Origin of the sequence: Promicromonospora sp. NPDC057138 (assembly GCF_042670845.1) — a bacterium.
Taxonomy (GTDB): Bacteria; Actinomycetota; Actinomycetes; order Actinomycetales; family Cellulomonadaceae; genus Promicromonospora.
Genome location: NZ_JBHUUX010000051.1, coordinates 1 through 42,681, shown reverse-complemented (window position 1 = coordinate 42,681; position 42,681 = coordinate 1). Strand labels below are relative to the sequence as shown.

Genomic DNA, 42,681 nt, shown 5'->3' with positions numbered 1-42,681 from the left:
GGCGCCCCCGACCCCATCCCCGCCACCGCCCCCCCGGTGCTGGCCCGGCTGCCCCGGGCGCCCCGCCCGTGTCGAGACCCCCTGACAGGTCTCGACAAGCTCGACCACCGGAGCGCGGGGCTAGAGCTCTATCGAGTACATGCGGGAGCCCGACGTCTTGACGTAGCCGAGGCTCGCGTACAGGCCGTGGGCGCCGCTCGGGTTGGCCGTGTCGACGTCGAGCGCCGCGTACTGCATGCCGTCGGCGGCGAACGCCCGCATGCCCTCCGCGAGCGCCGCGAGGGCGACCTTGCGGCCCCGGTACCCGCGGCGCGCGCCGAGGATGTCCGTGTACCCGAAGGAGTACCCGCGCACCGCGAAGTCCTCGGGGTACCGGGCGGCCAGCTCGTAGCCCACCACCAGCGGCTCCCCGGCGCGCAGGGCGGCGGCCGTGTCGGCGTCGGTGTCGGGCGAGGCGAGGAGCGCGTCGACGTCGGGCGCCTCGTCGATCACGACGAACGACCACTCCGGCGCGAAGCCCGCGCGCTGCGACCACTGCTCGCGGGTCTGCGGCTGGCTGCCCCAGTGGTCGCGGAAGGCGTCGTTGTGCGCGAGGCGCGTGGCCTCGTCCAGGTCGGTGGACCACGGCACGAGCCGCAGCGACCCGGCCAGGGCCACCTCGGGCACGGGGTCGGCGTCGGGCCCGGTGAGCGGCCGCGCCAGGTCGGAGTAGTAGCGGCGCACGCCGAACCCGGCGCGCTCGTACAGCCGGTGCTTGGTCACGGGGGCGTCGTCGTCGGCGAAGGTGGCGATCCGGGCGGGAACTTCCTTGCCCGACGCCGCCAGCAGCTGCCGCGCGCGGCCCGTCGCCCAGGCCAGCAGCTCGCGGCCGATGCCCTCGCCGCGGCGGTCCGGGTGCACGCCGCCCCAGCAGAACGCGCGGACGAGGGACACGTCGCCCGGCAGGCAGTCGACCTGGGCCCAGGCTACGAGGGCGCCGTCGCGCCGCCCTGAGCCTGTCGAAGGGTCGGCCGGATCGGTGGAGAACCCGAGCAGGGAGTCGGACGCCATGTCGCGCCACGCGCCGTCGAACAGCTCCTCGATCTCCTCGAGCGTCTCGACGTACGGCTGCGCGTCGGCCGGGGCTATGCGGTTGCGCAGCGCGAGCCACGTCGGCGCGTCCTCGCGGGTGGCGGCGCGCCAGGTCAGGCCGCCCGCCGTGGGAAGGGCCAGGGTCGCCGGCGGCGCGGCGCGCTCGGCGATCGGGGCCAGGGTGGGGGTCTGCGCGGTCATGGTGGTTCCTCGGAGCTCGGTGGTGCCCGGTCGGTCAGATCTCGATGGCGTACATGGTGGAGCCGGTCCTCTTGGCGTAGCCCAGCCGCGCGTACAGCGCGGGCGCCCCCGTCGGGTTGTCCGTGTCGACGCCGAGCTCGGCGTACTGCATGCCGTCGGCCGCGTAGACGTTCATGGCGTGCGTCAGGAGGGCCGCCGCGATGCGGCGTCCGCGGTAGGCGCGGCGCACGCCCAGCAGGCCGGTGTGGCCAGAGGTGTACCCCTGCGTCTCCCAGACGTGCTCGTACCGCTCGGCCTGGTGCAGCCCGACGACGTACGGAGTGCCGGGGGCCACTGTGGCGTCCCCGGGCTGTTCCCGCTCGGACCCCTCGTACTCCACCGACTCGTCGACAACGAGGAAGGACCACTGAGGCGCGAAGTGGCTGCGGAACGCCCGCCACGACTCGGGCGTGCGCGGCTGACTGCCCCAGTGGTCGCGGAAGGCGTCGTTGCGGGCCAGCCGCGTGGCATCGTCCAGCGCGTCGGACCAGGGCACCAGCCGCAGCGGCGGTTCGAGCCCGATTGCGGGTACCGGCGCGCTGAGATCGCGCCGCAGGTTCGCGTAGTACCGGATCGGCTCGAGCCCGCCGGCGCGCAGCAGGCCGCGGCGCTCGGCGGGGTCGGAATCCTCGAGGTGGGCGGCGATCCGGCCGGGCAGTCCGGCCAGCCGCGCGTCCGTGCCCGACGCCGCGAGCGCCTGCCGCGCGCGTCCCGTCCCCCAGGCGAGCAGCTCCGTGCCGATGCCCTCGCCGCGGCGCGAGGGGTGCACTCCGCCGAAGACCGAGGCGCGCAGGAGGCTGACGCCGTCGGTGGGATACCGCTCGACCCAGGTGTGGGCCAGCATCGTGCCGTCGGCGTCCAGGCCGACCAGGGTGTCGGCGGCGGCGTCGAACACCGGGGCGTCGAAGACCTCCTCGAGCCCGGCGGCCGAGGTGAACCAGTCGCGGCCGTCGGCCTCCTGGACGGCGCGCAGCAGCTCCGCGAGCGCGGGCACGTCGGCCCGCGTCCAGGGGCGCCAGGTGAGGCCGCCCGCAGTCGGGGGCGGCAGTGCGGACGGCGCGGCCGCGCGGTCGCCGATGGTCGCGCGCACGGGTGGGGACATGTCGTCACGCTAGGCGACCGGGGTGCCGTCGGCCACGGGATTTACGCGCCGGCGCCCACCGGGGCCAGGCGGGCGAGCTTGTCGGCGTCGGCGGACCCGGCGTCCGGGTGGTAAACGACGAGCATCAGGTCCTCGGCGCCGGCGATGCTCAGCCGTTCCCGGTTGACGGTCAGGTCACCGACCTGCGGGTGGGCGATCCGCAGCGGGGTGCCGCGCTGCCCGCGCACCTCGTGGCGCGCCCAGAGCTCGCGGAACCGGCCGCTGGCCGCGGACAGCTCGCCGGTGAGCTCGACGAACCGCGGGTCGTCGACGTCGGTGCCCGCCGCCTGCCGCAGGCTGGCCACGAAGCACTCGGTGACGTTCGCCCACTCCGGGTACAGCGCGCGCACGGACGGGTCCAGGAACAGGTCGCGGAGCTGGTTGCCGCCCACGGCGAGGTGCGGGTCGATCGCGCGGGCCAGGTCGTTGGAGGCCAGCACGTCGAAGTACCGGCTCTCGATGAACGCGGGCTGGACCAGGGAGCCCAGGAGCTTGCGCGCGCCGTCGGGCACGGCCTGCGCGCGGGGACGGCGCCCGCGGTGCCGGGGCGCGTCGGCGACCAGGGAGAGCAGGTGGGCGAAGTGGTCGTCGTCGAGGCGGAGCACGCGCGCGAGCGACTCCAGCACCGCCACGGACGGGTTGCGGTCGCGGCCGCGCTCCAGCCGCAGGTAGTAGTCGGCGCTGATGCCGGCCAGCATGGCGACCTCCTCGCGCCGCAGCCCGGGTACGCGCCGTCCGCCCGCGTCGGTCAGGCCCGCCTGCCGGGGCGTGACCAGCTCGCGCCGGGCCCGCAGGTAGGCGCCCAGCGGGTTGGCGGACGCGCGCTGAGGGGGTCCTGCCGCACCCCCGGCTGAGGAGGGTCCTGGCTGGTCGATGTCGCCGCTCATAGCGTTCCTAACGGCCCGACCGGGCCGCCTATTTCTGGAGGAACGCATGACCGTCACGCTGATCACCGGGGCCAACAAGGGCATCGGGTTCGAGACCGCCCGGCTGCTGCTCGCCCGGGGCCACGACGTCTGGCTCGGCGCCCGGGACGCCGAGCGGGGTCGCGCGGCCGCCGCGGAGCTCGGCGCGCGGTTCGTCCAGCTCGACGTGACCGACGACGCCTCGGTGCGCGCCGCGCTGGCGACCGTCGACGACGCCGCCGGCCGGCTCGACGTGCTGGTGCACAACGCCGGCGTGCTGGACACCGCGCTCGACGGCCCCACCGCGCTGCGGTCCTTCGACACCAACGCGGTGGGCGTCGTGCGCGTCACCGAGGCGGCGCTCCCCCTGCTGCGCAGGTCCGAGAGCCCCAACGTGGTGACGGTGTCCAGCAGCGCCGGGTCGTTCTGGGCCGTGACCAACCCGGAGCGGCCGGAGTACGGCCTGCCGATCGCGCTGTACGCGGCGTCCAAGGCGGCGGCCACCATGCTGACCGTGCAGTACGCCAAGGCCCACCCGGACATCCGGTTCAACGCCCTGGAGCCCGGCACCGCCGCCACCGACATGACCGCGTCGTTCGGCATCGGCCGGACGCCCGCGGAGTCGGCCGCCGTCGTCGTGCGGCTGGCGACGCTCGGCGCGGACGGCCCGACCGGCACGCTCCAGGACGAGAACGGCACGCTGCCGTTCTAGGTCCTGGGGCGGCCGGGGGCCGGACCGCGGCCTCAGGCGAGGTCCGCGAGCTCCTTCTCGAACCTCGTGCGCAGCGCCGCCTTCTCGGCCGGCGGCAGCCAGGACGCCTCGACGCCGGCGAGCGCCATCTGGCGCAGCCGCTCGTCGGGGACGGCGAGGTCGTCGGCGAGGATGCGGTACTCCCCCGCCAGCGTGGTGGGGAACATCCCGGGGTCGTCGGAGGCGGGGATCACGTTCAGCCCCGCCTCCAGCATCGCGGCGATGGAGGCCCGCCGCCACGGCCGCCACGACCGGCGCGACGTCGTGGAGATCACCGTGAACGGCACCTGCTCGTCGCGCAGGCGCGCCACGACGTCGTCGTCCTGCAGGACGAAGTAGCCGTGGTCGATGCGGTCGCAGCCGAGCACGTCCAGGCAGGTCACGGTGTTGACGGCGACCGGGGCGTGCTCGGAGGAGTGCGCCGTGCGCCCCAGGCCCGCCTCCCCGGCAAGCCGGTAGGCCGCCGCGAACCGCTCGGGCGGGCCCGCCGTCTCCAGGTTGTCCAGGCCGATGCCCGCCACGTACTCGTGCGGGTGGTCGACGACGGTGCGCACCCGCTCCAGCGCGTCCTGCCCGGAGCCGCTGCGGTCGATGCCGGCGATGAGCCGGCCCGTCATGCCGAAGTCGCGCTCCGCCATCCGGATGCCCTCGGCGTACGCCTCGACCGAGCCCGCGTAGCCGAGCGCCGCCAGGTGCTCGGGGACGGCGTCGAAGAACAGCTCCAGGTGGCGCGTGGCGCTGGTGCGGTGCGCCGCCTCGAACGCCTCGTAGGTGATCCGGGTCAGGTCGTCGGCGTCGCGCAGCACCTGGGTCACCCAGCGGGAGACCTGGAACAGCGAGTACGACACCGCAGGCTCGTCGGCGCCGCGCCCCTGCGGTACGGGGACGCGCGTGTCCCGGTAGAGGTCCGGGTCCGGCGGCAGGGAGTTGACGTCGGCGTAGATCCGCTCGGGCTCGTCGGGCAGCACGAGGCGTTCCCGGCGGGCGAGCTCCGCGAAGGTGCTCGCCCGGACCGTGCCGATGAGGTGGCAGTGCAGGTCGACCTTCGGCATCCGGTCGATTGCGGTCCGGTCGACGGCCGCGTGCGCCGCGGCAGGGTCGACGGCGCCGGACCGCTCAGTGGTGAGGTGGTTCATGAGGCGCCCGGTCAGCCGGCCGTCACCTCACGGGCGAACCGGTCGACCCAGTCGGTCCGCGTGGGTACGAGCTCGGCCGGGTCGAGGGTCGCGTAGCCCGCGGCGACCGGGTCGGCGGCGATGTCGCCCACGACGGCGGTGATCGAGTCCGGGACCGTCGCCTCGGGGTTGACGGGCAGGTCGCCCACCAGCTCCGCGGACTTGGTCTGGGCCTCGGCCGAGAGCAGGTAGTCGATGAACTGGTGCGCGCCGTCGGCGTTCGGGGCCCCGGCGGGGATCATCGCGCGGTTGGTCGCCATGTAGCGGCCCGTGGCCGGCGGCGTCCACGCGTACGGCTCGCCCGAGGCGACGAGGTCGGTGGCGAAGCCGCTCAGGGAGTCGGCAGCGACGATCTCGCCCTGCGTCAGCAGGTTCGTCACCTCCGTGGACGACGAGTAGAACTGCAGGATCCCCGGCGCCCAGCCGCCGAGGGTGCCCAGGGCCGTGTCGATGTCGTACGGCCCGTCGCCGTACGTCTCCCCCACGCCCGAGATCATGAGCTGCCCGGCCGTGACCGAGATGTCCGGCAGCGCGAGGCTCCCGGCGTGCGCGGCGTCGCCGTACAGATCCCACTCGGCCGCCTCGTCGGCCGAGAGCGCCTCGGTCGAGTAGAGCGTCCCGTTGAGCTGGTAGCTGTAGGCCGGCCCGGCGTACCCCTCCTCCAGCGCGAAGTCCGCGACCTGGTCCAGGGACGGCACCTTCGCGGCGTCGACCTCCTGGAACAGGTCGCTCTCCTGCCCGAGCGCCGCGTAGTAGTCGGAGATGAGCATGACGTCGATGCCGGAGTCGCCCGCGGCGACCTCGAGCTGCGAGAGCCGGTCGGCGTTCGAGCCGGTCTCCACCTCGACCTCGATGCCGGTCTTCTCGGTGAACGGGTCGATCACCGCCTCCTGGAACTCCTCGACCCCGAACGGGAACGTGGAGACGACGATGGTGTCCTCGGCCGCCGCGTCGTCGCCGGCGGCGGAGCAGCCGGCGGCGAGCAGCGAGGTGGCCACCAGGCCGGTGGTGATCACCGCGGTGCGGCGGGCTTTCGGGGTGCGGAGCATGGGCTTTCCTTTGGTTCAGGGGGTTCGGGTCGGGCGGTTCGGGGTCGGATGAGTAGGTCAGACCGGCTTGGCGACGGCGGCCTCGGGGCCGAGCACGGCCAGCCGCGCCCCCGGCGCGATCAGCCGCACGTGGTCACCGGCCGACGGCGTCGGCCCGGTGGCGGTGTCGGCGCGGTGGTCGGCCAGCAGCCGGACGGCGGTGCCGGCCGGGTCGGTGGCGTCCAGCGTCACGAGCAGGTCGACGCCGCGGTAGGCGACGTCGCGCACGACGGCGTCGAGCACGACCCCGCCGTCCGCGGGCTCGCCCGCGGGCACGATCCGCAGGTGCTCGGGGCGGACGGCGGCCTGCCGCCCGTCCGCGAGCGTCAGGAAGTTCTCGTAGCCGAGGAACTCCGCGACGAACCGGTCGGCCGGCGCGGGGAAGACGTCCCGGGGCGCGCCGGACTGCACGACCTTCCCGGCACGCATGAGCACCATCTCGTCAGACATCTCCAGGGCCTCGTCCTGGTCGTGCGTGACGAGCACGACGGTCAGCCCGGTCTCCGACTGGATGCGGCGGATCTCCGCGCGCATCTGCACCCGCAGCCGCGCGTCGAGGTTGGACAGCGGCTCGTCCAGGAGCAGCAGCCGCGGGCGGATGGCGATCGCCCGGGCCAGCGCGACGCGCTGCTGCTGGCCACCGGAGAGCTGCTTGGGCTTGCGGTCCCCGAGGTGCGCGAGCCCGACGAGCTCGAGCGCCTCGCCCGCGCGGCGGCGGCGTTCGGCGGCGGGCACGCCCCGCATCTTCGGCCCGTAGGCGACGTTGTCCGCGACCGTCATGTGCGGGAACAGCGCGTAGGACTGGAACACCATGCCCAGGTTGCGCTTCTCGGGCGGCGTCCGGGTCGCGTCGTCGCCGTCGATCAGGATGCGGCCCGACGTCGGCGCGCTGTACCCGGCGAGCATGCGCAGCGTCGTCGTCTTGCCGCAGCCGCTGGGGCCGAGCAGCGTCGTCAGCTTCCCGCGGGGGATCCGGAGGTCTATCGCGTCGACGGCGGTGAAGCCGCCGAACCGCTGGGAGACGCCGACGAGCTCGGCGGCGGCGGGGGTGGTCATCGGTTGATTCCTCCGAAGATCTTGGCGAAGCCGACGGTGCGCTCGGCGACCACGGCGACGACGACGGTCGCGGCGAGCACCAAGGTCGAGGCGGCGGCCACCATCGGGTCGTAGCTCTGCTGGACGTAGTCGAGCATCGTGACGGGCAGCGTCCGGAAGTCGCGCGTCTGCAGCAGCAGCGAGAGCGGCACGTTGTTGAACGAGGTGACGAACCCGAGCAGGCCCGCCGAGATGAGGCCGGGCCGCAGCATCGGCAGGGTCACCGTGACGAACGCCCGCAGCGGCGAGGCGCCCAGGCCGCGGGCGGCCTCCTCCAGCGCGGGGTCGGCCAGCGCGAGGGAGGCGCCCGTGACCCGCACCGCGTACGGCAGCAGCAGGGCCGTGTGCCCGAGCAGCAGGGTCGTGAAGTTGTCCAGGCGCAGGCCGATCATGAGCTGCTGGTACAGGGCCAGGCCCACGACCAGCTCGGGCACCACGAGCGGCGACAGGAACAGCCCCTCCAGCAGGCCCTTGCCCGGGATCCGGCCGCGGTGGATCGCCAGCGTGACCGGCACGCCCAGCAGCAGCGCGAGCCCCGTGGCCAGGACGGCGAGCTCCAGGCTGGAGACCACGGCCTCCATGAACGGCGAGTACGCCACCGCCTCCCCGAACCAGCGCAGGGACAGCCCCTCGGGCGGGAACCGCAGCGTGCTCCCGGCGGTGAACGCCGTCGCGACGACGAACAGGATGGGCACGATCATGACGACGTAGCCCAGGACGGCGAGCGTGCCCGCGACGGGGTGGCGGAGCTTCCCGGTCCGGCTCATGACGGCGCTCATGCCGTGGCCCCCTTGCGCCCGACCAGCGTCGAGATCCCGGAGACCAGGAAGACCAGCACCGTCATCACGATCGCGGTGGCCGACGCCGCCGCCCAGTCGACCGTCACGCTCGCGTACGAGAAGAGCTGCGTGGAGAGCATGCGCTGGCTGGACCCGCCGAGCAGGTACGGCGTCGTGTACGCGGTCACGGACCCGGCGAACACCAGTGTGGCCGCCACGACGATGCCGGGCAGCGAGAGCGGCACCAGGATCGTCCAGAACGCGCGGGTGCGGCTCGCGCCCAGGCCGCGGGCCGCCTCGTCGAGCCCGGGATCGACCTGCGCGACGGCGGAGTAGCAGGTGATGACTGCGAGCGGCAGGAAGAGCTGGACCAGACCCAGGACTATCGCCAGCTCGGTGTACAGGAGCTGCGGCGCCTTCTCGACGATGCCGAGGCCGGTCAGGAGCTGCCCGATGACGCCGTTCGAGCCGAGCACGACCAGCCAGCCGAAGGTGCGCACCACGTTGCTCAGCAGCAGCGGGAAGATCGCCAGCGCGAGCAGCACCCCCGACCAGCGGGACTGCGAGCGGGCGAGCAGCGAGGCGATCGGGAACCCGAGCACCACGCACAGCGCGGTGACGATCAGCCCGATGCGCACGGTGCGCCACACGATCGCGAGGTCGTAGGGGTCGGTGAGCATCGTGCCCATGCGCTGCAGCACCTGGGCGAAGCTCACGCCGGGCGGCGCGAACAGCATCGCGACCGCCGGCAGCAGGAAGCCGACGAGCAGGAACGCCAGCCCCGGCAGGAGCAGCAGTAGGGAGGAGCGAGCTCGCACGAGCCGTCTTTCGTCGATGGAACCGGTTGCACTGGACCTTAAGGCATCGACGGCGAGGCTCCTGCAATCCTTGGTTAACTTCCTGTTACATCGCGTGGCGTGCGGTGCGGAAACGGTTGCACGCGGCGTCTAGAGTGTCCCTACCGACAAAGGAGGAACGTTGCCCGATCTGTCCGACGTCGCCGCGGTGGCCGGCGTCTCCAAGGCGACGGCGTCGCGCGCGCTGAACGGGAGCGGCCTGGTCGCCGCCGAGACCGCGGTGCGGGTCGTGGCCGCGGCCGCCCGGCTCGGGTACGTGCCCAACCGGGCCGCGCGCGAGCTCGCCCGCGGGCGCAGCGGCATCATCGCCATCGTCGTCCCCACGCTGGCCAACGCGTTCTTCACCCCGATCATCGCCGGCGCCCAGGCACGGGCCGAGGAGGCCGGCCTGCAGCTCACCGTGGCCGTGCACGCCCTCGACGCCGCGGGCGCGTTCGACCGGCTCGCCCGCCAGGTCGACGGCTTCCTCGTCGTCGCCCCGCGCGGCAGCGACACCCTGGTGGCGAGCTCGGGCTCGGCCAAGCCCGCGGTCCTGGTCGACCGCGAGATCGACGGCATGACGTCGGTCGTGGCCGACACCGCGACCGCCTTCGGCACGCTGACCACCCGGCTCGCCGCCGAGGGCCACGAGCGGATCGTCTACGTGGGCGGGCCGGAGGGCTCGTGGCAGGACCGGCAGCGCACGGCCGCCGTGCGGGACGCCGCGCGCCGGGCCGGGAGCAAGCTCACCGTGCTCGGCCCCTGCCCGGCGACCTTCACCGCGGGCGTCGAGGTCACCCCCGCCGTCCTGGAGACGGGGGCGACCGCCGTCGTCCCGTACGCGACGTCCATCGGCCTGGGCCTGCTGCTCGCCCTGGGCACTCGCGGCGTCGAGGTGCCCCGCGACCTGGTGGTGAGCACCGAGCCGACGGTCATCGAGGCCCTGGGCCTGGAGCACACGCCGGCCATCGACGTCGACGGCGAGGAGCTGGGCCGGACGGCGATGGACCTGCTCACCCGGCAGCTCGACGGGCAGGACGAGGTGGGACGCCAGGTGCGGCTCCCGGTGCCGGTGCGGGGCTGACGCTTCTCCGGGGTCAGCGCAGCGCGATCACGAGCTGGGTCAGCAAGGGCGCCACGATCAGGGCCGGCAGCAGGTCGCCCACCGGGATCTGCTTGATGTTCAGCAGCCGCAGGCCGATGCCGACCAGCAGCAGGCCGCCGGTCGCCGTCAGCGCGGCGATGTGCGCGTCCGGCAGCACCGACCCGAGCAGCACCCCGGCCAGCGTCACCAGCCCCTGGACGACGGCGACCGACACCGCGGACAGCAGCACCCCGACCCCGAACGACGACGCGAACGCCAGCGCCGCGAAGCCGTCGAGGACCGACTTCAGCAGGAGCTGGTCGATGCCGCGGCCAAGGCCGTCGGACAGCGACCCGAGGATGGCGAGCGGCCCGACGCAGAACAGCAGGGACGCGGTGAGCCAGCCCTCGATGAAGCGCTCGCGCGCCGCATGATCCTGCCCCGCCTCGCTCGCGTCGATCAGCCCGCGACGCCGCCCGGCGCGCGCCCCGGGGGTGCGCCGGGCCAGCCAGCCCTGGATCGTGCCGGCCAGGCCTTCCAGGCGGTCCTCGATCCGCAGCAGCGAGCCGGCGATACCGCCGATCAGCAGGGACCCGAGCACGATCAGCACCGGGGCGCCGGAGCCGGTCGCCGCGACGAACGCGGCGTCGGTCACCGCGACGGCCGACAGCGCGGCGACCAGCAGGGTCACGAGGCCGAGGATGTCGGTCACCACGGCGTGGGTGCGCTGCGGCAGCCGGTGCCCCACCGCCATCCCGAGGAGCGACCCCACGACGATCGTCGCGACGTTGACAAGGGTGCCCAGCCCTGGAAAGTCGAAATTCACGGCGTGAGCCTAACCGCCCGCCCGGCAACCCGTTGAGTGCTGGCTATTTGTTGAATCACGGGCCCCAAACCAACAAATAGCCAGCACTCAGCGGGCCGGGGGTTAGTGGACCGAGAAGCCGCCGTCCACGAACAGGGAGTGGCCTGTTACGTAGGACGACGACGCGCTTGCTAGGAAGACGGCGGCGCCCGCGAAGTCCTCGGGCACGCCGTTGCGGCCCACGGTGGTGCGGGCGGCGAGCGCCGTGACCTTCTCGGCGTCGTCCTGAAGGCGCTGGTTCAGGGGCGTGAGGACGAACCCCGGCACGAGGGTGTTGGCGGTCACTCCCCGCGCGGACCACGCCTCGGACTGGGAGCGGGCGAGCGATTCGAGCGCGCCCTTGGAGACGCCGTAGGCGCCGCTGTCGACGAACGACCGGTGCGCCTGCTGCGAGGAGATGTGGATGAGCCGGCCGAAGCCGCGCTCGGCCATGCCGGGCGCGAACCGCTGGCCGAGCAGGAACGGGGCGTCGAGGTTGACGGTCATGGTGGTGTCCCAGACGTCCTGGTCGAGCTGGCCCATGTGCGGACGCAGGTTGATGCCGGCGCTGTTGACGAGGATGTCGGGCTCCCCCGCGGCCGCGACGATGTCGTCGGCGGCGGCGTGGATGCCGGCGCGGGTGGAGAGGTCGGCGACCACCATGTCGACGGCGCAGCCGCGCTCGCGCAGGGCGCCGGCGACCTCGTCCAGCCGTTCGGCGCCGCGCGCGAGGAGCACGGTGCGCGCCCCGGCCTGCGCCAAGGCCTCAGCGATACCCCGGCCGATGCCGGAGCTGCCGCCGGTCACGACGGCCGTGCGGCCTTCCAGGGAGAACAGGGAGGCCAGGTAGTCGCGCGTTGTCATGGCAGGGACGATACCTACCTTCGACGCCGACCCCCTTCGATGTCTTCGACGCCTGCCCCGGTTCCGACCTCCGAGTTCCGACCTCCGGGCAGGCGCGGCACCGTCGTCGGGCCAAGGCTTACGCTGCCGGAGTGACAGCTCTTCCCGCCGCCCCGCCCGCCCTCGGCGAACGCTCCGCCGCCCTGCTGCAGGCCATGCGCACGCGCGTGGTCGTGGCGGACGGCGCCATGGGCACGATGATCCAGGCGGCGAACCCGACCCTCGAGGACTACGAGGGTCTGGAGGGCTGCAACGAGATCCTCACGGTGTCGCGGCCGGACATCATCGCGGGGGTGCACGACGGGTTCCTCGAGGTCGGCGTGGACGCCATCGAGTCGAACACGTTCGGGGCGAACTGGTCGAACCTGTCGGACTACGGCATCGACGACCGGATCCGCGAGCTGGCCCGCAAGGGCGCGGCGCTGGCCCGCGAGCGCGCCGACGCGTACGCGGCACCGGACAAGCCCCGCTGGGTGCTGGGCTCCATGGGCCCGGGCACCAAGCTGCCGTCGCTCGGCCACACCACCTACGCGCACCTGCGCGACACGTTCGCGGAGCAGGCGGCGGGCCTGATCGAGGGCGGCGCGGACGCGCTGCTGATCGAGACGAGCCAGGACCTGCTGCAGGCCAAGGCCGCGGTGACGGGCTGCCGGCAGGCGATGGACGACGTCGGGCAGCGGGTCGCGATCATCGTGTCGGTGACCGTGGAGACCACCGGGACCATGCTCATGGGCTCGGAGATCGGCGCGGCGCTGGTGGCGCTGCAGGCGCTGGGCATCGACGCGATCGGCATGAACTGCGCGACCGGACCGGATCAGATGAGCGAGCACCTGCGGCACCTGTCGCAGCACGCGGAGATCCCGGTGGCGTGCATGCCGAACGCGGGCCTGCCGGTGCTGGGGCCGGACGGCGCCTCCTACCCGCTGACCCCGGAGGAGCTGGCGGCCGCGCACACGCAGTTCGCGCGCGAGTTCGGCCTGGGTCTGGTCGGCGGCTGCTGCGGCACGACGCCGGAGCACATGCGGCTGGTGGTCGAGGCCGTGGGCGGCGCGCCCGTCGCGGAGCGCGAGCCGGTGCGGGAGAACGCCGTCGCCTCGCTGTATTCCGCCACGGACCTGCGCCAGGAGACGAGCTTCCTCGCGATCGGCGAGCGCACCAACGCCAACGGCTCCAAGGCGTTCCGGGAGGCGATGCTGGACAGCCGCTGGGACGACGTCGTCGACATCGCCCGCGCCCAGACGCGCGACGGCGCGCACATGCTCGACGTGTGCGTGGACTACGTGGGGCGCGACGGCGTCGAGGACGTGCGCGCGGTGGTCTCGCGGCTGGCCTCCGCCTCGACGCTCCCGCTGGTGATCGACTCCACCGAACCGGCGGTGATCCGCGCGGGCCTGGAGCTGCTGGGCGGCCGCGGCGTCGTGAACTCGGTGAACTTCGAGGACGGCGACGGGCCGACGTCGCGCTTCGGGCGGATCATGCCGGCGGTCGTGGAGCACGGGGCCGCCGTCGTCGCCCTGACGATCGACGAGGAGGGCCAGGCGCGGACGACCGCCGGGAAGGTGGCGATAGCCACCCGCCTGATCGAGACCCTGGTGAACGACTGGGGCATGCGCGTGGACGACATCATCGTCGACACCCTGACCTTCCCGATCGCCACCGGCCAGGAGGAGACGCGGCGCGACGCCATCGAGACCATCGAGGCGATCCGCGAGCTCACGCGCACGTACCCCGGCGTGCACACGACGCTCGGCGTCTCGAACGTGTCGTTCGGCCTGAACCCGGCGGCGCGCGCCGTGCTGAACTCGGTGTTCCTGCACGAGGCGACCGAGGCGGGTCTGGACTCGGCGATCGTGCACGCGGCGAAGATCCTGCCGCTGTCCTCCATCCCGGACGAGCAGCGCCAGACCGCGCTCGACCTGGTGTGGGACCGGCGCGAGTGGGACGCCGACGGCAACCTCACCTACGACCCGCTGTCCAAGCTGCTGGACCTGTTCGAGGGCGTGGACGCGGGGGCGATCCGGGATGCTCGTGCCGCGGAGCTCGCGGGGCTGCCCGTGGGTGAGCGCCTCGCCCGGCGCATCATCGACGGCGCCCGCAAGGGGCTGGAGCCCGACATCGAGGAGGCGCTGGGCGCCGGGATGAAGGCGCTGGACATCGTCAACGACCACCTGCTGGAGGGCATGAAGGTGGTGGGCGAGCTGTTCGGCAAGGGCGAGATGCAGCTCCCGTTCGTGCTGCAGTCGGCGGAGGTGATGAAGGCCGCCGTCGCGCTGCTGGAGCCGCACATGGAGAAGGTCGAGGGCGACCAGACCAAGGGCACGATCGTGCTGGCGACCGTGCGCGGCGACGTGCATGACATCGGCAAGAACCTCGTGGACATCATCCTGACGAACAACGGCTACAAGGTGGTGAACATCGGCATCAAGCAGCCGGTGGGCGCCATGATCGACGCCGCGATCCAGCACGACGCCGACGTGATCGGCATGTCGGGGCTGCTCGTGAAGTCGACGGTGGTGATGAAGGAGAACCTGGAGGAGCTCGCGTCCCGCGGGTACGACAAGCGGTGGCCCGTGCTGCTGGGCGGGGCTGCGCTGACGCGGACCTACGTGGAGGACGACCTGGCTGGGGCGTTCCCCGGGGTGGTCCGGTACGCGAAGGACGCCTTCGAGGGGCTGCGGCTGATGGAGCCGCTGGTGCGGGTTGCCCGGGGTGCGTCGCCGGACGACGTCGGGCTGCCCGCGCTGCGGAAGCGGCGGCACTCGGTGGTGACGGTGACGCAGACTGCCGTCGAGGACCTGCCCGCGCGGTCCGACGTCGCTGCCGACAATCCCGTGCCCGAGCCGCCGTTCTGGGGAACGCGGATCGTGAAGGGCGTGCAGCTCTCCGAGTACGCCGCGTTCCTGGACGAGCGGGCGACGTTCATGGGGCAGTGGGGGCTCAAGCCCGGGCGCTCGGAGGACGGGGCTTCCTATGAGGAGCTCGTCGAGACCGAGGGGCGGCCGCGGCTCGCGGAGTGGCTGGACCGGATCCTGACCGACCAGATCATGGACCCGACGGTCGTGTACGGGTACTTCCCGGTGTGGTCGGAGGGGGACGACGTCGTGGTGGCGCACCATGGCGAGCTGGCAGGAGTCGGCGCGCCCGACGGCGGGTCCGGTGGTCCCGTGGGGACCGAACGGTTGCGGTTCCACTTCCCGCGGCAGCGGCGGGACCGGCACCTGTGCCTGGCTGACTTCGTGCGCCCTCGGTCGTGGGTCGAGGAGACCGGGCGGTTCGACGTGCTGCCGGTGCAGCTCGTGACCGTCGGGGACTCGGTGTCGGCGCATACGGCGAAGCTGTTCGAGGCGAACAAGTACCGGGAGTACATGGAGCTGCACGGGCTGTCGGTGCAGCTCACCGAGGCGCTGGCGGAGTTCTGGCATGCGCGGGTGCGGGCCGAGCTCGGGTTCGCCTCGGAGGAGCCCGCCGGGGTCGAGGGCATGTTCAAGCTGGAGTATCGCGGGGCGCGGTTCTCGCTGGGGTATCCCGCGTGCCCGGAGATGGAGGACCGGCGCAAGGTGGTGGAGCTGCTGCGGCCGGAGCGGGTCGGGGTGACACTCTCCGATGAGCTGCAGCTGCATCCGGAGCAGTCGACGGACGCGTTCGTGTTCCACCACCCGGAGGCCAAGTACTTCTCCGTGTGAACCGTCTGGTCACGCCCGAGTCGGTGGACCGGGCCGCCGCAGCGACCCTGCCGCTGGCCGGAATGACCGCGCAGCAGGCTCCCGGCGGCCCGGCTTTGGACCCTGGATCACCGCTGCACTGTGAAGATCCTGGCGGCGGGCCCCGCCGGCAGCTCGACGACCGGCGTCTCGCCGTCGGTGCGGATCGTCCACTCCGGCAAGGCGACCGGGTAGGCCTGCTTCAGGTCCCGCCCGCGCAGCCCTGGCAGCGCGACCTCTGCAGCCTCACCGCGCGACCACAGCGCCAGCAGGGACTCGGATCCGGTGTCGAGCTGCAGGGCGATCACCTCGTCCCCCCAGCCCGGAAGTCCCAGCGGCCACACCGGATGCGACCCGGCGATACGGTGCCGCCAGTCCTTATGGAGCGCAATGGCTTCGCGCACCAGGTCGGACTGCTCCGCGCTCAACTCATTGAGGAACCCGGAGAGGTACAACCGGCCCATGACGCCCGCCGTCATCGCGAACGCCGTCTCCTCCAAACCCATCGACGCGGCCGGATACGCCCAGTTCCCCGCCTGCTCGGGAAGGACGCTCGCAGGCGCCGCCGCCGCGATCGGCGCGTACTTCCGGAAGTCCTCCTGGTCTGAGGTCGACTGCAGATGCGCCACCGAAAGGAGGTTGTAGTCCATGCGCAGCGCACCCGAACCGCAGTTCTCGAACAGCACTCCCGGATGCCGGGCGTGCACGCCGAGCAGCCAGTCGCGGAAGGCTCGGGTGTGACCGAGCAGCCCTGCCCCTGGCGCGTCGGCGTCCACGTCAGTCCCGCCGCCTATGTTCCTGTTGTAGTCGAGCTTGATGAACTCGAGCCCGAACTCGTCCACCAGCCGGTCCACCGTCTCGTCCAAGTGGGCGCGCGCCGCCGGATGCCGCAGGTCGAGCTGGAAGTTCCCCGCCACGATCACCCGCTCGCCGAACCGCTGGAAGAACGCCTCTTCCGGCAACCGCTCCGCCATCGCCGACTCGAACCCGACCGCCTCCGGCTCCAACCACAACCCGGGCCGCATGCCGTTGGCGCGGATGGCGTCGATGACCGACAACAAGCCGCCGGTGAACCGCTCGGGAGCCTCGAGCCACTCGCCCGCGCCGACCCACCAGGCGCTGCCGGGCGTGGCGTACCACCCGGCGTCGATGCAGAAGTACTCCGCGCCCGCCTCGGCCGCCGACTCGATGAGCGGTAGTAGCTTCTCCGTCGACGGCTCGCCCATGAGCGTGTTCATGTAGTCGTTGTAGACAACCGGAAGCCGAGCGTCGACCGGGCGCACCTCACGGATCGCGCGCCGGTAACCGGTGAGCGCCGCGAAGGCCGCGTCCCGGCCGCCATCGGCGACGCAGAGCCCTGCCGGCACCGAGGTGAACTCCTCGCCCGGCGCCAGCCGCGCGGCGAACTGGTGGTGCCTGTCGGTCGCGCCGTGCACGCCCAGCGTCACGGTGCTCCCGGTCTGTGCCACCTCCCAGTGCCAGCTAGCGCTGGTCTCGACCTGCCACGCGATCGAAGGGACGGTCTCGGCCGCGAGGACCCCGGTCGGCAGGAAGGATCCAGTCGACCAGCTCCCATGGCTGGTCAGCGAGAAGAGCCCGCGCGGGTGCTGGCCGCCGTGCATCGCGGGATCGATGTCGGGCAGCAGCTCGCTCAATGGGCGCTGCCGCCAGCGCCCCTCGGCCCGCCATTCGCTCTCGCCCCAGAGGAGGTCGTGCGCGCCGTCGGCGGGCACGGCCACGAGCGCTGAGCTCACCGAGAGCAGTACGAGACTCCGGTCGGCCACGTTGCGAACGGTGTGTCGGATCTGGAGGCCCGGTCCAGCGACGCGGAAGACGCTGAGCACCTCGAGGCCGAACTCCGGTGCACGCTGGCGGATCCGCAGCTCGGTCTCGTCCGATTCGTGGCCCGCGTAGCGGAGCCGCTGCCCGGCACTCGAGTAGAGGAGGCCCTGGTCGTTGCTGGCGCGGTGCTCGACGCCGGCGGTGATGACGTCGATGATCGCCCAGGGCGCGGCCGCTGACGGCGCCTCGGGTGCGGTCGCGAGGCGCACGAGCCGCACGGGCCGGTCGTCGCGGTGGTCGAACTTCAGGTGGAGCCCGGGGAGGGCCCACTCGAAGACCGGATCCTCGTCACGATGCAACGGGGCTTGCGATGTCATTTGCCACTCCGCTCTCGATTGAAATACGTCTATGCATCAACGGTGCCAGGGCTCGCGAACTTGGTCCAGGTCGCGCCGCCGTCATTCAACTCCCTCGAAACGCTTCGACGAATGCCGACGACGCCAGCCGACACCCGACACTAGCCAGACCAGGCAACTTCTGCACGATTGGCTCGGGGTTGGGGCTTGCATCCCCGCCATCTCCACCCTACGTTTGTCGAAGCGCTTCAACGGGGCGCTGCATCACCCGAGGCGCGCTCGACGGGGAGCCAGCCACCCCTTTTCGAGCGCCACATGTGCGCGAAGAAGGGCATACCGTGAAGAGACCCCCTTGGAAGAAGTTCGCAGCCCTGGCGGCCGGACTGGCACTGTCGGCGAGCCTCGCCGGCCCCGCCGGCGCGCAGACGACACCCGAGCGCCGTTCGTCCCCGCCGGACCACGCGGTCACGGCTATGGAGCAGGTCGCGGCCATGCAGCCGGGCTGGAACGTCGGCAACAGCCTCGACGCCTTCGGCGGTACCGGCGGTGAGACCGCCTGGGGCAACCCGCTGATCACCGAGGAACTCCTCCAGACCATCAAAGCCGAGGGCTACAACTCGATCCGCCTCCCGGTGGCCTGGGATTACGAGCACACCGGCCCGGGACCGGACTACACGATCGCCCCCGAGCGCATGGAGCGTGTCGCGCAGGTCGTCGACTGGGCGATCGCGAACGACCTCCAAGTGCTGGTCAACATCCACGACCAGATGTTCACCAAGGAGCTGCCGGACGACCGCGAGAACGTGCTGGCGAAGTTCAACGCGATGTGGGGCCAGATCGCCGAGCGGTTCAAGGACTACCCGTCCGAGCTGTCCTTCGAGAGCATCAACGAACCGCAGTTCCCCACTGACGTGGCCAACCAGGACGCCCACACCGCCACGCTCAACGTCAACTTCTACGAGACCGTCCGCGCCACCGGCGGGAAGAACTCGGACCGGCTCCTGGTGCTGCCGACGTGGGTCACCAACTCCGAGCAGCCGCACCTGGACGCGCTCAAGGCCACCATCGACGAGCTCGACGACGACATGATCGCCGCGACCGTCCACTTCTACGGGTTCTATCCCTTCAGCGTCAACGTCGCCGGGGTCACCACCTACGACGAGGCGACCCAGCAGGACCTCGAGAACACCTTCCAGCGCACCAATGACACCTTCGTCGACAACGGCGTGCCGGTCATCGTCGGGGAGTGGGGTGTCCTCGGCTACGACTACACCCGCGGCACCGTGCCCAACTCGCCGCAGTACGGCGAATTGCTGAAGTTCTTCCAGGCCACCGCGCACCAGGCCGTCGAAGAGCAGCTGACCTTGATGCTGTGGGACGCCGGCTCGTACCTCAACCGCCACACCCTGGAATGGCGCGACCCGCTCCTGAAGGCGTACATGGACTCAGGTTTTACGACGCTTTCGGGCACCGCCTCGTTCGACTCGATCTACCTCGAGAAGGCCGGGGCCATCGCGGACGAGTCGCTCACCCTCAACCGCAACGGCCTTGACTTCGAGGGCCTGTGGCAGGGGGACACCGCACTTACCGAGGGCGCTGACTACACCGTCTCCGGTGACACGCTCACCCTGACCGCCGCCGCGCTCACCCGTCTCGCGGGCGACCGCGCCTATGGCACCAACGCGACCATCGAAGCCCGCTTCTCGGACGGCCTGCCTTGGGCGATCCACATCATCACCTACGACAAGGCGCAGCTCTCGGACGCGTCCGGGACCATGGACGGCGCACCTTGGTCCGGGTGGGAGCCCTGCAACTCCTCGTGCTTCGCGATTCCGACCGAGTTCAACGGCGACCAGGTCGCCACGATGGAGGCCAAGTATGCCGACGGCACCAACGCCGGACCCCACACGTGGACCTCCTACAAGGAGTTCTGGGCGACCTACCGGCCCGACTACGATGCGGGCACGATCAGCCTCACCCCTGACTTCTTCAACGAGGTCAGGGACGGCGAACCCGTCACCCTCACCTTCCACTTCTGGGGCGGCGGCACGATCGACTACACGATCACCAAGACCGGCACGACCGTGACCAGAACCTCCGCCTAGGCGGCAACCAGCAAAGCGGCGTGGACGCCCAGGTGCCCACGCCGCTTTGCTGTCGTGGACTGTCGTTATGTGCCGCGTGCCATGGCGAGGCGGTCTTTGCGGGTGAGACCGGCTGTGGCGTGGCTGGTTTCGACTTACGCGTTCACGCACCCCCTGATCGGCTCGGCAGTTCGGCAGTCGATGTCACACGACCGGCATGAGCGAGGGCATGGTGCTCTGGCAGCCGTCCTTTCAGTCAACCTTGAACGCGCCGCCTGGCACCGGGCCAGCGCAATGTCCGTGACGATGTTGTTGGGGAAGCCGGCGAGGACGACCAAGCCTCCTCACGCGGCTCAGGCGGTGCCCCGCTGACCGAGCCGGGTCCGACCCGGCCTCAGGCCCACCTACGGACGCGGGGTTGGGCGGTCGGGTCACCCGAATCGCGGTGTGGCCGGACGCTAGCGCTCCGACAGCGGCAGACTCGCAGCCGTGCCGTTGCTGAGAGGGAGTTCTACCCGTTGCGCCGCCTCGCCGTCGTGAGGACGGCGTTCCCATCGAACACCAACTCCCCGCTCCGGACGAAGGACTGCCATCCGGCCACGACGTCGTGCTCCAGTGCGGCCAGCCTCGCGTCGTCGAGCGGCGCGATCGCGGCGACCAGGGGGGTGCTGTGGACGTACTGCCAAAGAAACTCTGCTGGGGCGGGCAGGATAACCGTCAACACTTTCGACCGGACGTCGATGTCGTCGAACCCGGCGTCGGTCGCCAGGGCCTGGAGCTGCTCCGGGTCGTACAGCGAGAACACTGCGCGCATGAAGCCCGCCACTTCGGGCGACACGTGCCGCGCGAGCGCCTGCTCGAGGACCGCGAACAGCGGCGGAGTCGGGCCGCCCGTTGCGATGGCGACACGCCCGCCGGGTGCGAGGACGCGGTGCATCTCGCGAAGGGCCGATTGCTTGTCTTCAACGAACTGCATGCCGAGTGAACTGACGACGACGTCGAAGGCGCCATCGGGCAGTGGCAGCGCTGCGGCGTCCCCCTCGTGCCAGTCGATCTCGGCACTGCTCGCGCGCGCGATCTCCAGCATGCCGGGGCTGAGGTCGAGACCGGCCACCGATCCGCTCGGCCCGACCTGGTCGGCGGCGCGGCGAGCCACGACACCGGTGCCGCATGCGATGTCGAGCACCCGCTCACCGGCGCGCAGGTCGGTCGCTTCGAGCAGGGCGCTGGCCCAGGCGGTTCCGATCGTCGGGACGAAGTACCGCTCGTAGTTCTCGACGGGGTTGCCGCTGTGCTGCTTCCACAATCCCGCAGTCATGCTGGTCATCTCGATGCACCTCCAGATGGCGTCTTCACGCAACTGATGACACAGTCGATTCTGGTGGCGAGGTCCGCCGCTGGCCATGACGGCTAAGCCGAAAGACCTGATGAAGACGCCGAAGTTGGTCGGGCGATGACCGAGGGCGCAAGCGCTCCCGTCGAGCCGCTGAACGACGCGCTCGAGCGCATCCGCCTCGAGGGCGCCCTCTTCATGCGCTGCGAGTTCACCGAACGCTGGGCGTTGTCCGACCTGGGTGGCCCCATGTTCGCCGCGATGATGCATCCGGGCGCCGAGCGCCTGGTCCTGTTCCACGTCGTGGCATCGGGGCGCTGCTGGGTTTCGACCCCCGACGGCGAGCGCACCTGGGCCAACGCCGGCGAAGTGATCGTGCTCCCGTACGGCGACCAATTCCTTGTCGGTGGTGAGGACCCGGTCGAGCCCGCGTCGGTCATGACCGTCGTCCCCCCGCCGCCCTGGCACGAGATGCCGACGCTCCGCCACGGCGAGGGCGGCTCCCGGACGGACATCGTGTGCGGGTGCCTCTACTCCGAGGACCCGCTGTTCGACCCTGACTTGAAGGCATTCCCTCACGCGTTCGTCGTACGTGCTACGGACGGCCCTGCGCGATCGTGGTTCGACGCCAGCATCGCCTACGCCCTCGAGCAAGCTCCCGGTAGCGGGGGGATCAGACGGACGAAGCTGCCCGAGATGCTGATCATCGAGGTGCTGCGCCTCTACCTGTCGACCGCGCCCGGGGCTGACCGGGGCTGGCTCGCGGCCGTGCGTGACCCAGTGCTCGCCCCCGCGATGAAGGCCATCCACGGGCAACCTGGACGCCGGTGGACCGTCGAGGACCTCGCCAGGGAAACGGCTGTCTCGCGGTCATCGCTCGACGCTCGCTTCCGCGAGGTCCTTGGCCTGTCGCCGATCCGCTACGTCAACGAGTGGCGCATGCGCATCGCTCAGGACCTGCTCGCCACCACCGAAATGACGGTCGCCGCGATCGCCAGGCGCATCGAGTATGAGTCCGAGGAAGCGTTCAGCCGAGCGTTCAAGCAGGCCAATGGACAGTCGCCCAGCGTTTGGCGGACAAGACGATCGGCCAGCTAGCCGGCCGTCCGTGTCCCCGGTGCTCGGCAACCTCGGAACGAGGGAGTGGTGAGTGGCGATGGGCTGGTTCGACCTGATCCCGGTCATCGATGAAGGGCTGGGCAACTCGACCTACCTGCTCGACATCGGCGACGGGCGCGCCGTGGTGGTCGACCCCGAGCGGGACCTGCGGCAGGTCCGCGCCGTGGCTCACCGGCGCGGGCTGCACATCACCTGGGCAGTGGAGACCCACCTGCACGCCGACTTCATCTCCGGGGTCCGGGAACTGGCCGGCGTCGAGGGCGCGAGCGTGCTGGCTCCCGAGATCGGGCCGCGGGGCTTCCAGGTCACCGGGTTGAGCGACGGGGACACCGTGGCGGTCGGCGCGTTGACTCTGCAGGCGATACACACGCCCGGGCACTCCCCCGAGCACCTGTCCTACCTGCTGCTGGACGGCGAACGGGTCGCGGGGGTGTTCACGGGAGGTTCGCTGATGGTCGGTACCGCCGGGCGCACCGATCTGATCAGTCCGGACCAGACGGTGCCGCTCGCACGGGCGCAATACCACTCGCTGCAACGACTGATGGAGCTGCCCGACGAGACCCCGGTGTGGCCCACCCACGGTGCCGGTTCCTTCTGCTCGTCCGCCACCGGCGGGCTGCGGGTGAGCACGATCGGTCAGGAACGAACCACCAACCCGCTACTCCAGGTCCCGGACGAGGACACATTCGTCGATGCCCTCCTGGGATCGCTGGGCACCTTCCCCGACTACTTCCTGCGCCTAGGAGCGATCAACCACCATGGCCCGACCGTCCTTGGCAGCACGCCACCGCTGGAGCCCCTCTCCGTCGAGCAGGTGCGGGAACTGATCGATGCGGACGCGCAGGTCGTCGACGTGCGGGAAGCCGCCGACTTCGGCGCCGGCCACGTCCCCGGCTCGCTCTCGATCACGCTGCGCCCAGTCTTCTCCACCTGGCTGGGGTGGCTGGCCGACCCCGACCGGCCGGTGATCATCGTCCGGGACCCCGACCAGGACGTGGAGGACGTCGTCTGGGGCGCCGCCAACATCGGCTTCGACACCCTGGCCGGGGAGCTTGCCGGAGGCATGGCGGCGTGGACCCAGGCCGGACAGCCGACCACCACTGCCCTGATCGACGTCCGGCAGCTGGCCGACGAGCCGGACGTTGCCGTGCTCGACGTCCGTCAGGGCACGGAATTCACCGGCGGCCACGTGCCCGGAGCCCGCAACCTCGAACTCGGAGCGCTACCCGGCCGGGTCACCGAAGTGCCCGGCGGGCCACTGGTAGTGATGTGCGGTCACGGCGAACGCGCCATGAGCGCGGCCAGCATCCTCGAGCACGCCGGACACTCCAATGTCCGCGTCCTCTCCGGCGGGTCCGATGACTGGGCCGCAGCTACCGGCCGCCCGTTGCAGGCTGGGGCGTGAACCGCCCGTCCACGGGCGGTCCCCTCCAGCTGGCGGTGATCGGCGACGTCGCCCACCCCGCGTGGCGCGGCCGGGCCGTGGGCATCTACCGGGTCTGGCGCGACCCAGCGCCAGGTACGCGCAGAGCTACGCTTCGAAGGTGCGGTGCAGCGTGGCCCTGCTTGGCAGATTTGGCGTCACAGTGCGCGGACGGGAGATACCGGGCGGCGCGTGGCGGCACCGTCGCGCGCTCGAGCTGGTCAAGATCCTCGCCCTGGCACGAAACCACCGGCTTGCCACCGACCAGGTGATCGACCTCCTTTGGCCGGACCTGTCCCCGCAGGCGGGTGCCGCGAACCTGCGCAAGGCCGCGCACTTCGCCCGGGCCGTCCTGGGGGCCGCCGACGCCGTCGTGCTGAGCGACCGCGCCGTCGCTCTCGCCCCTGGGGGTGACCTCGAGGTCGACGCCGAGGAGTTCGAACGTGCCGCCGACGCCGCCGCCAGAACCCAGGACGACGCCGCCTGGCGTGCCGCGCTCGGGCTCTACGCAGGCGATCTGCTGCCCGACGACCCGTACGCGGAGTGGGCCGCCGGGCCTCGCGAGCGCCTGCGCCTGAAGCATCTGGAGGGGCTGCGGCGACTGGGGATGTGGGAACGACTGGCCGAGGAGGAGCCGCTGGACGAGGAGGCGCACCGCGGCCTGATGCGGATGTGGTTGGAGCGCGGGAACCGGCACGCAGCCGTGCGGGCGTTCGACCGGCTCCAGGACCTGCTCCTCCGTGAGCTCGGTGTGCGGCCCAGCCCGGAGACGATCGCCCTGTGGAGCGAGATCAAGAAGGCGCCGCCGGCGCTCCCGGTCGCCCCGACGCCACTGGTCGGCCGCGAGACGGAGATCGAGCGCGCGCTCGGCCGGTGGGACGAGGCCCGGGACGGCCGCGGCGGGGTCGTCCTGGTCTCCGGTGAGGCGGGGATCGGCAAGACCCGGCTCTGCGAGGAGCTGGCCCGGGTGGCACGGGCCGACGGCGCGGCCGTCGTCGTCGGTGCCGCGGAGGAAGCGTCGTCGCCGTTCGCGGCGATCCTGACGACCCTTGACGCCGCCTTCGCCGAGCAGCCCGGCCTCGGGGATGCGCTCGGGCAGGACGCGAGGGAGCGGCTCGTCATGCCCGCCGGCGAAGCATCGGGGCTGCCGTGGCTGGAGGCGTCGACGCCCGGGGTCGAGCGGCAGCGCATGTTCTCCTCGGTTGCCCGGACCGTGACCGCCGCCGCGGCCGAGCACGGCCTGCTGCTCGTCCTCGAGGACGTGCACCTCGCCGACGACTCCTCGCTCCAGCTCCTCACCTACCTCGGCCGGATCGCGCCGTACCACCCGGTCCTGCTCGTGCTCAGCCAGCGTTCGGAGACTCTGGTGCCGGAGCTCGCCGTCCTCCGGTCGACGCTGCTCGCCGGGCCTCGCTGCACGGACCTGCGGCTCGGCCGGCTCGCTCCGGACGAGGTGGCGAAGCTGGTCTTGGCGGCGTCGGCCGGCCGCGCGTCGAAGGCGACGGTCGAGTCGATCTGGCAGCTGGGTGAGGGGAACCCGTTCTACTGCGAGGAGCTGGCCGCCGCCACCGACGCCGACGGGAGCATCACGATCCCCGATCGCCTCTACGAGGTGCTCACGGTCCGGCTCGAACGCGTGGCCCAGCCGGTCCGCGAGGCCTTGCAGCGGGTGGCGGTCACCGGGGACCGGTTCACCGCGGACGAGTTCACCGCCGTCGTCGGCATCGATGACGTCACGGCCTTCGGGTACCTCGACGAGGCGATCCTCGCGGGCGTCATCGACGAGCACGGGACCGGGTACCGGTTCCGGCACACCCTCCTGAGACGCGCGCTGGAGCGTTCGCTCCCGCGCCACCGGCGGCGGCGGATCCACGCCGAGATGGCGGAGCGGCTCGGCGTGACGGGTTCCGACCCCGCACGCGTGGCCCACCACCTTGCCGAGGCCGGCCAGGCGGACGCCTCCCTCCCGTGGCTGGAAAAGGCAGCGGTGCAGGCAGCCTCCCTCGGCGCCTACGCGGACGCCCTCCGCTTCGCGACCGATGCGAGCGCGCGGGCGACCGTCGCCGAGGACCTCGCCCGGCTGCTCGCGCTCCGCGCCGACCTGCTCTACGTCACGGGCGACCCGGCCGCGGTCACCGCGTACGACGTCGCGGTGGCAACCGCGCCGGCCGAGTCCCGCCCCCGGCTGTCACTCATGAAGGCACGCGCCCAGCTCGCGACGGGGGACATCGAGGGGGCCGGGCACACGGTGGATCACGTGCAGCCCGTCACCGCGGAGGACCAGATCGCCGCCGCGGTGGTACGCGGGCTCGTGACGTGGGCGGGTGGGTCGGTCGACGCAGCCGAGCAGGCGGCCTGGGCGGCGCGCGACCTCGCGATGGCGGCCGGGCACGCGGCCGGCCTGGGCGAGGCGAGCGAGCTCCTCGGCCTGGTCGCGCACAGCCGCGGCCAGTGGCGGGAGCGGGTCCGCTACGAGCTGACCGACACGGCGCGGCGCCCCGAGGCCGTCGCCGGCAGCGTCTTCGACGCTCATCTGTGCCTGGCCGAGTACCTCCTGTACGGGCAACAGCCCTACGACGACGTGATCGACTTCGCCTCCGACCTGCGGGCCACGGCCGTGCGCAGTGGCGCCGGGCGTGGGGAGGCCTTCGCGACGTGCCTGCTGGGCGAGGCCGAGCTCCTCAGCGGCAGGCTGGACGAGGCGCTGGACCACCTGGAGCGAGCGGCTCACCTGCACGAGGTCGTCGCGGCGTCGGCGGGGCAGGCCCTCTCGCTCCAGCGGCTGGCCGAGACGGCCCTCGCCGCCGGCGACGCGCAGCGGGCGATGACGCTCCTGGAGGAGGCCGAGCGGGCCGCGCAGGGTTCGACCCTGGAGCGGCATCTCCTCGGAAAGGTGTACGGCACCATGGTGCAGGCGCAGCGGGATCCCCGTCGGGCGATGACGGTAGTCGACCGGGCCGAGGCCCAGATGAGCGACCAGCTGCTGTGCGAGCCCTGCGCCATGGGCTTCTTCGTCGCCGCGGCGATGGCTGCCGCCCGGACGAACGATCTGGACCGGGCCCGCGGCTACCTGCGGCGGGCCGAGGAGGTGTCGGCCCACTGGACGGGTGGCGCATGGCACGCGGCGGTGCTGGAGGCGCGGTCCGCCGTCGCGGCCGCGGAGGGCGACGCCGACGCAGCGGCCCGGCTGCTCGAGCGGGCGGCGGCCACCTTCGACCGGGCCGGGCAGCGTCTCGACGCCGAGCGGTGCCGGCTGGCCGCGGCCGCCTGACGCGCCCCGACGTCGTCCGCCCCGCTCGGTCACCGCCTCCGGCGAGGAACGCCGGAGGAACGCACCGCTCCTAGCGTCGTCAATAGATGCGGTCACCAGGACCGCAACCGGCACAAGGAGGTGCGTTGCCATGGCCACCGGCACAGTGCGCAACGGGATCGACGTCGACCAGCTCATGGGAACGATCAACGCGATCAAGGACGACGAGGGGCTGGCCGCGTTCACGTGGCGGGCCAGGAGCGTGTGGGAGCAGGGCACCCACAGCACGGGGGAGATCGGGCGGTTCATCCACGCCGGAGCGGAGGACACCACCCGCACGCGGGCGTTCGTCCTGGAGGGCGACGAGCCGCCGGTGCTGCTGGGCGAGAACGCCGGCCCGAACGCCGTCGAGCTGCTGCTGCAGGCACTCGCCTTCTGCTACTCCGTCGGCTACGTCGCCAACGCCGCGGCCCGCGGGATCGAGATCTCCTCGATGGAGTACGAGATCGAGGGCGACTTCGACGTGCGGCGGTTCCTCGGTCTCGACGGCCCCCGGGCGGGATTCACGGAGATCCGGGCCCGGGCGCGAGTGTCGAGCCCGAACACCCCGGCGGAGGACCTCGAGGAGCTCTTCCGGTACGTCCAGGACACCTCACCCGTACGGGACGTGCTCGCCAACCCGACCCCCGTGGTCAGCACCCTCGAGGTCGTCGGCCACCGGACCGAGCTGGTGAGCTCATGACCACCGTCACGGTCGACCGCCGCGGGCTGGAGGACAAGGTCAAGGCCATGTACCAGGCCGTGGCCGAGAACCCCGGCGGCCACTACCACTTCGAGATGGGACGCTCGCTGGCCGAGCGCCTCGGCTATCCGTCCTCGATCCTCGATCGGGTCCCGTCCGGGGCGGTCGAGTCGTTCGCCGGTGTCGGATACTTCCTCGATCTCGCCGGCTTCCAGGACGGCGACAGGGTGCTCGACCTCGGCTCCGGGTCCGGCATGGACAGCTTCGCCACGGCTCTGGCCGTCGGCGGGCACGGACGCGTGACCGGGATCGACATGACGGCGGCCCAGCTCGACAAGGCCGAGCGGCTCCGCACCGAGGGAGGCTTCCTCACTGTCGACTTCACGCTCGGGCACATCGACGAGCTCCCGTTCCCCGACGAGACGTTCGACGTCGTCATCTCCAACGGCGTCATCAACCTCGCGCCGGACAAGCCGCGGGTCTTCGCCGAGGCCGCACGCGTGCTTCGGCCCGGCGGCCGCCTGGCCCTCGCCGACATCGTGACCGAGCGGCCCTTTACCGAACAGATCGTCTGCGACATCGATCTGTGGGCCTCGTGCATCGGAGGCGCGACCCAGGAGGAGGTGTACCAGGGCGCGATCGCGGCGGCGGGCTTCTCCGTGCGGGAGGTCCGGACGAACAACTACCAGTTCATCTCCAGGCGGGCCCGCAGCGCCACAGACATCTACGGGGTCAGGAGCGTGTCCCTGCTCGCCCGTCTTCCGGGGGCGGCTGCGGGGCGGGGGTGAGACGTCCGGCAGCGACAGTTGCGGTCACATCGACAACCTTAGCCTCGGCCGCTGCGGAACCCCGATCTCTGAGGTCTGCCGGTCAAGTATCGGTACAGGGCGCTGGCGGTGGTCTCGACTACCTGGCCCCCGCCGGTGCGTCGCGCGCATCTGGCGGGATGGCTCAGATCCCGGACGGCACGCCGTAGAGCTGCGCGGGGTCAGCCGAGAGAGCGGCCTTGACGAAGCGGCTGGAGTCGTCGACCAGCACCTCGATGGCCCCGGCCTGAACGCCGTCCAGGCTGGCTCGTGCCACATCGACCGGGTCGATCTTCGGGGCATCGCGTCCCGCCATCATGTCCGTGTCGGCGGCACCCAGGTGCACCCCCTGGACGAGGATGTCCTGAGCCGCGAGCTCGACGCGTACGCCGTTGGTCATGTTCCACTCGGCGGCCTTCGCCACGGAGTAGGAGCCCGATCCTTGAGGGGTGGCGACCCATGACAGCACGGACAGGACGTTCACGATCGCTCCGGTTCCGTTGGCGGTGAGGTGGGGGGTGAAGGCGCGGATGACCCGGAGCGTTCCGAACAGGTGAGTTTCCAGGTCCTGCCGGACCTTGTCCAGGTCGTCGGTCAGAAGCTGCGCTCCGGTCGCGATTCCCGCGTTGTTGACCAAGAGTGCGACGTCCTGCGCCGCTTCGGCGGCATCCGCGATCGATCTCTCGTCCAGCAGGTCAAGGTGAAGCGGCCTGATCCGCGGGTCGGAGGCGTCGACCAGCTCTGGGCGACGAGCGGCGGCGTAGACCGTCTTGGCGCCCCGAGCCAGCAGCTCGTCGACGAAGCGCCGACCGATTCCGCGATTGGCACCGGTCACGAGAGCGGTGGATCCGGCAATGTCCATGATGATTCCCTTCGTGGGGGAGGTCCACGCCTCCCGTGCGCCGCTTACGCTAGGACTTGACGTTGACGTCAAGGGCAAGTCCCTTTGGGCGCCGCCACGAGTGAGAGGAGTCACGATGCGCATCGGGGAGCTGGCCGACAAGGCCGGAGTCAGCACGCGCGCCCTGCGTTACTACGAGGAGCAGGGCCTGCTGCGTTCCCAGCGCACGACCAGCGGTCAACGTGTCTACGAGGAGTCGGCCGCGGATCGTGTGCGGCTCATCCAGGAGCTCTACACGGCCGGCCTCGGTAGTCGTCTGATCGTGACTCTCCTGCCCGCCATCGATGCCCGCCGGGTCGGCCCGGAGCTGTTGACTCGCTTGGTCGACGAGCGTGCCCAGATCCAAGCGAAGACCGCCGTGTTGCAGGATGCGGGGCGTCGGCTCGACCTGCTGATCCATCTCGCTACGTACCCGGACGCGCAGTCATGTCCGACCTCGCTCGACCAGGCTGTGGCTCAAGGCTCCGTGTCGCCGTAGGCAGCAATGTTTCGCATGCGATGGTCACTGGTGCGATCGAGGAGTTGACGACGGCAGGCTTGCCACACCTCAACCTCGGCGGATCTCCGCGACCGCACCAGGACCGCTTGGTCGCAGACCTGCGGGATGTCAGGCGGCGGCAGCGGTGGCCATCGTCGCGGCGAGCTGACGGGCACGGTCGTGAGCGTCGGTCATGGATGCCTCGTGCTTCGGGAGAAGCTCCGCCAGGGTCGGTGAGTGGGGTGCCATGGTCAGCTCGGGGACCACGGTGGCGACATCGAGCCCCAGCTGATCCGGTCGTCCGAGCACCGCCTCAGTCGCGGGCACGACGTAGTCGAGGCCGTGGTTGGGGGCGCCGGGAGCGTAGCTGCCGCCTCGGGCGGAGATCAGCACCGCCGGCCGTCCGGCAGCCGGGGCTGGCTTGAAGGTGCGACCGAAGACCATGACCTGGTCGAGCCAGGCCTTGAACACCGACGGCATCGACAAGTTGTACATCGGCACCGTGAACAGGTAGGCGCTGGCGCCGAGGAACTCCTCGATGAGCTCGTCCTGCAACGCGGCTTCGGCAGCCTGCTCGTAGGTGTGCTGGGCGGGATCGGTGATGCGGGCTGTGATGCCGGCAGCATTGAGATGGGGCACGGGCGCTGCGGCGAGGTCACGGTAGACGACCTTGCCGTCCCAGCCTTCGCGGAAGGACTGGGCGACCTGGCGGGAGATCGAGGCCTCAGCGAGCGACGAGGAGTCGATGTGGAGCAGGTACGACATGTCTAGGTTCCCTTCAAGAAGTGGTTTGGGGGCGGTCGCTGCCTCATCGCCGGTGTCGATGTAGCACGTCCCGGTCACCGGATCGCACCACCCGCTGGGGGTTTCGGCCACGATCTGGAGCTCGTCCTTTGCGTCGCTCACGAGGCACGCTCACTCGCCACCGGCCCGGCCACCTGGTCCAGCAACCGGCCGTAGGCAGGGACCTTCTGTGCGCCCCGGGCGCCCACCTTGCGGTCGACGACGACGAACGGGACGCCGCCCGCACCCAGCCGGGTCGCCTCGTCGCGGTCGGCGCGCACGCGGTCGGCGTACTCGTCGCTCGCGAGGATCTCGCGGACTCGCCGCCCGTCCAGCCCGACCAGTTCCGCGACCCATGCGAGGGCGTCCGGGGCGTGGATGTCGAGGACGCCGGTGAAGAAGCCATCCTGGACGGTGGAGAAGAACTCGGACCCGCGGCCCTGCTCGTTGGCGTACTGGACCACACGGTGCAGGTCGAACGTGTTGGCGTTCATGCGGTCCGGCGTGTACTCGAGCCCCTCCTTGCGTGCGATCACCTGCATCTGGCGCTCGGCCTGGTGGACGTGGGCGGCTGTGCCGCCGTGAGTCCGGATGTAGCTCGTCTCGTTCTTCTCCGGCTCCGTCGGTGCGCCCGGGTCCAGCTCGAACGACCGCATGACGATCTCGAACCGATCTGCGTCCGGACGTTGCGCGATCGCGGCCTGCAGCCGGTGCTTGCCGACGTAGCACCAGGGGCAGCCCAAGTCCGCCCACATCTCGATGACGACCTTCGACCCTTCGGGATGGGTCAGTTGCTCAACCATCTTCGCCTCACCTCACTAGTAGTGCGTAACAACATCATGAGTGAGTGAGACAGGCCTTACAAAAGGCACTTTGAGGTGCGCCAGCATCGCCGGTGTGGGCTCCGCGGCCGCGGTGCGTGGTGCGAGCGAACGCCCCAGGTGACACGGTGGAATCGGCCCGCGAGTTGAGAGGACGCGGCACAAGAAGTGCCGACAAGGGCGAGGACGTGGTCGACAGGTCTGAGCGAGCAGGCGCAGGCCCAGATCGCAGGGGTCGCCGGCGACGAGGTGCGGCTGTCGGTCGCCGCAGACCAGCTGCTCAGGTAGGCAGGGACCACTCGTGTCATACGGTGGGCGTCGACGGGCCCCGCTCGCCGCGCCAGGCATGCTGTACCCATGCCGAAGACCTTGCCCACAGGCCCCACCGTGATCACTGACGACAGCGAGGTGCGCTTCGTCGCCGGGGCCGACCAGTTCGCGATCCGCCTCAAGGACGGGCACCTGCACGTGCGCGCCATCGACACGAGCGGCAGCGGGGCCCAGCTCGCTGTGATCCCGACCTCGCGCAGCACCCTCAACCTGCAGATCGAGCACCCCGTCGCACCCGGGCCCGTGGACGTGGAAGGGCCGACGTTGCGCTGAGTGTGGGAGCGCGCGGGGACTAGAGTCACGTCGTGGTGTTCCTCGAACCGAACGGCCCTGTCCTGATCACCGATGGCGGCCTGGCGACCGAGCTCGAGGCGCGCGGGCATGATCTCTCAGACCATTTGTGGTCGGCGCGGTTGCTGCTCGACGCCCCCAGCGAGATCAAGGCCGCTCACCTGGCGTTCTTTCGGGCCGGGGCCGTGATCGCGACGACGGCGAGCTACCAGGCGTCGTTCGACGCGTTCGCGGCGCGCGGCATCGGTCGGGACGACGCCGTGCGGCTCCTGCGGCGCAGTGTCGAGCTGGCCCAGGCTGCCCGCGATGAGATGGCCGGGGACGGGCGGGAGCGCTGGGTGGCGGCGTCGGTCGGCCCCTACGGCGCGGCGCTCGCCGACGGGTCGGAGTACCGAGGCCGCTACGGGCTGAGCGTGGCCGACCTGGCAGCGTGGCATCGGCCCCGCCTGGAGGTCCTGGCCGACGCGGGGCCGGACCTGCTTGCGCTCGAGACCATCCCGGACATGGACGAGGCCGAAGCGCTCATGACCGCGATCTCCGGGATCGGTATCCCCGTGTGGCTGACCTACAGCATCGACGGCGACCGCACCCGCGCCGGGCAACCGCTGGCCGAGGCATTCGCGCTCGCAGGGGATGTGGCCGAAGTCGTTGCGGTGGGCGTCAACTGCTGCGCTCCCTCCGACGTGTCGGCGGCGATCGCGACCGCCCGCGACGTCACCGGGAAGCCGGTGATCGTCTACCCGAACAGCGGCGAGGATTGGGACGCCCAGCGGCGCACCTGGGTGGGCACGTCGCAGCACTCCGCGCGGCAAGCGCAACAGTGGGTCGCCGACGGGGCGCGGATCGTGGGCGGATGCTGCCGGGTACGCCCGGCCGACATCGACGACATCGCGCGTGCCGTGGTCGGCGCGAGCTAGTCTCGGGCTGGCCAGCGAGGCCAGCACGGTCGCGGCGCCGTCCTCGGTGATCGTCCCGGTGACCTCGTCGGCGACCCAACGAACGGTCGCGGACGCCTGACCCATCGCGACGCCACGGGCGGCCCAGATCAGGGCTTCGACGTCGACGGAGGCGAGGCCGACGACGAACGCCAGCCACTGCGCAAGGAGCTGCATACCGCGTTGCGCACTGGGCGCGCGGTCCGCCGCCCCCAGGCGATCACCCGGGCCAGCCAGGCCGGGCGCCCGCACGCGTTGACGCCCGAGGTCTTGATCAGTGCCCGGCCGGCCGAGGTCACCGACCGGGCGGTGCCCGGGCACTGGGAAGGCGACCTGATCACCGGCACCCGCAACGGGTCCGCGATCGGGACCCTGGTCGAACGTCAGACGCGGTACCTGATGCTGCTGCACCTGCCCGACGGACACGGCGCGCAGCGGGTCGCCGCCGCGATGCGCGAACAGATCACCCAGCTACCCGCCCACCTGCGCAGCTCGCTGACCTGGGACCAAAGACGAGAGATGACGCCGTTCGCCGGCATCCAGATCGTCCCGGACCTGGACCTGTGGTTCTGCGACCCGCACTCACCCTGGCAACGCGGCACGAACGAGAACACCAACGGGCTGCTGCGTCAGCACTTCCCCAAGGGCACCGACCTGAGGGTCCACACAGCCCAGGACCTCGCGGACGTCGCCCTGGTGATGAACGAACGACCCCGCAAGGTCCTGGACTGGCACACACCCTACGAAGCAATGAGCAAACTACTCTTGGCCGACACAACCGGTGTTGCAACCACCGATTGAATCCGCCAACTCCTTACGGATTGACAGGTGCGCCGGAAGTGGTCACATTGCCGGACCACACATTGCCGGGCTTGCTCACCCAGTCAGACACGGGACCCCAGCCCCAGGTGCCGAACGTATTGCCCAAGACCCGGATAGTGGTACCGCTGGTTCCGGGGGCGTACAGAAGGTAACCAGCCCCGGTGAGGTAGTTGTTCTCCACGAGAACGTCATTCCACGTGTGCTGCCCCTGGAACATCGCGAGGGCGCTGGTGTCGCGCGCCGCGATGTAGTTGTGGCGGAACACCAGCCGGGTTCCATTGCCGTAGCTCTGGATGCCGTCGTTGTGGCACGAAGGGCAACCGGCAAGATCGTGGATGTAGTTGTCCTCAACGAGGACGTCCGTCCCGGCGATCTTCATGCCGTCCGCACCGCCGGAGATGTTGTTGCGCTGGATGGTGACGTCGTCCGCCTGGGTAGACGCGATGCCCGAGTCCCCACCACCAGTGATGGTGCAGTTCTCCACGGTCAGCCCGTCGCCGCCGGACTCGACTTCGATCCCGAAGAACTCGGCGTCGACCCGGCAGTTGCGCACCGTCACATTCGCGGCGGCGATGACCAGGGTAGAGGTGAAGTGCTGGTTCTCCAGGACGGCGCCAGCCGTCGTCACGCGGTAACCAGAGCGCGTGGTGAGCGATCCGGAGTACCCCGTGTTCGAGGCGTCAGGCCACTCGCCGCTGGGCGGCGGAGGGGGCGTGGGCGTGGGGTCGGGCGTGGGCGTGGGGTCGGGCGTGGGCGTGGGGTCGGGCGTGGGCGTGGGGTCGGGCATGGGCGTGGGGTCGGCCTTGAACACGCCGACCGTCTTCGGCCCCGTGGTGCTCCACGTCCGGCACGCGCCCGGGTCCAGAAGTCGAGTACTCCCTTCCCACGGGATTTGCAGCCGGTAGTTGGCGTTCGGGGGACAGGTCGTGCGGACGCCATTCCGCGTGGTCCCGTACGTCTGGTCGTAGTGAGACCCGCTGTTCGACGTGTTGTGCAGGACGACCGAGGCGGAAACGCCCTCGCCCAGAATGCCGAAGTGGACGCTGGTGCCCGCGATGGCCTGAGCCGAGGGGGCGCAGAGCCAGGCGAACAGCAGCGCGACACCCGCCGCCAGGCCGATCTTCCAGAATGCCTTCATGTCTCTCCTCATAGTTCGACACCGAGCCGCCTGAGGCGGTCGGCGCTCTTGGTGTAACTGCTGCGCCCCCTGCGACGGGGCGCGGATCGTGGGCGGATGCTGCCGAGTACGCCCGGCCGACATCGACGACATCGCTCGTGCCCCGGTCGGCGCGGGCTAGTGTCCCGGGCTGACCAGGGAGGCCAGCACGGTCGCGGCGCCGTTCTCGGCGATCGTCCCGGTGACCTCGTCGGCGACCCAGCGAACGGTCGCGGACGCCTGACCCATCGCGACGCCACGGGCGGCCCAGATCAGGGTTTCGACGTCGTCGGCCCCGTCGCCGACCGCGACCGTAGCGTGGTGGGGGACCTCCAGGTTCGCCCGGAGGAACTCCAGGGCCGTGGCTTTCGAGACGCCGACGCCGGTGACGTCGAGCCAGTCCGGACCGGCCGCCGTGACCGTCATCCCGGTTGTGCGCAACGCGTCCAGATGACGCCTGATCCCGGAACCGCACAGCACTACCCGGAGGGCGTGTGCCCCGCTCAGGTCCGTGACAGAGGTGCGCTTGTGCTCACCGGGGAGGGCGTCCGGGTCGAACGGCCCGCTGACCCGCCATCCCCAGCTGGGTTCTTCGACCGCCACGCAGACATCCGGTGCGAGCCGTGTCGCGCGACGGATCACAGAGGCGGGATCGAACATCCCCGCGCTCACGTACCGGTACCCGTCCGGTGCCTCAGGGTCGAGGCGGATGACGAGCGCACCGTTGGACGCCACCGCGTATCCGTCGGTGAGCCCGAGCCGGGCGGCGACGGGCAGGAGACCTGCCAGCGACCGGCCGGTCGCCAGGACCAGGTGATGTCCAGCGGCGCGGGCCAGGTCGATCGCCCGGTGCACCTCGCCGCTGATGTGCCCGCTGGGGTCCATCAGCGTGCCGTCGATGTCCAGCGCCACCAGGCTCGGCGTCCAGGCGTTCATGGGTGTGGTGTTCATGAGGAAGCCGGCTCCGCCCCGGCTGTCCTCGAGCACGATCTGAGCCGTCCGGGCAGCGTCGGCCGTGGGATCGCTCCCAAGAGCACGCATCGGATGCCGTACTGCTCGAGCTCCGAGGCCAGGCGCGTGAAGGCGCCGGCGAGCCCGGACCTGCTGAGGAGAACCACCACAGCGGCGCCGAGCTGACGGGCGGCGTCCACAACCTGGCTGGTCGTCAGCCGGTCACGGTGATCGTGCAGCACGTCCGCCAGGGCCAGGCCCTCGGCCTCGACATACCGGGTCACCGCCGCACGCTGGCACTTCACCAAACGGTCATCGGCACCGTAGACGTGTCCGACGGCGACCGGCCTTGGCGCGTTCACGAGCCGGCGCCGATCGCGCGAACCTCGAAGCGGATGCCCGAGCCGAAAAGATAGCTGGCCGCGGTACGAGCGTCGCGGTTGTTCCGGATGTCGTACACCCGTCCGTTGAGGTAGACGGTCGGCATCTCGAATTCGCCGTTCGTGGTGACGCGGTGTGCTGTCACTTCCCACATGGTTCTTGCTTCCCTTGCTCAGCCGTGGTTGCGCTTCCACATGGCCGTGGTTGCGCTTCCACGCCACGCTAGGGGCTCCGGGGAGGTGCGGGCTGCTACAGGTGTAGCAATTTGAGGCTCTTTTCGTTACCTTCGTTGCCCCACGGCCGACCTACTGTTGAATATGGCAGGAGATGCGGACCTGTTGCGTGGCGTGGGAGCGGCGATCGCCGCCCGCCGTCGTGCCGTCGGCATGACGCAGCTCTCGCTCGCCGAGCGCATCGGCCGGTCCGTGCAGTGGATCTCCGCGGTGGAGCAGGGCCGCCGGCACGCCGAGCGGCTCCCCGACCTGGTCCGGATCGCGTCGGTGGTCGGCTGCACCCTCGATGACCTGATCGGCAGGCCCGTGGCCACCCTGACTCCCGGCACCGGCCCCTCGCAGGCCGATACCGTGACCGCGCTGCGCGAGGTCGTCATGCGCTCGGCCGGACCGATCCCGGTCGTCGACCCGGCGCCCGACCTGGCCGGTGTGGCGGCCCGCGTCGACGAGGCCTGGAGGACCTGGCACGAGTCGCCGTCAGCGCACCAAGAGGTCGGCGCGGTCCTTCCCGCGCTCGTGGCCGACGCTCACGCCGCTCACACGACGTCGGCGGACCAGGCGCTCGGCGCTCGCACCCTGGCGGGTGCCTACCAGATCGCGCGACAGTGGCTGCACCATGTCCCGTCCGGAGACCTGGCCTGGGTGGTGTCGGACCGCGCCGCCCACATTGCACGCGCGGCGGATGACCCGTACCTCATCGCCCTGTCCGGCTGGGCGTTGTCAGGCACGTACCGGAACGCCGGTCACCACGACGAGGCGACCCGGATCTGCCTGGTCTCCGCCGACGAGCTCCAGGCACGCATCGACCCGGCGGACCCACCCAAGGACCTCCTGGGCGCGTACGGGACGCTGCACCTGGCAGCGGCGGTCGGCGCTGCGCACTCCGCTCAGGACGGGCGGGCCTGGGCGTTGCACCGCGTCGCGCAGGACACGGCGGATGCGCTCGGGCCGGGCTACAGCGACCCATGGACCAAGTTCGGTGTCGGGAACGTCGACCTCTATGCCATGGCGATCAGCGCCGCGCTCGGGCGACTGGATGATGTCGCCGAGCTGTCCGCCAACCTCGACCTGAACAACAACGTGCCGAGCGTCGAGCGCAGGGCGGCCGCGCTGATCTCGATGGCCCGCGGTCTCCTGCGACGTGGGGAGGACGAGTCCGCGGCGCTGGTCCTGCTGGAGGCCGAGCGGGTCTCCTCCGAGTGGGTCCACAACTCGAGGGTCGTCCGTGAGCTGCTGCACGAGCTGGTCGTTCGCGACCACACCCGCGCCCGCTCGCACGCGCGCGGACTCGCCCGCCGCGGCGGGCTGCTCACGGTCTGACCGACGGCGGCCGGACCTGTCCTTCTTGCAGGAATGGGTTGGCGCAAGGCAGGGGCGGCACCGCATCGCGGTGCCGCCCCGGACCAGAGGCCGCAGTCGTCAGTGCCTATCGGGCCGGCCCTATCGGACGGTCGGTCGCTGGTGGCCGCCGCCTTTGGTCCGTGCTGCCAGGCCGCTCATGATGGCATTGACGAGGCCCGGCTGGGTCACCGAGTTGTTGGATCGGTCGAACAGCCCGAACCCGTACTGCCCGTTCCAGCCGTTGTCCCAGTAGATGGTGCTGGCGCCGTACTTCTTGGCGGTGGCCACCAGGGCGCGCGCGAAGTCCTCGCGGTACCGGCTGTTCGCCGAGTCGTGCGACGACTTGTCGATCGCGCCGTACTCGCCGACGACGACCGGGTAACCACGCGTGACGAAGGCGTCGTAGGTGCTCTTCAGCTGCGAGTCCACGTAGTCCTCCTGCCCCCAGGTGGACGTCTTCGACGGATCGGTCGCGCCAGCACCCCACTGGGTGATGGTGCCGTTCTCCTCTCCAGCAAAGTCCCATGGAGAGTAGTAGTGGACGGAGATCATGATCCGCTGCTCGTTGCTGGGAATGGACGGAGATCGGTGGCTGTCCGTCGGGATCACGAAGCCGTAGTCCCCCACGGTGTAGTCGATGTTCGTGTTCCAGCCCGGGACGAGCAGCCATCTCGAGCTGTTGTTTCCGCCGGCCTGCCGCACGGTGTCGACGAAGATCTGGTTGTAGCTGTTGATGTTCGAATAGCACGGCTGAGTGGGATCTCCGTACTGCCCGTCGAACTCTTCGTTCATCGACTCGAGGATCAGATGCTGGTCGTAGTTCTGGAACCTGGTGGCGATCTGTTGCCATGCCTTCTGATACTCGGCCCTGATCGTCGTCTGATCGGACGAGTCACAGAGGAGCCAGGAGCCGGTGCCGCGGGAGCCGTCGCCGTGCATGTTGATCACCACGTACATGCCCCGGTTGTAGGCGTAGTCGACAACTTGTTGGACTCTGTTCAGCCAGGCAGCGTCGATCGTGTAGTTCGGGCCGGCCCCGATGGCGTTCATATAGGACACCGGGATCCGGATCGTCTTGAACCCTGCCGCGTGCACCGTGTCGATCAGAGCCTGGGTCACGGTCGGGTTGTTCCATGCGGTCTCGCTCGGGTACCCGTTGGAATTGGCTTCCAAGCTGTTTCCCAGGTTCCAGCCGGCGCCCATGTCGGCGACGATCTGCGACGCGTTCAGCGGTGTCACGGTGTCGGCCGAAGCCCGTGTCGTCCAGCCGGTGGCGGACAGGCCGACCGCCAGCATCGCGGCGACAAGACACGTGGTCAGCAGTCTGAGAGGTGCTCGTCTGACAAGAGGCATCGCTGCTCCTTTCGTCGAGGCTCGATCGGGCCGCAGCGGCCTCGAAAGAGCTGCTTGTTGGACTCATGCAAGGGCGGTGAGGCTCGGCGCCAGTGCCGGCCCTGCCGCTGGTGCGACGAGCTTCTTCCAAGGGGGCCAGTTCACAGTGTGCTCTTCGTTGCGCACGGGTGTGTCCGCTTCGACGGGGCCATTCCCTCGAAGCGCTTCAACACGATATGGCTTCTGTCTGAAAGCGCGCAACCCCTGAGGTCTGCCTGTTGGGTCTCGCCGGGCAAGCCCGGGCGCGAGCGATCGCCGAAGGGCGTCATCGAAGCGCTTCGGTGACCAGTTCGGTGCGACGCAGCCTGCCGCGCAGCCGCTCGCGAACAAATCCGGTGACTCCGCCCGCGGCTCCACGCGATCATGACTGGCATGGAAGAGGTGAAGGTCGTAGTCGCCCATCAAGCGTGCGCCACCCTGCGCGTCGGCGACGTGTTCCTGAAGATCGACGGCGACCAGACGCGCACCGACATCGAGGTCGAGGCAATGACCCTGGCACCGATCCCGACCCCGGAGATCCTCTGGCGCAAGCCGCCGGTGCTCGCGCTCGCCGCCGTCCCCGGTGCCGCGCTCGGCCGCCTCGGCGAGCCGTCGCCCGCGTCGCCGGCCGCGTGGGCCGCTGCGGGCGCTGCCGTGCGGATACGGCACCGACGTCGATGCCGACGTGATCCGCGCGTGGTGGTCGCTGCGCAGCCTGCTGGCCATCCGCTGGCTGGTCGAGCACGGCTTCGACCCGGCCGCGCCGGGCTGCGAGATCGACGTGCTGCGCGCCCGCATGTGACACAAAGCCGGGGGATAACAGGGACTTTCACCCCGTGTACGTTGTCTTGACATTAGGACGTCATGTCCTGACAAACCGTCAGACAGCACCGACTGCCAGCGTCGGCAGGCCCGGTAAGAAGTCTCGGACGCAGTGCAACTGATTCGGAGAACCCATCATGTTTGCTGCAGTGAGCTCAAGAACGTCATCTCGCCTCGCCAGGACCTTCCTGGCCATGATCGGCACGGCCCTGCTGGTCCTCAGCATGCCGACCGTCGCCTCCGCTGCCGTGCTGAACCCGCTGCCGCCGAACGCCACGGAGTTCCAGCGGACCTTCCAGCCGCTCTTCGACTACGACAGCGACAGCTGCTTTCCCGCAGCCGCGATCGACAGCAGCGGCCGGCTCAACGGCGGCCTCGACGACAGCGGTCCCGTCACCGGCCAGTGCCAGAGCGGCCACCTCGGCAACGCCAACACCTACTCGCGAGCCACGTGCAACAACTGCTGGTGCGCGATCGTCTACGCCCTGTACTTCGAGAAGGACATGAGCTGCGCCGGCTGCACCCCGACGTCACACCGCCATGACTGGGAAGGCGTAGTGGTCTGGGTTCCGCAGGGCGCGGCAACGCCGTCCTACATCTCCGTGTCCCGCCACGGCCAGTACGAGACCAAGCGATGGAGCGACATCTCGGAGAAGAACGGCGTGCGCGTCAAGGCGGTCTACCACAAGGACGGCGGCCTCACGCACATCATGCGGTTCGCCAAGTCCGGTGAGGTGCCGGAGGCCTGGGGCAACGGTGGTTGGGACGAGCCCGCACTGGTCAGCTGGGACCGGCTCGATGCCGGCCTGCGCAACACGCTCAACGGGTCCTCGTGGGGCGACGCCAACTTCCCGCTGCAGGACGGCAGGTACGGGACCGAGCTGAGCAGGGCCAAGCCGTCCGACATCCCGTTCGACCCCAGCACCTTCTGACCCGAGTCCTGGTGTCCTGCGCCTGAGGTCCCCAGGTTCCAGACGGCCGTAACCCACGGAGGTTACGGCCGTCTGGAGCCTATTGAGCGTGAGCCAGCGCCGGAGGACCGGAGTACCCGAGCAATGGTGTCGGTTCAGGCACTGCCTTCGGCGGCCAGCGCGTCGGTGAGGAGCGTGACAAGAGCTTCGAGCTGGACGTCGGTGGATGATGCGACATCGTCGTCACCCGCCCCGTCCAGTGCCCTGGCGGCAAGCCCGGACTTGCTGTCGATCAGTTCCGCGATGGTGGAGTCGATCGTCTGGGCGGCGATGATCCGCTGAAGTTCGGGAACACCACGCTGCAGTCCGGCCGGGACTACACCCGGTCCGGCAGCAAGCTCACGCTCAAGGCAAAGCTGCTGAAGAGCGTCCTCGGCGACCGGGAGATCGGATCGAGCGCGGAGCTGCAGGTCGTCTTCTCCGGCGGCAAGCCGTGGAAGCTCCACGTGATCACCTCCGAGGACCCTGCCGTCGAGGGCGCCACCGGCACCAACGAGTCGCTGGTGATCCCCACGACGTTCAACGGCGACCAGCTCGACACCATGGAGTCGGTGTACGACGACGGCACCGGGGCCGGGTTCCACAGCTGGACGACGTTCCCGGAGTTCTGGGACAACTTCAGGCCGGACTACAAGGCCGGGACGATCACGCTGACCAAGCGATACCTGGACAGCCTCAAGGACGGCGAGCCCGTGTCCCTGACGTTCCACTTCCGGAGCGGCCAGACCCTGGAGTACACGGTCACCCGTAGCGGCAGCGCCGTCACCGGCACCGCCTGACCGGCACGGACCTTCGAGGGCGGCACGTTCGTGCCGCCCTCGAAGGCTCGTCGTCCTCGACACCGAATGTTCAGCCGGCCCTAGCGCGTTGTTCCGTCGGCCGTAACGCGCTGCCGTCGCGCGGGTCCGTACGGTACGGTGCATCGCACCTGGTCACGAACCGAAAGGCATCTTCGATGCACATCACGATGAATCTAAACAAGGTCCTGCGCGCAAGTACCGCGGCGGCTCTCGGCGCCGGGCTTGTGGTCGCTCTCGGCCTCTCGCCCCTGACCCCCACGGCCTCGGCGGCGACGACGTACTGGTCGTTCGACAACGCGGTCCGTGGCTGCCTCGAGTCAACGGCGTCCGGCTCGGTCTTCGAAACCGCCTGCGTGAGCGGCGACCCGTCGCAGGACTGGTATTGGATCGGGACTGCCGACTCCGGCGGTCGCCGGATGCTGGCCAGCCGTATCAGCGGCCGCTGCCTGATGACGGACACCGAGTCCGGGTCCGCGAACGCGAACGCGGTGTGGACGAGCTCCACCTGTGACTCCGGCGCCCCTGGACAGCGCTGGCGGTTCGACTACGACTACGAATACAAGACCCTCGGGAGTTTCACGAACAGCCTGGGTACGAGCCTCCGAACGTCGCCGGGGGCAGGTCGGGCCGTCTACAGCGACGACCTGCGAACTGTGGATTACGACTACTACTACTGGTCGACCTCCCTGACGTCCTGACGGCCACGCCCGACCCACGTCCGGCCTTCAGGGGAAACAGATGTACGGCGGGGTGTGTTGCGCTCGGTAGACACCGTCTACCGAGCGC

At 70.7% G+C, this 42,681-nt stretch carries 37 protein-coding genes and 5 pseudogenes; 20 read left to right on the top strand and 22 right to left on the bottom strand.

Features of this window, described 5'->3' with window-relative positions; translation table 11 throughout:
* Nucleotides 1–120 precede the first annotated feature (120 nt).
* From ACFT2C_RS21970 to ACFT2C_RS21960, 3 genes are read right to left on the bottom strand one after another with little or no spacing between them, the layout of a single operon-like run.
* Nucleotides 121–1,272 carry a GNAT family N-acetyltransferase gene (locus ACFT2C_RS21970; protein WP_377209207.1) on the bottom strand — a complete coding sequence of 384 codons (1,152 nt, stop codon included), beginning with the start codon at nt 1,270–1,272 and terminating at the stop codon, nt 121–123.
* Nucleotides 1,273–1,306: 34 nt separating this feature from the next.
* Nucleotides 1,307–2,413, bottom strand: a complete 1,107-nt coding sequence (locus tag ACFT2C_RS21965; RefSeq protein ID WP_377209206.1) for a GNAT family N-acetyltransferase — start codon at nt 2,411–2,413, stop codon at nt 1,307–1,309.
* Between the two features lie 41 nt (nt 2,414–2,454).
* The gene (locus tag ACFT2C_RS21960; RefSeq protein WP_377209205.1) at nt 2,455–3,339 is read right to left on the bottom strand and encodes a helix-turn-helix domain-containing protein; all 885 of its coding nucleotides are present in this window, start codon (nt 3,337–3,339) and stop codon (nt 2,455–2,457) included.
* Nucleotides 3,340–3,385: 46 nt separating this feature from the next.
* Here ACFT2C_RS21960 and ACFT2C_RS21955 point away from each other — a divergent pair, with 46 nt between their 5' ends.
* Nucleotides 3,386–4,069 (top strand): SDR family NAD(P)-dependent oxidoreductase, encoded by a 684-nt coding sequence (locus tag ACFT2C_RS21955; protein ID WP_377209204.1) that lies wholly within the window; start codon nt 3,386–3,388, stop codon nt 4,067–4,069.
* A 32-nt stretch (nt 4,070–4,101) separates the two neighbouring features.
* On the opposite strand, the gene ACFT2C_RS21950 is transcribed toward ACFT2C_RS21955, so the two are convergent.
* From ACFT2C_RS21950 to ACFT2C_RS21930, 5 genes are read right to left on the bottom strand one after another with little or no spacing between them, the layout of a single operon-like run.
* Entirely contained in the window at nt 4,102–5,244 is a 1,143-nt protein-coding gene (locus ACFT2C_RS21950) for an adenosine deaminase (protein ID WP_377209203.1), read from the bottom strand.
* 11 nt (nt 5,245–5,255) lie between these two features.
* Nucleotides 5,256–6,332 carry an extracellular solute-binding protein gene (locus ACFT2C_RS21945; RefSeq protein WP_377209202.1) on the bottom strand — a complete coding sequence of 359 codons (1,077 nt, stop codon included), beginning with the start codon at nt 6,330–6,332 and terminating at the stop codon, nt 5,256–5,258.
* A gap of 57 nt (nt 6,333–6,389) precedes the next feature.
* Nucleotides 6,390–7,427 carry an ABC transporter ATP-binding protein gene (locus tag ACFT2C_RS21940; RefSeq protein ID WP_377209201.1) on the bottom strand — a complete coding sequence of 346 codons (1,038 nt, stop codon included), beginning with the start codon at nt 7,425–7,427 and terminating at the stop codon, nt 6,390–6,392.
* Complete coding sequence (locus ACFT2C_RS21935) at nt 7,424–8,245, bottom strand: ABC transporter permease (RefSeq protein WP_377209200.1); 822 nt, start codon at nt 8,243–8,245, stop codon at nt 7,424–7,426. The genes ACFT2C_RS21940 and ACFT2C_RS21935 overlap by 4 nt, the downstream gene beginning before the upstream one ends.
* Nucleotides 8,242–9,063: an ABC transporter permease gene (locus ACFT2C_RS21930; RefSeq protein ID WP_377209199.1), complete on the bottom strand. Its 822-nt coding sequence runs from the start codon at nt 9,061–9,063 to the stop codon at nt 8,242–8,244. The genes ACFT2C_RS21935 and ACFT2C_RS21930 overlap by 4 nt, the downstream gene beginning before the upstream one ends.
* A gap of 160 nt (nt 9,064–9,223) precedes the next feature.
* On the opposite strand from ACFT2C_RS21930, the gene ACFT2C_RS21925 reads away from it, so the two are divergent.
* Nucleotides 9,224–10,165: a LacI family DNA-binding transcriptional regulator gene (locus ACFT2C_RS21925; protein ID WP_377209198.1), complete on the top strand. Its 942-nt coding sequence runs from the start codon at nt 9,224–9,226 to the stop codon at nt 10,163–10,165.
* 13 nt (nt 10,166–10,178) lie between these two features.
* On the opposite strand, the gene ACFT2C_RS21920 is transcribed toward ACFT2C_RS21925, so the two are convergent.
* Nucleotides 10,179–10,991: a DUF554 domain-containing protein gene (locus ACFT2C_RS21920; RefSeq protein ID WP_377209197.1), complete on the bottom strand. Its 813-nt coding sequence runs from the start codon at nt 10,989–10,991 to the stop codon at nt 10,179–10,181.
* Nucleotides 10,992–11,093: 102 nt separating this feature from the next.
* Nucleotides 11,094–11,873 carry an SDR family NAD(P)-dependent oxidoreductase gene (locus tag ACFT2C_RS21915; protein ID WP_377209196.1) on the bottom strand — a complete coding sequence of 260 codons (780 nt, stop codon included), beginning with the start codon at nt 11,871–11,873 and terminating at the stop codon, nt 11,094–11,096.
* 194 nt (nt 11,874–12,067) lie between these two features.
* On the opposite strand from ACFT2C_RS21915, the gene metH reads away from it, so the two are divergent.
* Nucleotides 12,068–15,595 (top strand): methionine synthase, encoded by a 3,528-nt coding sequence (gene metH, locus ACFT2C_RS21910; protein WP_377209208.1) that lies wholly within the window; start codon nt 12,068–12,070, stop codon nt 15,593–15,595.
* Nucleotides 15,596–15,702: 107 nt separating this feature from the next.
* On the opposite strand, the gene ACFT2C_RS21905 is transcribed toward metH, so the two are convergent.
* Nucleotides 15,703–17,772 carry a glycoside hydrolase family 36 protein gene (locus ACFT2C_RS21905; protein ID WP_377209195.1) on the bottom strand — a complete coding sequence of 690 codons (2,070 nt, stop codon included), beginning with the start codon at nt 17,770–17,772 and terminating at the stop codon, nt 15,703–15,705.
* Between the two features lie 317 nt (nt 17,773–18,089).
* Between ACFT2C_RS21905 and ACFT2C_RS21900 the strand changes: the two genes are divergently transcribed.
* Complete coding sequence (locus ACFT2C_RS21900; RefSeq protein WP_377209194.1) at nt 18,090–19,856, top strand: cellulase family glycosylhydrolase; 1,767 nt, start codon at nt 18,090–18,092, stop codon at nt 19,854–19,856.
* Nucleotides 19,857–20,346: 490 nt separating this feature from the next.
* Here ACFT2C_RS21900 and ACFT2C_RS21895 read toward each other — a convergent pair whose 3' ends face one another.
* A complete protein-coding gene (locus ACFT2C_RS21895) occupies nt 20,347–21,240 on the bottom strand; it encodes a methyltransferase domain-containing protein (protein ID WP_377209193.1) in 894 nt (297 codons plus the stop codon).
* Between the two features lie 48 nt (nt 21,241–21,288).
* On the opposite strand from ACFT2C_RS21895, the gene ACFT2C_RS21890 reads away from it, so the two are divergent.
* The 5 genes from ACFT2C_RS21890 to ACFT2C_RS21870 all read left to right on the top strand — a co-directional run bounded on the left by ACFT2C_RS21890 (nt 21,289) and on the right by ACFT2C_RS21870 (nt 28,490).
* Entirely contained in the window at nt 21,289–22,266 is a 978-nt protein-coding gene (locus tag ACFT2C_RS21890) for an AraC family transcriptional regulator (RefSeq protein WP_377209192.1), read from the top strand.
* Nucleotides 22,267–22,324: 58 nt separating this feature from the next.
* Nucleotides 22,325–23,692 (top strand): rhodanese-like domain-containing protein, encoded by a 1,368-nt coding sequence (locus tag ACFT2C_RS21885; RefSeq protein WP_377209191.1) that lies wholly within the window; start codon nt 22,325–22,327, stop codon nt 23,690–23,692.
* Nucleotides 23,693–23,873: 181 nt separating this feature from the next.
* Nucleotides 23,874–26,981 (top strand): ATP-binding protein, encoded by a 3,108-nt coding sequence (locus ACFT2C_RS21880; protein ID WP_377209190.1) that lies wholly within the window; start codon nt 23,874–23,876, stop codon nt 26,979–26,981.
* Between the two features lie 130 nt (nt 26,982–27,111).
* The gene (locus ACFT2C_RS21875; protein ID WP_377209189.1) at nt 27,112–27,702 is read left to right on the top strand and encodes an OsmC family protein; all 591 of its coding nucleotides are present in this window, start codon (nt 27,112–27,114) and stop codon (nt 27,700–27,702) included.
* On the top strand, nt 27,699–28,490 hold the full coding sequence (locus ACFT2C_RS21870; RefSeq protein ID WP_377209188.1) for a methyltransferase domain-containing protein: 792 nt from the start codon (nt 27,699–27,701) through the stop codon (nt 28,488–28,490). The genes ACFT2C_RS21875 and ACFT2C_RS21870 overlap by 4 nt, the downstream gene beginning before the upstream one ends.
* 163 nt (nt 28,491–28,653) lie before the next feature.
* On the opposite strand, the gene ACFT2C_RS21865 is transcribed toward ACFT2C_RS21870, so the two are convergent.
* Entirely contained in the window at nt 28,654–29,370 is a 717-nt protein-coding gene (locus ACFT2C_RS21865; RefSeq protein ID WP_377209187.1) for an SDR family oxidoreductase, read from the bottom strand.
* A gap of 115 nt (nt 29,371–29,485) precedes the next feature.
* Here ACFT2C_RS21865 and ACFT2C_RS21860 point away from each other — a divergent pair, with 115 nt between their 5' ends.
* Nucleotides 29,486–29,887, top strand: a complete 402-nt coding sequence (locus ACFT2C_RS21860) for a MerR family transcriptional regulator (RefSeq protein WP_377209186.1) — start codon at nt 29,486–29,488, stop codon at nt 29,885–29,887.
* A gap of 129 nt (nt 29,888–30,016) precedes the next feature.
* Here ACFT2C_RS21860 and ACFT2C_RS21855 read toward each other — a convergent pair whose 3' ends face one another.
* On the bottom strand, nt 30,017–30,652 hold the full coding sequence (locus ACFT2C_RS21855) for an FMN-dependent NADH-azoreductase (RefSeq protein ID WP_377209185.1): 636 nt from the start codon (nt 30,650–30,652) through the stop codon (nt 30,017–30,019).
* 137 nt (nt 30,653–30,789) lie between these two features.
* Entirely contained in the window at nt 30,790–31,473 is a 684-nt protein-coding gene (locus tag ACFT2C_RS21850) for a DsbA family oxidoreductase (RefSeq protein ID WP_377209184.1), read from the bottom strand.
* Between the two features lie 375 nt (nt 31,474–31,848).
* Here ACFT2C_RS21850 and ACFT2C_RS21845 point away from each other — a divergent pair, with 375 nt between their 5' ends.
* Together ACFT2C_RS21845 and mmuM are read left to right on the top strand one after the other, a co-directional pair.
* Entirely contained in the window at nt 31,849–32,094 is a 246-nt protein-coding gene (locus ACFT2C_RS21845) for a hypothetical protein (RefSeq protein WP_377209183.1), read from the top strand.
* Between the two features lie 32 nt (nt 32,095–32,126).
* Entirely contained in the window at nt 32,127–33,029 is a 903-nt protein-coding gene (gene mmuM, locus ACFT2C_RS21840; RefSeq protein ID WP_377209182.1) for a homocysteine S-methyltransferase, read from the top strand.
* 33 nt (nt 33,030–33,062) lie between these two features.
* On the opposite strand, the pseudogene ACFT2C_RS21835 reads toward mmuM, so the two are convergent.
* A pseudogene (locus ACFT2C_RS21835) lies at nt 33,063–33,224 on the bottom strand (HAD hydrolase family protein); the annotation flags it as partial.
* Between ACFT2C_RS21835 and ACFT2C_RS21830 the strand changes: the two are divergent.
* Nucleotides 33,198–33,848, top strand: a pseudogene (locus tag ACFT2C_RS21830) (IS30 family transposase); the annotation flags it as partial. The pseudogenes ACFT2C_RS21835 and ACFT2C_RS21830 sit on opposite strands and share 27 nt — an antisense overlap.
* 13 nt (nt 33,849–33,861) lie before the next feature.
* On the opposite strand, the gene ACFT2C_RS21825 reads toward ACFT2C_RS21830, so the two are convergent.
* Nucleotides 33,862–35,007, bottom strand: coding sequence for a right-handed parallel beta-helix repeat-containing protein (locus tag ACFT2C_RS21825; RefSeq protein ID WP_377209181.1), 1,146 nt, complete (start codon nt 35,005–35,007; stop codon nt 33,862–33,864).
* 79 nt (nt 35,008–35,086) lie between these two features.
* Here ACFT2C_RS21825 and ACFT2C_RS21820 point away from each other — a divergent pair.
* A pseudogene (locus tag ACFT2C_RS21820) lies at nt 35,087–35,167 on the top strand (homocysteine S-methyltransferase family protein); the annotation flags it as partial.
* On the opposite strand, the gene ACFT2C_RS21815 reads toward ACFT2C_RS21820, so the two are convergent.
* From ACFT2C_RS21815 to ACFT2C_RS21805, 3 genes are all read right to left on the bottom strand, one after another.
* Entirely contained in the window at nt 35,164–35,976 is an 813-nt protein-coding gene (locus tag ACFT2C_RS21815) for an HAD family hydrolase (protein WP_377209180.1), read from the bottom strand. The pseudogene ACFT2C_RS21820 and the gene ACFT2C_RS21815 overlap by 4 nt on opposite strands.
* Nucleotides 35,973–36,260, bottom strand: coding sequence for a hypothetical protein (locus ACFT2C_RS21810; RefSeq protein WP_377209179.1), 288 nt, complete (start codon nt 36,258–36,260; stop codon nt 35,973–35,975). The genes ACFT2C_RS21815 and ACFT2C_RS21810 overlap by 4 nt, the downstream gene beginning before the upstream one ends.
* Nucleotides 36,261–36,334: 74 nt before the next feature.
* Nucleotides 36,335–36,502, bottom strand: coding sequence for a hypothetical protein (locus ACFT2C_RS21805; RefSeq protein WP_377209178.1), 168 nt, complete (start codon nt 36,500–36,502; stop codon nt 36,335–36,337).
* Between the two features lie 172 nt (nt 36,503–36,674).
* On the opposite strand from ACFT2C_RS21805, the gene ACFT2C_RS21800 reads away from it, so the two are divergent.
* Nucleotides 36,675–37,910, top strand: a complete 1,236-nt coding sequence (locus ACFT2C_RS21800; protein WP_377209177.1) for a helix-turn-helix transcriptional regulator — start codon at nt 36,675–36,677, stop codon at nt 37,908–37,910.
* A 120-nt stretch (nt 37,911–38,030) separates the two neighbouring features.
* Here the strand turns inward: ACFT2C_RS21800 and ACFT2C_RS21795 are convergent, their stop codons facing one another.
* Nucleotides 38,031–39,284 carry a glycoside hydrolase family 5 protein gene (locus ACFT2C_RS21795; RefSeq protein ID WP_377209176.1) on the bottom strand — a complete coding sequence of 418 codons (1,254 nt, stop codon included), beginning with the start codon at nt 39,282–39,284 and terminating at the stop codon, nt 38,031–38,033.
* Nucleotides 39,285–39,885: 601 nt separating this feature from the next.
* Here ACFT2C_RS21795 and ACFT2C_RS21790 point away from each other — a divergent pair.
* Both ACFT2C_RS21790 and ACFT2C_RS21785 read left to right on the top strand, forming a co-directional pair.
* Complete coding sequence (locus ACFT2C_RS21790; RefSeq protein WP_377209175.1) at nt 39,886–40,104, top strand: hypothetical protein; 219 nt, start codon at nt 39,886–39,888, stop codon at nt 40,102–40,104.
* Between the two features lie 214 nt (nt 40,105–40,318).
* Nucleotides 40,319–41,056: an NPP1 family protein gene (locus ACFT2C_RS21785; protein WP_377209174.1), complete on the top strand. Its 738-nt coding sequence runs from the start codon at nt 40,319–40,321 to the stop codon at nt 41,054–41,056.
* Nucleotides 41,057–41,190: 134 nt separating this feature from the next.
* On the opposite strand, the pseudogene ACFT2C_RS21780 reads toward ACFT2C_RS21785, so the two are convergent.
* Nucleotides 41,191–41,373 (bottom strand): annotated as a pseudogene (locus tag ACFT2C_RS21780) (hypothetical protein); the annotation flags it as partial.
* Here ACFT2C_RS21780 and ACFT2C_RS21775 point away from each other — a divergent pair.
* From ACFT2C_RS21775 to ACFT2C_RS21765, 3 genes and pseudogenes are all read left to right on the top strand, one after another.
* A pseudogene (locus ACFT2C_RS21775) lies at nt 41,356–41,484 on the top strand (hypothetical protein); the annotation flags it as partial. The pseudogenes ACFT2C_RS21780 and ACFT2C_RS21775 overlap by 18 nt on opposite strands.
* A 57-nt stretch (nt 41,485–41,541) precedes the next feature.
* Nucleotides 41,542–41,874 (top strand): hypothetical protein, encoded by a 333-nt coding sequence (locus ACFT2C_RS21770; RefSeq protein WP_377209173.1) that lies wholly within the window; start codon nt 41,542–41,544, stop codon nt 41,872–41,874.
* 176 nt (nt 41,875–42,050) lie between these two features.
* Nucleotides 42,051–42,593, top strand: coding sequence for a hypothetical protein (locus tag ACFT2C_RS21765; protein ID WP_377209172.1), 543 nt, complete (start codon nt 42,051–42,053; stop codon nt 42,591–42,593).
* The last annotated feature ends 88 nt before the right edge of the window (nt 42,594–42,681 follow it).

Excerpts from the sequence above, each read along its gene's own strand:
- ACFT2C_RS21815 (WP_377209180.1), bottom strand. The coding sequence starts at position 35,976 with ATGAACACCACACCCATGAACGCCTGGACGCCGAGCCTGGTGGCGCTG.
- ACFT2C_RS21825 (WP_377209181.1), bottom strand. The coding sequence starts at position 35,007 with ATGAAGGCATTCTGGAAGATCGGCCTGGCGGCGGGTGTCGCGCTGCTG.
- ACFT2C_RS21860 (WP_377209186.1), top strand. The coding sequence starts at position 29,486 with ATGCGCATCGGGGAGCTGGCCGACAAGGCCGGAGTCAGCACGCGCGCC.
- ACFT2C_RS21940 (WP_377209201.1), bottom strand. The coding sequence starts at position 7,427 with ATGACCACCCCCGCCGCCGCCGAGCTCGTCGGCGTCTCCCAGCGGTTC.
- ACFT2C_RS21855 (WP_377209185.1), bottom strand. The coding sequence starts at position 30,652 with ATGTCGTACCTGCTCCACATCGACTCCTCGTCGCTCGCTGAGGCCTCG.
- ACFT2C_RS21960 (WP_377209205.1), bottom strand. The coding sequence starts at position 3,339 with ATGAGCGGCGACATCGACCAGCCAGGACCCTCCTCAGCCGGGGGTGCG.
- ACFT2C_RS21965 (WP_377209206.1), bottom strand. The coding sequence starts at position 2,413 with ATGTCCCCACCCGTGCGCGCGACCATCGGCGACCGCGCGGCCGCGCCG.
- ACFT2C_RS21935 (WP_377209200.1), bottom strand. The coding sequence starts at position 8,245 with ATGAGCGCCGTCATGAGCCGGACCGGGAAGCTCCGCCACCCCGTCGCG.
- ACFT2C_RS21895 (WP_377209193.1), bottom strand. The coding sequence starts at position 21,240 with ATGGCCAGCGGCGGACCTCGCCACCAGAATCGACTGTGTCATCAGTTG.
- ACFT2C_RS21915 (WP_377209196.1), bottom strand. The coding sequence starts at position 11,873 with ATGACAACGCGCGACTACCTGGCCTCCCTGTTCTCCCTGGAAGGCCGC.
- ACFT2C_RS21955 (WP_377209204.1), top strand. The coding sequence starts at position 3,386 with ATGACCGTCACGCTGATCACCGGGGCCAACAAGGGCATCGGGTTCGAG.
- ACFT2C_RS21845 (WP_377209183.1), top strand. The coding sequence starts at position 31,849 with ATGCCGAAGACCTTGCCCACAGGCCCCACCGTGATCACTGACGACAGC.
- ACFT2C_RS21865 (WP_377209187.1), bottom strand. The coding sequence starts at position 29,370 with ATGGACATTGCCGGATCCACCGCTCTCGTGACCGGTGCCAATCGCGGA.
- ACFT2C_RS21905 (WP_377209195.1), bottom strand. The coding sequence starts at position 17,772 with ATGACATCGCAAGCCCCGTTGCATCGTGACGAGGATCCGGTCTTCGAG.
- ACFT2C_RS21765 (WP_377209172.1), top strand. The coding sequence starts at position 42,051 with ATGCACATCACGATGAATCTAAACAAGGTCCTGCGCGCAAGTACCGCG.
- ACFT2C_RS21970 (WP_377209207.1), bottom strand. The coding sequence starts at position 1,272 with ATGACCGCGCAGACCCCCACCCTGGCCCCGATCGCCGAGCGCGCCGCG.
- ACFT2C_RS21850 (WP_377209184.1), bottom strand. The coding sequence starts at position 31,473 with ATGGTTGAGCAACTGACCCATCCCGAAGGGTCGAAGGTCGTCATCGAG.
- ACFT2C_RS21950 (WP_377209203.1), bottom strand. The coding sequence starts at position 5,244 with ATGAACCACCTCACCACTGAGCGGTCCGGCGCCGTCGACCCTGCCGCG.
- metH (WP_377209208.1), top strand. The coding sequence starts at position 12,068 with ATGCGCACGCGCGTGGTCGTGGCGGACGGCGCCATGGGCACGATGATC.
- ACFT2C_RS21875 (WP_377209189.1), top strand. The coding sequence starts at position 27,112 with ATGGCCACCGGCACAGTGCGCAACGGGATCGACGTCGACCAGCTCATG.
- ACFT2C_RS21890 (WP_377209192.1), top strand. The coding sequence starts at position 21,289 with ATGACCGAGGGCGCAAGCGCTCCCGTCGAGCCGCTGAACGACGCGCTC.
- ACFT2C_RS21945 (WP_377209202.1), bottom strand. The coding sequence starts at position 6,332 with ATGCTCCGCACCCCGAAAGCCCGCCGCACCGCGGTGATCACCACCGGC.
- ACFT2C_RS21785 (WP_377209174.1), top strand. The coding sequence starts at position 40,319 with ATGATCGGCACGGCCCTGCTGGTCCTCAGCATGCCGACCGTCGCCTCC.
- ACFT2C_RS21800 (WP_377209177.1), top strand. The coding sequence starts at position 36,675 with ATGGCAGGAGATGCGGACCTGTTGCGTGGCGTGGGAGCGGCGATCGCC.
- ACFT2C_RS21885 (WP_377209191.1), top strand. The coding sequence starts at position 22,325 with ATGGGCTGGTTCGACCTGATCCCGGTCATCGATGAAGGGCTGGGCAAC.
- ACFT2C_RS21795 (WP_377209176.1), bottom strand. The coding sequence starts at position 39,284 with ATGCCTCTTGTCAGACGAGCACCTCTCAGACTGCTGACCACGTGTCTT.
- ACFT2C_RS21870 (WP_377209188.1), top strand. The coding sequence starts at position 27,699 with ATGACCACCGTCACGGTCGACCGCCGCGGGCTGGAGGACAAGGTCAAG.